At 70.9% G+C, this 56,504-nt stretch carries 53 protein-coding genes, 2 tRNA genes and 1 pseudogene (2 of these 56 cut by a window edge); 24 read left to right on the top strand and 32 right to left on the bottom strand.

The annotated features are described in order from the left end of the window. Positions 1–504, bottom strand: partial view of a hypothetical protein gene (locus FLX07_RS14255; RefSeq protein ID WP_142571251.1) — the 5' portion only. 15 nt of this gene lie to the left of the window's left edge; only the first 504 of its 519 coding nucleotides appear in the window; its start codon is at positions 502–504; the stop codon falls past the left edge of the window. 75 nt (positions 505–579) lie between these two features. Here FLX07_RS14255 and FLX07_RS14250 point away from each other — a divergent pair, with 75 nt between their 5' ends. Next, entirely contained in the window at positions 580–2,091 is a 1,512-nt protein-coding gene (locus FLX07_RS14250) for an MFS transporter (protein ID WP_142571250.1), read from the top strand. After that, on the top strand, positions 2,069–2,701 hold the full coding sequence (locus tag FLX07_RS14245) for an acyl-CoA-like ligand-binding transcription factor (RefSeq protein ID WP_142571249.1): 633 nt from the start codon (positions 2,069–2,071) through the stop codon (positions 2,699–2,701). The genes FLX07_RS14250 and FLX07_RS14245 overlap by 23 nt, the downstream gene beginning before the upstream one ends. On the opposite strand, the gene FLX07_RS14240 is transcribed toward FLX07_RS14245, so the two are convergent. Continuing rightward, positions 2,698–3,705 carry an NADP-dependent oxidoreductase gene (locus FLX07_RS14240; protein WP_223853172.1) on the bottom strand — a complete coding sequence of 336 codons (1,008 nt, stop codon included), beginning with the start codon at positions 3,703–3,705 and terminating at the stop codon, positions 2,698–2,700. The genes FLX07_RS14245 and FLX07_RS14240 overlap by 4 nt on opposite strands. Before the next feature lie 98 nt (positions 3,706–3,803). Between FLX07_RS14240 and FLX07_RS14235 the strand changes: the two genes are divergently transcribed. After that, positions 3,804–4,400, top strand: a complete 597-nt coding sequence (locus FLX07_RS14235) for a TetR/AcrR family transcriptional regulator (RefSeq protein WP_142571248.1) — start codon at positions 3,804–3,806, stop codon at positions 4,398–4,400. Here the strand turns inward: FLX07_RS14235 and FLX07_RS14230 are convergent. From FLX07_RS14230 to FLX07_RS14220, 3 genes are all read right to left on the bottom strand, one after another. Next, positions 4,369–5,625: a C40 family peptidase gene (locus FLX07_RS14230; RefSeq protein ID WP_229689754.1), complete on the bottom strand. Its 1,257-nt coding sequence runs from the start codon at positions 5,623–5,625 to the stop codon at positions 4,369–4,371. The genes FLX07_RS14235 and FLX07_RS14230 overlap by 32 nt on opposite strands. Before the next feature lie 170 nt (positions 5,626–5,795). Continuing rightward, entirely contained in the window at positions 5,796–6,296 is a 501-nt protein-coding gene (greA, locus tag FLX07_RS14225; protein WP_142571247.1) for a transcription elongation factor GreA, read from the bottom strand. A gap of 75 nt (positions 6,297–6,371) precedes the next feature. After that, complete coding sequence (locus FLX07_RS14220; protein ID WP_142571246.1) at positions 6,372–6,797, bottom strand: DUF4307 domain-containing protein; 426 nt, start codon at positions 6,795–6,797, stop codon at positions 6,372–6,374. 151 nt (positions 6,798–6,948) lie between these two features. Here FLX07_RS14220 and mca point away from each other — a divergent pair, with 151 nt between their 5' ends. Genes mca through FLX07_RS14205 form a run of 3 tightly spaced genes read left to right on the top strand, consistent with a single transcriptional unit; the run spans position 6,949 to position 8,321 of the window. Further along, positions 6,949–7,830, top strand: a complete 882-nt coding sequence (gene mca / locus FLX07_RS14215; protein WP_142571245.1) for a mycothiol conjugate amidase Mca — start codon at positions 6,949–6,951, stop codon at positions 7,828–7,830. A 9-nt stretch (positions 7,831–7,839) separates the two neighbouring features. Then, on the top strand, positions 7,840–8,007 hold the full coding sequence (locus FLX07_RS14210) for an MscL family protein (protein ID WP_142571244.1): 168 nt from the start codon (positions 7,840–7,842) through the stop codon (positions 8,005–8,007). After that, on the top strand, positions 8,004–8,321 hold the full coding sequence (locus FLX07_RS14205; protein WP_142571243.1) for a GNAT family N-acetyltransferase: 318 nt from the start codon (positions 8,004–8,006) through the stop codon (positions 8,319–8,321). The genes FLX07_RS14210 and FLX07_RS14205 overlap by 4 nt, the downstream gene beginning before the upstream one ends. A gap of 100 nt (positions 8,322–8,421) precedes the next feature. Here FLX07_RS14205 and FLX07_RS14200 read toward each other — a convergent pair whose 3' ends face one another. Further along, on the bottom strand, positions 8,422–9,585 hold the full coding sequence (locus FLX07_RS14200) for a hypothetical protein (protein ID WP_142571242.1): 1,164 nt from the start codon (positions 9,583–9,585) through the stop codon (positions 8,422–8,424). Between the two features lie 152 nt (positions 9,586–9,737). On the opposite strand from FLX07_RS14200, the pseudogene FLX07_RS38850 reads away from it, so the two are divergent. The 3 genes and pseudogenes from FLX07_RS38850 to FLX07_RS14185 form a co-directional block, all read left to right on the top strand. After that, positions 9,738–9,836, top strand: a pseudogene (locus tag FLX07_RS38850) (DUF255 domain-containing protein); the annotation flags it as partial. 121 nt (positions 9,837–9,957) lie between these two features. After that, on the top strand, positions 9,958–10,206 hold the full coding sequence (locus FLX07_RS14190; protein WP_208762216.1) for a hypothetical protein: 249 nt from the start codon (positions 9,958–9,960) through the stop codon (positions 10,204–10,206). Between the two features lie 108 nt (positions 10,207–10,314). Next, positions 10,315–12,411 carry a thioredoxin domain-containing protein gene (locus FLX07_RS14185; protein WP_142571240.1) on the top strand — a complete coding sequence of 699 codons (2,097 nt, stop codon included), beginning with the start codon at positions 10,315–10,317 and terminating at the stop codon, positions 12,409–12,411. Positions 12,412–12,503: 92 nt separating this feature from the next. On the opposite strand, the gene FLX07_RS14180 is transcribed toward FLX07_RS14185, so the two are convergent. Together FLX07_RS14180 and FLX07_RS14175 are read right to left on the bottom strand one after the other, a co-directional pair. After that, on the bottom strand, positions 12,504–15,029 hold the full coding sequence (locus FLX07_RS14180) for a transglycosylase domain-containing protein (protein ID WP_229689756.1): 2,526 nt from the start codon (positions 15,027–15,029) through the stop codon (positions 12,504–12,506). 176 nt (positions 15,030–15,205) lie between these two features. After that, entirely contained in the window at positions 15,206–15,673 is a 468-nt protein-coding gene (locus FLX07_RS14175; RefSeq protein WP_142571239.1) for an Lrp/AsnC family transcriptional regulator, read from the bottom strand. Positions 15,674–15,769: 96 nt separating this feature from the next. Here FLX07_RS14175 and hppD point away from each other — a divergent pair, with 96 nt between their 5' ends. From hppD to FLX07_RS14160, 3 genes are all read left to right on the top strand, one after another. Further along, positions 15,770–16,873, top strand: a complete 1,104-nt coding sequence (gene hppD, locus FLX07_RS14170; RefSeq protein WP_142571238.1) for a 4-hydroxyphenylpyruvate dioxygenase — start codon at positions 15,770–15,772, stop codon at positions 16,871–16,873. Between the two features lie 118 nt (positions 16,874–16,991). Then, entirely contained in the window at positions 16,992–17,498 is a 507-nt protein-coding gene (locus FLX07_RS14165; RefSeq protein ID WP_142571237.1) for an RDD family protein, read from the top strand. 127 nt (positions 17,499–17,625) lie between these two features. Further along, positions 17,626–19,182: a M1 family metallopeptidase gene (locus FLX07_RS14160; RefSeq protein WP_142571236.1), complete on the top strand. Its 1,557-nt coding sequence runs from the start codon at positions 17,626–17,628 to the stop codon at positions 19,180–19,182. Between the two features lie 15 nt (positions 19,183–19,197). On the opposite strand, the gene ilvA is transcribed toward FLX07_RS14160, so the two are convergent. The 3 genes from ilvA to FLX07_RS14145 are packed head-to-tail and all read right to left on the bottom strand — an operon-like array spanning position 19,198 to position 22,641. Further along, on the bottom strand, positions 19,198–20,412 hold the full coding sequence (ilvA, locus tag FLX07_RS14155) for a threonine ammonia-lyase (RefSeq protein ID WP_142571235.1): 1,215 nt from the start codon (positions 20,410–20,412) through the stop codon (positions 19,198–19,200). Positions 20,413–20,449: 37 nt separating this feature from the next. Then, the gene (locus FLX07_RS14150; protein ID WP_142571234.1) at positions 20,450–21,418 is read right to left on the bottom strand and encodes an ROK family protein; all 969 of its coding nucleotides are present in this window, start codon (positions 21,416–21,418) and stop codon (positions 20,450–20,452) included. Beyond that, entirely contained in the window at positions 21,415–22,641 is a 1,227-nt protein-coding gene (locus FLX07_RS14145; protein ID WP_142571233.1) for an FIST signal transduction protein, read from the bottom strand. Before FLX07_RS14145 ends, FLX07_RS14150 begins: the two co-directional genes overlap by 4 nt. A gap of 161 nt (positions 22,642–22,802) precedes the next feature. Between FLX07_RS14145 and FLX07_RS14140 the strand changes: the two genes are divergently transcribed. From FLX07_RS14140 to FLX07_RS14125, 4 genes are all read left to right on the top strand, one after another. Next, positions 22,803–24,212 carry a sigma 54-interacting transcriptional regulator gene (locus FLX07_RS14140; RefSeq protein ID WP_142571232.1) on the top strand — a complete coding sequence of 470 codons (1,410 nt, stop codon included), beginning with the start codon at positions 22,803–22,805 and terminating at the stop codon, positions 24,210–24,212. A 7-nt stretch (positions 24,213–24,219) separates the two neighbouring features. Next, the gene (locus FLX07_RS14135) at positions 24,220–26,163 is read left to right on the top strand and encodes a vWA domain-containing protein (protein WP_142571231.1); all 1,944 of its coding nucleotides are present in this window, start codon (positions 24,220–24,222) and stop codon (positions 26,161–26,163) included. Positions 26,164–26,704: 541 nt separating this feature from the next. Continuing rightward, entirely contained in the window at positions 26,705–27,136 is a 432-nt protein-coding gene (locus tag FLX07_RS14130; protein WP_142571230.1) for a hypothetical protein, read from the top strand. Between the two features lie 70 nt (positions 27,137–27,206). Continuing rightward, positions 27,207–28,424, top strand: coding sequence for an MFS transporter (locus FLX07_RS14125; protein WP_142571229.1), 1,218 nt, complete (start codon positions 27,207–27,209; stop codon positions 28,422–28,424). 52 nt (positions 28,425–28,476) lie between these two features. Here the strand turns inward: FLX07_RS14125 and FLX07_RS14120 are convergent, their stop codons facing one another. Both FLX07_RS14120 and FLX07_RS14115 read right to left on the bottom strand, forming a co-directional pair. Continuing rightward, positions 28,477–29,616, bottom strand: coding sequence for a cystathionine gamma-synthase (locus tag FLX07_RS14120; protein ID WP_142571228.1), 1,140 nt, complete (start codon positions 29,614–29,616; stop codon positions 28,477–28,479). Between the two features lie 281 nt (positions 29,617–29,897). Beyond that, positions 29,898–31,268 (bottom strand): cystathionine beta-synthase, encoded by a 1,371-nt coding sequence (locus tag FLX07_RS14115; RefSeq protein WP_142571227.1) that lies wholly within the window; start codon positions 31,266–31,268, stop codon positions 29,898–29,900. Positions 31,269–31,388: 120 nt separating this feature from the next. Between FLX07_RS14115 and FLX07_RS14110 the strand changes: the two genes are divergently transcribed. The 3 genes from FLX07_RS14110 (at position 31,389) to FLX07_RS14100 (ending at position 35,136) form a co-directional block, all read left to right on the top strand. After that, positions 31,389–32,363, top strand: coding sequence for an SGNH/GDSL hydrolase family protein (locus tag FLX07_RS14110; RefSeq protein WP_142571226.1), 975 nt, complete (start codon positions 31,389–31,391; stop codon positions 32,361–32,363). 47 nt (positions 32,364–32,410) lie between these two features. After that, positions 32,411–33,778 carry an outer membrane protein assembly factor BamB family protein gene (locus tag FLX07_RS14105; protein WP_142571225.1) on the top strand — a complete coding sequence of 456 codons (1,368 nt, stop codon included), beginning with the start codon at positions 32,411–32,413 and terminating at the stop codon, positions 33,776–33,778. 140 nt (positions 33,779–33,918) lie between these two features. After that, a complete protein-coding gene (locus tag FLX07_RS14100; protein WP_142571224.1) occupies positions 33,919–35,136 on the top strand; it encodes an acetyl-CoA C-acetyltransferase in 1,218 nt (405 codons plus the stop codon). A gap of 48 nt (positions 35,137–35,184) precedes the next feature. Here the strand turns inward: FLX07_RS14100 and FLX07_RS14095 are convergent, their stop codons facing one another. The 3 genes from FLX07_RS14095 to FLX07_RS14085 all read right to left on the bottom strand — a co-directional run bounded on the left by FLX07_RS14095 (position 35,185) and on the right by FLX07_RS14085 (position 36,918). Further along, positions 35,185–35,595, bottom strand: a complete 411-nt coding sequence (locus tag FLX07_RS14095) for a PPOX class F420-dependent oxidoreductase (RefSeq protein ID WP_142571223.1) — start codon at positions 35,593–35,595, stop codon at positions 35,185–35,187. Between the two features lie 131 nt (positions 35,596–35,726). Continuing rightward, positions 35,727–35,945 (bottom strand): DUF4287 domain-containing protein, encoded by a 219-nt coding sequence (locus FLX07_RS14090; protein ID WP_142571222.1) that lies wholly within the window; start codon positions 35,943–35,945, stop codon positions 35,727–35,729. Between the two features lie 187 nt (positions 35,946–36,132). Continuing rightward, complete coding sequence (locus FLX07_RS14085) at positions 36,133–36,918, bottom strand: Bax inhibitor-1/YccA family protein (RefSeq protein WP_142571221.1); 786 nt, start codon at positions 36,916–36,918, stop codon at positions 36,133–36,135. Positions 36,919–37,330: 412 nt separating this feature from the next. On the opposite strand from FLX07_RS14085, the gene FLX07_RS14080 reads away from it, so the two are divergent. Continuing rightward, entirely contained in the window at positions 37,331–38,836 is a 1,506-nt protein-coding gene (locus FLX07_RS14080) for a HAMP domain-containing sensor histidine kinase (protein ID WP_142571220.1), read from the top strand. 6 nt (positions 38,837–38,842) lie between these two features. Here the strand turns inward: FLX07_RS14080 and FLX07_RS14075 are convergent, their stop codons facing one another. From FLX07_RS14075 to FLX07_RS36450, 4 genes are all read right to left on the bottom strand, one after another. Then, a complete protein-coding gene (locus FLX07_RS14075) occupies positions 38,843–39,814 on the bottom strand; it encodes an asparaginase (RefSeq protein ID WP_142571219.1) in 972 nt (323 codons plus the stop codon). Continuing rightward, entirely contained in the window at positions 39,811–40,656 is an 846-nt protein-coding gene (locus FLX07_RS14070; protein WP_142571218.1) for a Clp protease N-terminal domain-containing protein, read from the bottom strand. The genes FLX07_RS14075 and FLX07_RS14070 overlap by 4 nt, the downstream gene beginning before the upstream one ends. Positions 40,657–40,712: 56 nt before the next feature. Next, positions 40,713–41,375 carry a trypsin-like serine protease gene (locus FLX07_RS14065; RefSeq protein ID WP_167748240.1) on the bottom strand — a complete coding sequence of 221 codons (663 nt, stop codon included), beginning with the start codon at positions 41,373–41,375 and terminating at the stop codon, positions 40,713–40,715. Positions 41,376–41,725: 350 nt separating this feature from the next. After that, positions 41,726–41,810 (bottom strand) — tRNA-Leu (locus tag FLX07_RS36450). 1,661 nt (positions 41,811–43,471) lie between these two features. On the opposite strand from FLX07_RS36450, the gene FLX07_RS14060 reads away from it, so the two are divergent. The 3 genes from FLX07_RS14060 (at position 43,472) to FLX07_RS37715 (ending at position 45,052) form a co-directional block, all read left to right on the top strand. Beyond that, a complete protein-coding gene (locus FLX07_RS14060) occupies positions 43,472–43,921 on the top strand; it encodes a YxiG-like protein (RefSeq protein WP_142571216.1) in 450 nt (149 codons plus the stop codon). Positions 43,922–44,104: 183 nt separating this feature from the next. Next, entirely contained in the window at positions 44,105–44,677 is a 573-nt protein-coding gene (locus FLX07_RS14055; RefSeq protein WP_142571215.1) for a hypothetical protein, read from the top strand. A 96-nt stretch (positions 44,678–44,773) separates the two neighbouring features. After that, the gene (locus tag FLX07_RS37715; protein WP_142571214.1) at positions 44,774–45,052 is read left to right on the top strand and encodes a hypothetical protein; all 279 of its coding nucleotides are present in this window, start codon (positions 44,774–44,776) and stop codon (positions 45,050–45,052) included. A 55-nt stretch (positions 45,053–45,107) separates the two neighbouring features. Here FLX07_RS37715 and FLX07_RS14045 read toward each other — a convergent pair. From FLX07_RS14045 to FLX07_RS14035, 3 genes are all read right to left on the bottom strand, one after another. Then, positions 45,108–45,183, bottom strand: a tRNA-Leu gene (locus FLX07_RS14045). A gap of 253 nt (positions 45,184–45,436) precedes the next feature. Continuing rightward, positions 45,437–46,771: an NAD(P)/FAD-dependent oxidoreductase gene (locus tag FLX07_RS14040; RefSeq protein WP_142571428.1), complete on the bottom strand. Its 1,335-nt coding sequence runs from the start codon at positions 46,769–46,771 to the stop codon at positions 45,437–45,439. Positions 46,772–46,945: 174 nt separating this feature from the next. Beyond that, positions 46,946–47,749, bottom strand: a complete 804-nt coding sequence (locus FLX07_RS14035) for a uracil-DNA glycosylase (protein WP_142571213.1) — start codon at positions 47,747–47,749, stop codon at positions 46,946–46,948. 137 nt (positions 47,750–47,886) lie between these two features. On the opposite strand from FLX07_RS14035, the gene FLX07_RS14030 reads away from it, so the two are divergent. Further along, a complete protein-coding gene (locus FLX07_RS14030; protein WP_142571212.1) occupies positions 47,887–49,092 on the top strand; it encodes a cytochrome P450 family protein in 1,206 nt (401 codons plus the stop codon). A gap of 76 nt (positions 49,093–49,168) precedes the next feature. Here FLX07_RS14030 and FLX07_RS36445 read toward each other — a convergent pair whose 3' ends face one another. The 9 genes from FLX07_RS36445 to mfd form a co-directional block, all read right to left on the bottom strand. After that, a complete protein-coding gene (locus FLX07_RS36445) occupies positions 49,169–50,239 on the bottom strand; it encodes a DUF1700 domain-containing protein (protein ID WP_167748239.1) in 1,071 nt (356 codons plus the stop codon). Next, positions 50,236–50,565 carry a PadR family transcriptional regulator gene (locus FLX07_RS14025; protein ID WP_142571211.1) on the bottom strand — a complete coding sequence of 110 codons (330 nt, stop codon included), beginning with the start codon at positions 50,563–50,565 and terminating at the stop codon, positions 50,236–50,238. The genes FLX07_RS36445 and FLX07_RS14025 overlap by 4 nt, the downstream gene beginning before the upstream one ends. Before the next feature lie 166 nt (positions 50,566–50,731). After that, a complete protein-coding gene (locus FLX07_RS14020) occupies positions 50,732–51,670 on the bottom strand; it encodes a Ppx/GppA phosphatase family protein (protein WP_189104989.1) in 939 nt (312 codons plus the stop codon). Positions 51,671–51,741: 71 nt separating this feature from the next. Continuing rightward, entirely contained in the window at positions 51,742–52,362 is a 621-nt protein-coding gene (locus FLX07_RS14015; protein ID WP_142571209.1) for a DUF501 domain-containing protein, read from the bottom strand. Next, positions 52,359–52,838 carry an FtsB family cell division protein gene (locus FLX07_RS14010; protein WP_229689757.1) on the bottom strand — a complete coding sequence of 160 codons (480 nt, stop codon included), beginning with the start codon at positions 52,836–52,838 and terminating at the stop codon, positions 52,359–52,361. Before FLX07_RS14010 ends, FLX07_RS14015 begins: the two co-directional genes overlap by 4 nt. A 194-nt stretch (positions 52,839–53,032) precedes the next feature. Then, complete coding sequence (gene eno, locus FLX07_RS14005; RefSeq protein WP_142571208.1) at positions 53,033–54,313, bottom strand: phosphopyruvate hydratase; 1,281 nt, start codon at positions 54,311–54,313, stop codon at positions 53,033–53,035. 82 nt (positions 54,314–54,395) lie between these two features. After that, positions 54,396–55,394 carry a nucleoside triphosphate pyrophosphohydrolase gene (locus FLX07_RS14000; RefSeq protein ID WP_142571207.1) on the bottom strand — a complete coding sequence of 333 codons (999 nt, stop codon included), beginning with the start codon at positions 55,392–55,394 and terminating at the stop codon, positions 54,396–54,398. 277 nt (positions 55,395–55,671) lie between these two features. Next, positions 55,672–56,355, bottom strand: a complete 684-nt coding sequence (locus FLX07_RS13995) for a SurA N-terminal domain-containing protein (RefSeq protein ID WP_142571206.1) — start codon at positions 56,353–56,355, stop codon at positions 55,672–55,674. Between the two features lie 52 nt (positions 56,356–56,407). Continuing rightward, positions 56,408–56,504 carry the final stretch of a transcription-repair coupling factor gene (mfd, locus tag FLX07_RS13990; RefSeq protein ID WP_142571205.1) on the bottom strand. It continues 3,401 nt past the right edge of the window, so 97 of the gene's 3,498 nt are visible here — the last part of the coding sequence; the start codon falls outside the window, past its right edge — the gene reads right to left on this strand; the stop codon is at positions 56,408–56,410.

The following is a 56,504-nucleotide window of genomic DNA, read 5'->3' as shown; positions in this document are numbered from 1 at the left end:
GGGACCCTCCGCCCTGATCCGGTCCACGTGCTGGAGGGCGTCGCGCAGGTCAGCGAGCCACGTGTCGGTGTGTTTGCCGACGAGCCTGACGCACCAGGCCAGCGCGTCGCTTCGGCTGCGTGCGACACCGGCGGCGACCAGGGTGTCGAGGACCTGCCGTTCCGGCTGACGCAGCCGGGTCATGACGGGGACGGAAAGAGTGGTGAACATCACTGTCTCGTCACCGACGACGACGCCCCAGGAGACCTTGCGGCGGAAGCGGTGCTCGGCCTCTCCGGCGATGTCGATCCTGCGCTCGCGCGTCTCCTCACGGAACCGCTCGACGTACCCGTCCATCGCCGCGGCGCGCTCCGCGTCGGGGAGCCCTTCGGCCACCGACAACGGCGGGAGCGTGCCCAGCACGGTGATCTCCTCGCGGTCCACCACGATCTTGGGGGACCCGGCGAACCAGTTCTCCGGCAGCCGGCCGGTGAACCAGGCGCTCAACTGTTCTTCTGCAGACATGTAATCAAGATTACATCGCTACGGCCAACGGTCCTAGATTGACAGGAGCTACTTTTTGATAGTTACTTTCAAAATATGGCTACTTTCACTTCTCGGTGGTGGGCGCTCGGCGCCCTCGTGCTGAGCGCCCTGGTCATCGGCATGGACGCGACGGCGCTCAACGTGGCGCTGCCGACGCTCGCGGCCGATCTCCACGCCACTACCGGCGACCTGCAGTGGATCGTCGACGCGTACATGGTTCCGTTCGCCGCGCTGATGCTCCCGGCAGGTGCGATCGGAGACCGCTTCGGCCGCAGGCGCCTACTGCTGGCCGGCCTGGTGGCCTTCGGGATCGCGTCGGTGTTCGCGACGTTCGCGACGAGCACGGGCACCCTGGTCGCGGCCCGCGCGCTCATGGGCGCGGGCGGCGCGGTGATCATGCCGCTGTCGACATCGATCCTGCCGGTGATCTTCGGCGCGCGGGAGCGGGGCCGCGCGATCGCCGTCTTCACCGCCGCCATGGCCCTCGGCCTGCCCCTCGGTCCCATCGTGGGCGGCTACCTGCTCGACCACTTCTGGTGGGGATCGATATTCCTCGTCAACATCCCCGTGATCGTCGTGGCGGCGGTGGCGGCGACCGTGTTCATTCCCGAGTCGCGTGACCCGGCCGCGCCCCGTACCGACGTCCCCGGCGCGCTGCTGTCGGTGACGGGCCTGGCGGCGCTGGTGTACGGCGTCATCGAGGCGCCGGCCCGCGGATGGGGCGACGTTCGCGTCCTCGCCGGCCTGGCGGCCGGGGTGGTGCTGCTGGCGGTGCTCGTCCGCGTCGAGGCCCGCACCCGGCGGCCGATGCTGGACCTCGGCCTGTTCCGAAGCCGGGTCTTCGTGTGGGGCGCCGTCGGCGCGGCGTTCGTGAGCCTCGGCATGTCGGGCGTGTTGTTCGTCGTCCCCCAGCACCTGCAGGCCGTGCTCGGCCACGACGCATTCGGCACCGGCCTACGGATGATCCCCATGGTGGCCGGGCTCATGCTCGGCGGTCTCGCCGGAGAGCGGCTCACCGCCCGCCTCGGACTGCGCCTGGTGATGCCGGCGGGCCTGGTCGTGCTCGCCGCCGGTTTCGGCCTGGGCGCGATGACCTCGATGTCCTCCGGCTACGGGTTCGTCGCGGCGTGGCTGGCCGTCCTCGGCGCGGGCGTGGGCCTGGCCATGGTCCCCGCCATGGACGGCGTGCTCGCCACGCTGCCGGAGGAGCGTTCAGGCGCCGGCTCGGCGACCCTGCAAACCGTACGTCAGGTCGGCGGCGCGCTGGGCGTGGCCGCCCTCGGCAGCGTTCTGTCCGCGGCGTACGCCTCCGGACTGCCGGAGGGGAGCCCGGAGGCGGCGGGCGACTCGATCGCGGCGGCGGCGGTCCTGGCCGCGCGTACGGGAGACGCCGCGCTCCTGTACGCCGCCAGGGAGGCGTTCCTGAGTGGCATGGACCTGGTCCTGCTGGTGTGCGGTGCCGCGTCGGCGCTGGCCGCCGTCCTGGTGGCGGCCTTCCTACCGGGGAGTACGGCCGAGGGCGGAAAGACGGCAGAATCGGGGCATGAGCTCACCACAGCGCGCTGACCGGACCCCGCACTCCTCCGATCGCGTTGTCACGAGCCTGCGCGAGCGCAAGAAGGCCAAGACCCGCAGGACCATCCAGGAGGAGGCCCTGCGGCTGTTCGCCGAGCAGGGGTACGAGGCCACGACGGTCGAGCAGATCGCGGAGGCGGCGGAGGTCTCCCCCAGCACGTTCTTCCGCTACTTCCCCACGAAGGAGGACGTGGTCACCCAGGACGACTACGACCCGATCCTCATGGAGGCGATCAAGGCCCAGCCGCCGGACCTGCCCCCGCTGGCCGCGCTGCGCGCCGCGTTCCGCACCGCCTTCGAGTCGATCGGGGCCGAGGAGCTCGATCAGGCCCTGGCCCGGACCAGGCTGTCCGCCTCCGTGCCCGCACTGCGGGCCCGGACCGTGGAGGGACTGTTCGCCACGATCGACACGCTCGCGGGCGCGGTGGCCGAGCGGGCGGGCCGCGACCCCCGCAGCCCCGCCGTACGGACGCTCGCCGGCGCGGTCATGGGGGTCCTGCTCCCGGCGTTGTTCACGTGGGTGGAGCAGGACGGCAGGACGCCGCTGCCCGTGCTGCTCGACGAGGCCCTCGGCTACCTGGAGGCCGGGCTGCCGATCTAGCCCGTCTGGTCCGCCTTGGCTGCCCGGTCTACCTGGTCTGGCACGACCCGTAGAACGATCTTGCCCTGGATGTGCCCGCGCTCGGCCCGTTCATGGGCTCCGGCGGCCTCGGCGAGCGGGAAGACGGAGTCCAGCCCGACGCGCAGCCGGCCCTCTTCGAGCAGGCGTCCCAGCTCGGCCATCTGCTTTCCGTCCGAGTGGACCTGGCCGGACCGGAAGGTGATGCCCAGCTCGGCCGCGCGCTCCCGGTGGTACTCGCCGTAGAAGACCGGACTGATCACGCCGCCGGGCCGCAGCACCCGCAGGTACCGATGGGCGTCCTCCCCGCCCACGGCGTCGATGAGCACGTCCACGTCCCGCACCTCGTCCTCCGCACGGGTGGTCGTGTAGTCGACGAACTCGTCCACCCCCAGCTCCCGCAGGAACGTCTCGTGCCGTCCTGAGGCGACCCCGATGACGTACGCGCCCCGCGCCTTGGCGAGCTGCACCGCGAAGTGGCCGACCCCGCCGGCGGCGCCGTTGACCAGCACCCTGCGTCCCTCGTCGAGCTTGATGTGGTCGAAGACGAACTGGTAGGCGGTGAGCCCCGCCATCGGCACGGCGGCCGCCTCGACGTGGCTGAGCGAGGCGGGCTTGCGGGCCAGGTGGGACGCGGGTGAGGTGGTGTACTCGGCGTACCCCCTTCCCCCGTGCTCCTCGGCGGGAAAACGCACGAGCCCGAAGACCTCGTCGCCCTCCTGCCACTCGCCGACGCCGCGGCCGACGGCCACGACCACGCCGGAGATGTCCGATCCCGGCGTGTACGGCAGCGGAAACGTGGGCCGCATCTTCTCCGGAAGGTTCGAAAAACCCCTGCGGACGTACCAGTCGGGCGGGTTCATCCCGGCCGCGTGGACCTGGACGAGCACGTCCCCGGGACCGGGCTCGGGGCGGGGAACCTCCTCCACCGCCAGAACCCCCGGCTCCCCGGTCCTGTGCATGCGGACGGCCTTCATCGTGGGCATCGGTCCTCCTTGACGACTACCGGACGACTACGATTCGGAGCGATGCTCCAGATAATAAGCGGAGCGGTGCTCCACATGTCAAGTGCAAGGATCTACCCATGACGGGCCGACAGCAGCGCGCGGACGCGCAGCGCAACTACGAGCGCATCCTGGAGGTCGCCAGGACAGTGGTGGAAGAGCAGGGGACACAGGCGTCCCTGCGCGACATCTCGCGCCGCGCCGAGGTGGGCATGGGCACGCTCTACCGGCACTTTCCCACCAGAGACGACCTGCTGGAGGCCTTGCTCCGGCAGCGGTTCGACCGGCTGACGGCCCGGGCCGAGGAGCTGGAGGGCACGGACGACTCCCACGAGGCGCTACGGCAGTGGCTGCGGGAGTTCCTCAGCGGCGCGAGCACCTACCGCGGCCTGACCACCTCGATGATGACGACGATCGGCGACGAGGACTCCCCCCTGCACGCCTCGTGCTCCGCCATGCGAGAGGCCGCCGGACGGCTGGTCGAACGGGCCCAGGACGACGCCCACATCCGGCCCGACGTCGACGGGATGGACGTGTTCGCGCTCGTCAGCGCCGTCGGCTGGGTCGCCGAGCAGGGCCCGCTCGTCGCCGAGCGCCGAGAGCACCTGTTCTCACTCGTCATGGACGGGCTGGTCGCCGGCGCGGTCAGCGGACGCGCGCGGAGATCTGCGGACTGACCCGGACGACCCCGGCGAGGTTCTTGGTGTAGACGTTCGCGATCTTCACGACGTCGCCGGTGTGCGGGGCGTGCAGCATCTTCCCGTTGCCCCAGTAGATGGCGACGTGTGAGATGTAGCCGGGGTTGGTCGGGTCGTTGCGCCAGAACAGCAGGTCGCCCGGCTGCGCCTGCGACAGCGGCACCTGCGGCCCGGTGGCCCACTGCTGCGAGGTCACACGCGGCATGCGCACGCCCGCCTGCGCGTAGGCCCACTGCACGAGCCCGGAGCAGTCGAAGGTGTCGGGCCCCTCGGCGCCCCACACGTACGGCCGGCCCAGCTTGCCGACGGCCGCCGTGAGCGCGACCTTGAGCTGATCCGCCGACATGAACGCGGTCTGCGGCCACACCGTGCGTCCCTTGGGCGTCACCACCACCGGGTTGATCGTGGCGACCTGGCTGCCCTTGGGCAGGATCTTCAGCAGCCTGAGGCGGAGCTTACGGGAGTCGACCTTCGGCGCGCTCACGACCAGCGCGTTGCCGTCCGGGATGCCGAGCGCCGTCGCCGTGCCCTTGGAGACGATCGCCGCGATCGAGCCCATGCCCACCGTGGCGTACGCGCCGATGCGCAGGCGCCTGGCGCCGCTGTGGACCTGCGAGCCCAGCTGCACGCCGCCGTCATTGCCGAGTTCGAAGGAGACCGCCATGTCGCCCGCGGCGATGTTGCGCCACAGCTCGTCGGAGGATGCGGTCACCTTCGGCGTGTACGACCGGAAGGTGGACGGGTCGACGCCCATCGTCGGCACCCGCTTGCCGTCCACGGCCACGTCGGCCGCTCCGGTCACCTCGGCGGCGGTCACGCCGGTCACCTTGCGCACCTTCTCCACCACCTCGGGGAGAAGGGGCCGGTCGGCCACCACGAACAGGTGCGGGCGGATCAACCGCTCCAGCGGAGCCACCGGCTGCTGCGTCACCGTCTGGGCGGCCGGGGCCTGGCGCCCCGGCGCCGGGGCGGACAGCTCGCGGGCCTGCCGGGTCGCCGCCACGTAGCCGTTGCCCGCGCGCCGCTGCGACAGGGCCGTGGCCACGCCCGAGTTCTTGGACTGCGGCCCGGACTCGCCGAGCACGAGCACGTCGACAGTCAGCACGGTGACGAGCGCCACGGCGATCAGGGGAACCGTCCTGCGCAGACGCCCCGGGCGGGGCAGACGGGGGCGGTAGGCGAGATCCTGCCGTGCCTCGGACACGGCTCTCGCGAACTTCCGGCCTAAACGGGCGGACGGACGCGCTCGGTGGTCGAGCACGCTCTCACCCCTCCCGCGGCGAATAGTCCGGTCCACGACGAGACTGCCGCACGGCCGGGAATACCGCAAACCATTCCGGAATTCCCGGCCGGGACGAAAAGGGCGAGACCGAGCTAGTTGCCGATGTACGGAACGGCCTCAAGGATCTCGACGGTGTTCTGCCTGCCGTTGGGCAGCGTGTACGTCGCCTTCTCCCCGATCTTCTTGCCGTTGATCGCGGAGCCGAGGGGGGAGTTCGGCGAGTAGACGTCGATGGGCGCGCCGCTCTCCTCGCGGGAGGCCAGCAGGAAGGTGACCTCCTCGTCGTCGCCGGCGAAGCGGACCGTCACCGTCATGCCGGGACCCACGATGCCCTCGGCGCGGGGGGCCTCACCGACCCTGGCGCTGTCCAGGATCTGCCGGAGGTGGAAGATGCGGGCCTCCATCTTGCCCTGCTCGTCCTTGGCGGCGTGGTAGCCGCCGTTCTCCCTGAGGTCACCCTCTTCCCGGGCGGCCTCGATCTTCTTGGCGATGTCCGTGCGACCCGGGCCCGAAAGGTACTCGTACTCCTCCTTGAGGCGGTCGTACGCCTCTTGCGTCAGCCAGGTGACGTTGTCGTTCTGGGAGACGGCCACGGGCTCTCCTTGTTTCCGTAAGTGACTCGAAAGGCTGTCAAGTTAACGCCTTCGAACGCTTCCCCAAAGATTCCACTATACGAGATCGCAGTAGTCGACATGTACTGCTGTGGCCTGGGAACTCGTCCTCAGCCGTTCGGTGAACTCGAGGTCCGACCGGCCCTTGGGAATGTCGACCTCACGGCTGCCGACCTCCAGGTGCTGGGTGTCGAGTGCCTGGATCCGGCACATCGCCGCCCGGTCGGCGGGCTTGTGGACCGTGAAGGTGATGGCGGCGGAGTCCGCCGCGCTCGCGTCGAAGGTGATCACGTCGGCGCTCACCGAGGGGTTCCCGTTCGCGCGGAGCATGACATAGCCCCAGCCGCCCGCTATCACCGCCACGATCAGCGCGATGACGATGTATCCCGCCAGCCTGGCGGGCCGCGCCGGGCGGGGCGCGAAGTCGTCCGGCGTGCCGAGCACCGGGCGTGTCCCCTGGCCGCCGGCGTCATCGGTGGGCATCGCGGAATCTCCCTGAGGATTGTCGGTGTTGTGCGAGACGATCGTCCGCACAAGTCGACCGTGTCGGCGACGCGGACCATACCGGGTCCGAAACGCACGGTCCCTTAGAAGCTAACCTCTTTCCGTAGCCATAGAACACCTGAGGAGAGACGTGAGTGCACCGTTGAGGCTGATGGCCGTGCACGCGCACCCAGACGACGAGTCGAGCAAGGGCGCCGCCACGATGGCCCGCTACGTCGCGGAGGGCGCGGAGGTGCTCGTCGTCACATGTACGGGTGGTGAACGCGGCTCGATCCTCAACCCAAAGATGGACCGGCCGGACATTCTGGAGAACATGGGCGAGGTGCGCCGCCTGGAGATGGAGAAGGCGCGCCAGATCCTCGGCGTCCAGCAGCGTTTCCTCGGCTTCGTCGACTCCGGCCTGCCGGAGGACGAGAACGAGCCGCTGCCCGAGGGGTGCTTCGCACTGCAGTCGCTCGATGCGGCGTCGGCGCCGCTCGTCGCCGCCGTCCGGGAGTTCCGCCCGCATGTGATCCTCACCTACGACGACAACGGCGGCTATCCGCATCCGGACCACATCATGACCAACCGGGTGTCGGTGGAGGCCTTCGAGGCGGCGGGCGACCCCGACCGCTACCCCGGCACGGGTGAGCCGTGGCAGCCGCTGAAGCTCTACTACCACATGGGCTTCACCCGGGAGCGCTTCGAGGCGCTGCACCACGTCATGACCGAGCGTGGCATGGGCTCGCCGTACGCCGACTGGATCGCGCGGTGGGAGGACCGGCCGCAGAAGTGGGAGGTCACCACGAGGGTCCCGTGCGCGGAGTACTTCGAGATCCGCGATCTCGCGCTACTCGCGCACGCCACCCAGGTCGACCCGGACGGGTTCTGGTTCGTCTGCCCGCGTCAGCTGCAGGAGGAGATCTGGCCGACCGAGGACTACCACCTCGCGCGGTCGCTCGTCGACGTCACGCTGCCGGAGGACGACCTGTTCGCGGGGATCGCCGCCGGGGTCACCCCTGCCTGCTCGTAAGCTGAAAGCGTGGATGCAACCAGCTACGGGCCGGGTCTTCTGAGCTTCATCATCGTCGCCGCGATCGGTCTGGCCCTGTTCTTCCTGCTGAAGAACATGAACAAGCAGATGAGAAAGATCCAGGTGCCGCACGACCATCACGAGGACGAGCGGCACGGGAACGGGCCCGAGGCGTGAGCGCGGACGCCCGGGTCGTCGACAACCCCGCCGCCTCGCGTTACGAGATCCTCGTCGACGGCGTGGTCGCCGGGTTCGCGCAGTACCGGTTGCGGGACGGCTCGATGATCCTCCCGCACACCGAGGTGCGCGACGAGTTCGAGGGCCGCGGCCTGGGCGGCAGGCTGGTGGGCGGGGCTCTCGACGGAGCGCGGGCGGCCGGCCTGCGGGTCGTGCCGTTGTGCTCGTTCGTGGCCTACTACATCCGGCGGCATCCGGAATACCGCGATCTGGTGGACGACGACTACCGCGACCTGGTCGACACGCCCGGCTGATCCTCAGCCGGGCGGTCTGGCCTTCCGGCGGGGAGCTCAGCCGGGAGCTCGATCGGGCGGTCGGAAGCTCAGTCGGGAGCGCAGGCGGGCAGCCGGGAGCTCAGTCGGGTAGCGCGGTGCCCGAGGACCAGGCGCGCTCCAGTGCCTTGGGCAGGCCCCACCAGCCCAGCGGGGTCAGCACCTCGGCCCGGTCGACGATGCCGAGGTGCGCCCACAGCGGCGTCACGGCCGTGAACAGCATCTCCGTCGCCTCCAGGTCCTCCGGCTCGTCGGGGTCGGTGTCGACGTCCTCGGAGTCGGCGATGAACCGGGCGATCCGCTCGGGCGACGCGAGCACGCCCGGGCCGTACCGGACCAGGGTGATCACCGACGCGAGCCAGTCGGCGTGGTGGATGGCGCACAACGAGGCCAGTATCGAGTCCTCGTGGCTGAGCTCGCCCTCCATGTCGAAGAACCGGGCGGCGTCCTCCTCGTCGGGAAGGTCGGAGATCGGCGCGGCGATCCCGGCGGCGACGGTGAGCCACAGGTCCTCGTCCCGTTCGGGCAGCCCGCCGTCCTCCAGCCCGGCGCAGGCGCGCAGCACGTTGCCCGGATAGCCGGGCCGGGTCAACGTCACGCGCAGCCGCCGGGCGGCCGCGCGGAGAGCGTCCGCCGGAAAGGGCGGCTCCGGCAGGTCGTCGAGCACCCGCCGCAACTCGCTCAGCGCGTACGCCTCCTCCTCGTCCCAGGCGGCGTACAGCTCCTGGTCCTGCTCGTCGTTGACCACGACGTTGGGCACCCTGCCGTCCGGCAGCGCGGTGCCGAGCCAGCGCTCCTGGAGCTCCTCGTAGGCGTGCCGGGCGTCGGAGTCCCCGGCGGCCAGCGCGTCCGCGTCGATCTCCCCGGCCGCCAGCCGCTCCTCCAGGAACTCGACCAGCCGCTCGTACATCTCGGTGGCCACCGGGCCGCGCTCGCTCTCCTCAGGCCACAGGAAGTAGCTGCGGGTGAGCATGATCGGCTCGGTCCCGCTGGACTCCAGCCAGCGCTGCACGTCGCCGACCGTCGCCACGCCGGATTCGATGTTCATCAGCACGGCTTTCGCCGACTCCCAGAACCTGGGCGACAGCGGGTTGCCCGCCGCGAGCAGTTGCCGCCGCAGGTCGGGTAGGGCGACCAGGGCCTGTCCGGACGGCACGGCCAGCAGCACCCGCGCGACGTCGCGCCGCGTCATGACGGCCGCGGGGCGTCCCGAGTGCCTGATAGCGAAGTCCAGATCCAAGCCCACGTCCTGTGAGCCTACGCCGGGACGGGCCGGAACACATCCCCGCGGTTCCCCACGAGTTTCCCCGGACTTGGCGGCTCGCCCCGGGCCGGGGCGGGTCCGCGGGCGGAAGGTGCGGCGGTAGTTGTCCGGAGACACGCCGACCGTGCGTCCCGGTGGACTGGTTCCTGTGGGGCGAGGAGGCGTGCGCGAAGGCGCGCGGGCGCGACGTCCCCCTGCTGATCAGCGTGGGCTGTTCGGCGTGCCACTGGTGCCAATGATTGACGCGAGTGACCTCGGAGCCCGTCCGCTGCGCCGTACCCTGGTCGGGAGCGACGAAAGGCGGTGTCGACGAGCGCTCAGCCCGTCCACAAGCATTCGGCCGAACGGCCGCGTGTGCCCCGGACCATCGGTGCGATTTCGAACGCGCTGCGGGGCGCCCGTCGGGCGCAGTTCTTCGCGGAGTTGTTGGAAGCTCAGCAGGGGCCGGAACTCGACGGCGTACTGACGGCCTGGTGGGGGCGGGCGATGCTTGACACCGATCCCCATCGTGACCGCGTCCATGCCGCCGCCGAGGCGGGCACGCTGCCCACCACCACGATGGACGCCATCGCCCGCCGCAGGCAGGAGCGCACCACCTCGTGAGTGGTGACAAGGGGTTCGGCATCGCCGAGTACCGCATCAGCCGGAAGGATCGCCACGTCATCCTTACCCGCATCGTTCTCTTCTGACGATCTGTGAAAGGCTCGTCATATGAACCGGCTGGGTGACGAGACCTCTCCCTACCTCCTGCAACACGCGGACAACCCGGTGGACTGGTTCCCCTGGGGCGAGGAGGCGTTCGCGGAGGCGCGCGGGCGCGACGTCCCCCTGCTGATCAGCGTGGGCTATTCGGCGTGTCACTGGTGTCACGTCATGGCGCACGAGTCGTTCGAGGACGAGGCCACCGCGCGGCTGATGAACGAGTTGTTCGTCAACGTCAAGGTGGACCGCGAGGAGCGGCCCGACGTGGACGCCGTCTACATGGGCGCGGTCCAGGCGATGACCGGGCAGGGCGGCTGGCCGATGACGGTCTTCGCCACCCCCGGCGGGCACCCGTTCTACGCCGGCACCTACTTCCCCCGGCCGCACTTCCAGCGAGTGCTGCACGCCGTCTCGCAGGCCTGGGGGCAGGACCGGGAAGGCGTCCTGGCCCAGGGGGAGAAGGTGGTGGAGGCGCTCGTCGAGCGCACCGGGGCGCCCTCGGGCCCGCTGCCCACCGCCGAGACCCTCGACCTCGCCGTACGGAACCTCGCGGAGAGCTTCGACGAGCAGCGGGGCGGATTCGGCGGTTCGCCCAAGTTCCCGCCGTCCATGGTCCTGGAGTTCCTGCTGCGGCACGGCACCCGCGACGCCATGACCATGGCGGAGACGACCATGGAGGCGATGGCCAGGGGCGGCATGTACGACCAGCTCGGCGGGGGCTTCGCCCGCTATTCGGTCGACGCCGGCTGGGTGGTGCCGCACTTCGAGAAGATGCTCTACGACAACGCCCTGCTGCTGCGGGTCTACGCCCACTGGTGGCGCGCGACCGGCTCGGTCCTGGCCAAGCGGGTGGTCCTGGAGACCGCCGAATGGCTGCTGCGGGAGATGCGCACGCCCGAGGGCGGGTTCGCCTCCGCCCTCGACGCCGACAGTGAGGGACCGGACGGCGCTCACTGCGAGGGCCTGTTCTACGTCTGGACGCCCGACCAGCTCCGCGAGGTCCTCGGGGAGGACGACGCCGCCTGGGCCGCATCGGTGTTCGAGGTGACCGGCACCTTCGAGCACGGCACGTCGGTGCTCCAGCTTCTCACCGACCCCGACGACCCGGCGCGGTTCGACCGGGTCCGTACGGCCCTGCGCGCCGCGCGGGAGCTGCGGCCACGGCCGGGCCGGGACGACAAGGTCGTGGCCTCCTGGAACGGGCTCGTCATCGCCGCCCTGGCCGAGGCGGGCGCGCTGTTCGAGCGGCCGGACCTGCTCGACGCCGCACGCGAGACGGCCGAGCTGCTCGACGACCTGCACACGGTGAGCCGCGGCCCGGCCCGGCTGCTGCGCACCTCCCGTGACGGCCGGGCGGGGGCCAACGCGGGCATGCTGGAGGACTACGCCAACACGGCCGAGGGCTTCCTCGCCCTCTATGGCGTCACCGGCGAGAGCCGGTGGTTCCATCGCGCCGCAGACCTGCTGGAAACCGTCCTGACGCGGTTCCCCGACGAGTCGGGGGGGTTCTACGACGCCCCCGACGACGGCGAGCGGCTGTTCCAGCGGCCTCAGGACCCGGCCGACAACGCGACGCCCTCGGGGCAGTTCGCGGCGGCGGGGGCGCTGCTGTCGTACGCCGCGCTCACCGGTTCGGCCCGGCACCGGGAGGCGGCCGAGGCGGCGCTGGGCACGGTCTCCGCGATGGCGGAGCGGTACGCCCGGTTCGCCGGGTGGGGTCTCGCGGTGGCGGAGGCGGCGCTGCGCGGCCCTGTCGAGGTGGCGATCGTCGGCCCGGCCGACGACGCCCGCACCCGCGCGCTGCACACGGCGGCCCTCATGTCCGGCACGCCGGGGCTGGTCGTCGCGCTGGGCACGGGACACGCCGGCACAGGACCCGCCGGCACGGGACACGCCGCCACCGGACAAGCAGGCACACGACCTGCCGGCGCAGGACCCGCCGGCAGCGTGCCGGGGGACCTGCCGGCGAACGTGCCGGTGGACGTGCCGCTGCTGGAGGGGCGGGGAATGGTCGACGGCTCGCCCGCGGCCTACGTGTGCCGGCGGTTCACCTGCCGGGCGCCGGTCACCACGCCCGCCGAGCTGCGCGCCGAACTGGCCCGATAGAAGCGACACGGCACAAGCGGCCCGCTAGAAGCGACGCCGCGGAAGCGACACGGCACAAGCGACACCGCGCAAGCGAGTGCCCGCCCGGGCCGTCAGCGGCCGGGATCCTGGGCGATCGGGAGCTGCGGTCCGGGGAGCTGCGCGATCGGACCGCTCTGACCGCCCTGACCACCCTGGCCCGTCTGGCTGTTCTGGCCCGTCTGACCGGCCCGCCTGGTGCCCGGGTCGGTCTGGCCGGCCCGCCTGACACCCGTGCCGGTGGCGTCCGCGTCGGATCCGGTGGTCCCCGTTCCCGTGCCGGCCCGGGTGGCGGGATCCGCGGCACGCGTATCGCGGGCACGGCCCGTGCCGGTCAGCTCATTCGGGCCGCTCGGGCCGCTCGGGCCGCTCGGGCCATTCGGGCCATTCGGGCCATTCGGGCCGGTCGCACCGCTGATGCCGTTCGCGCCGCCTCTCGGGCCGGCCTCGCCGTCCTGGCCGGTGGCGCCCTGCTGCTCCTCGTCCGTCTCTGGGGGCGAACCGGGCGCGCCGGGCCCGCCGGGGCCGGGCATCGTCGCCCCGTCACCCGGTTCGTACGGCATGGGCGACCCGTCGGGCCCCGACGGATACGCCGTGGGAGCCCCGCTCTGCTGGGGCATGGCCATGCCGTAGGTGTCCCAGTAGTAGGGGTTCCACGTGACCGGGTCGGGGAACTCCCGGACCGGCCTGCCCTCCATGGCGGTGCTCATGAAGGTCTTCCAGATCTCGGCGGGCAGCGCGCCGCCGTACAACTCGCCGTAACCGGGGACGGTCACCGGCTTGTTGTCGTCGCGGAACATGTTGACCGCGACGGCCAGCTGGGGGACGTAGCCGGAGAACCAGACGGCCGCCGACTCGTCGGTGGTGCCGGTCTTGCCCGCCACCGGGCGGTCCCACAGCCGTGCGGCCGTGCCGGTGCCGCTGCGCACCACCTGCTCCAGCGCGTACGTCGTGTCGGCGGCGGTGTTCTCGCTGAAGGCCCGAACGCCGGATGGGGCGAACTTCCGGGTGAGTCCGGTGCTGTCGGTGACCGCCCGGATCACATGGGGCTCATGGTGGATGCCGCCGGCGGCGAAGGTGGCGAACCCGGATGCCTGCTGCACGGCGCTCACCGACGCCACGCCGAGGGGCAACGTGGCGGCGCTCTGGTGAGGGGCGAGCTGCGCCGCGGGAATCCCGGCGGCCCGCGCCGCGGCGACGACCTTGTCGAGGCCGATGCGCTGCCCGAGGTTCACGAAGGCCGTGTTCACCGAGAACTGCGTCGCCTGGAGCAGGGTGATCGCCTGCCCGTACGACTTGCCGCCTGAGTTGGGGATGTCGGCGGAACCGATGCGGATGGGTGAGTTGCCGTAGACCAGCGTGTCGAGCCCGTATCCGGCTTCGAGCGCGGCGGCCAGCGTGTAGGGCTTGAAGGTCGAGCCGGCCTGGACCTTGGCGGAGAAGGCGTTGTCGTACTGGTTGGTCGCGTAACGACCGCCGTAGAAGGCGACGACCTCGCCGGTCGCGGGATCGACGGCCGCCAGGCCGGTGCGGACCTTCTTGGGGGTGTCGTCCGGCAGGACCGACTTGACCGCCTGCTGGGCCTGCGCCATCAGCTTCTTGTCGAACGTCGTGGTGACCTTCAGGCCGCCGTGGTTGATGTCCTCGTCGGTGTAGCCGAGCCGGTTCAGCTCGGCACGCACCTGCGCCAGCATGTAGCCGTTCTGGCCGCCGAGGGACAGCGGCGCCCGCTGCTTGGCGAGTGTGGGGAACACCTGGGCGCCGGCCTGTTCACGGGTGATCGCGCCGGTCTCGCGCATGCCCTGGATCACCGACGTCCACCTTGCCTTCGCCGCGTCGAGCGCGGCCCCCGCCGGGTTGGCGAAACGGGTGGGCTGCTGGATCACGGCGGCGAGGTAGGCGCCCTCGGCCGCCGTCAGGTTCTGCACGTCCTTGTCGAAGTAGGCCCGGGCGGCGGCCTGGATGCCGTAAGCCCCCCGGCCGAAGTAGATGGTGTTGAGGTAGCGCTCCAGCACCCAGTCTTTCGGCTTGGAACGATCCACCTTCAGCGCGATCATGATCTCCTTGAGCTTGCGCCCGATGGAGCGTTCCTGGCCGAGGCCGCTGTAGTAGTTGCGGACCATCTGCTGAGTGATCGTCGAGCCGCCCTGGAGCTGGCGACCGGTGACCGTCGACCACACGGCGCGGGCCGTACCGGACAGGGAGACGCCCTGGTCCTGATAGAACGTCCGGTTCTCCGCCGCGATGACCGCGCTTCTGACGACCTGGGGGACCTGGGTGAGCGGCACGGTCTTCCGGTTGACGCCCTCTGTGGCGAGGACCGTCCTGCCGTCGCGGTAGTAGATCACCGAGCCCTGGGCCGTCGCCAGTTCCTGGGTGCTGTCCGGGATGGGGGTCAGCGCCCACACCACGGCGAGGAACACGACAAGCCCGACGATCCCGGTGGCCAGGCTCGCGAGAAGGACACGCGGCAGCCGCCTTCGCCGGCGAGGCTTCGGCGCGCCGCCGTCCCCGCCGCCTCCTCCCCCGTCCGGGCCGCGGAGGGGCGGCCGCGGATCCGCGGCGCCCTCCCCGATCGGGCCCTCCTCGGCGCTGTCCACGTTGTGCCCCCCGATCCGTGACCCCCGATAGGTCCGATACCCCCCGCTACGCCCATTTGTGGCCCCTGAGCTGGGCGGATGGAACCACGGTAAACGATGGCCATCGATGGTCCGGCACTTCCCGCGACGTCTGTGGAAAAGCCTGCCCCAGGCAAAGGACACTGGGGAAAACCGCGTCAGCCCCCGGCCGCGCGAACGAGCGGAAGAGTCCGGTACCGCACCAGCGTGTCGAGCGCGATCACCGACTCGGTCCGCACGACACCCTGCACGTCCACGATCAGATCGATGACGCGCTGGAGGTCGGCGTTGCTGCGCGCGACCACACGGCAGAGCATGTCTCCCCCGCCGGTGATCGTGTGGACCTCCAGGACCTCGGGGATGAGCGCGAGTTGGTCGGCCACCGGCACGTGCCCCGCGACCTGCCTGATGTGCAACGTCACGAACGCCGTCACGTCGAAGCCGAGCGCGGCCGGATCGATGTCCGGGCCGTGGCCGGTGATGACTCCCTTCTCTGTCATGCGGTCGAGCCGGGCCTGCACCGTCCCCCGGGCGACGTTCAGCCTGCGGGAGCACTCGAGCACGCCGATCCTGGGCTCGGCGGCCAGCAGGGCGACGAGCTGTGCGTCGAGGTGGTCAATCGTCATAACGATTTCCCCTTGCATGAGGCGATAACTGTGCACATTGTTCACCAAAACAACTCGCTGTTGCGCAAATTGGCCACATCACCGGACAGTTGGCGTATGAACGATGTCTTCCCGGTTCACGGCATGGACGCGGTGGTCTTCGCGGTCGGCAACGCGAAGCAGGCCGCCCACTACTACTCGACCGCCTTCGGGATGCGCCTGGTGGCCTACCGGGGGCCGGAGACAGGCAGCCGCGACGAGGTGGCGTACGTCCTCGTGTCGGGCTCGGCCCGGTTCGAGCTGCGCGGAGCCGTACGCGCGGGAACGCCGCTCGCGCGCCACGTGGCCGAGCACGGTGACGGCGTCGTCGACCTCGCACTGGACGTGCCGGACGTGGAGGCGGCATACCGCCACGCACTGGACAGCGGGGCCCGGGGGCTGGAGGAGCCCCACGTGGTCGAGGACGACCACGGCAAGGTCGTGGTCGCGGCCATCGCGGCCTACGGCGAGACCCGGCACACGCTGATCGACCGCGCCAACTACGCCGGGCCCTACCTGCCGGGGTACGTCGCGGCCGAGCCCATCGTCGCGCCGCCCGCGGTGAAGAACGGCCGGCTCTTCCAGGCGATCGACCACTGCGTCGGCAACGTCGAGCGCATGGAGGAATGGGTCGAGTTCTACGAGAAGGTCATGGGCTTCACCAAGATGGCGGAGTTCATCGGCGACGACATCGCCACCGAATACTCGGCGCTGATGTCCAAGGTCGTCGCGGACGGCACCCGCAAGGTCAAGTTCCCGCTGAACGAGCCCGCCGAGGGCAAGAAGAAGTCCCAGATCGAGGAGTTCCTGGAGTTCTACGGCGGCCCCGGCGTGCAGCACATCGCGCTGGCCACCAACGACATCGTCACGACGGTCGACGCCATGCGCGAGGCGGGCGTCGAGTTCCTCGAGACGCCCGGCTCCTACTACGACGACCCGGAGCTGCGCTCCCGCATCGGCGAGGTCCGCGTGCCGGTCGAGGAGCTGAAGAAGCGCCGCATCCTCGTGGACCGCGACGAGGACGGCTACCTCCTGCAGATCTTCACCAAGCCGGTGGTGGACCGCCCGACGGTCTTCTTCGAGCTCATCGAGCGTCACGGCTCCCTCGGCTTCGGCAAGGGCAACTTCAAGGCGCTCTTCGAGGCCATCGAGCGCGAGCAGGAACGCCGCGGCACCCTCTGACACCTCTCGCACCTCTGGCACCCGTCTGGCACCCGTCTGGCACCCCTCTGGCACCCGCTGACGCACCCTTTGCGCGCGCCCGGCTTTGACCGAAGGGCGGCGGGGTGACCATTCAGCCATGGGAACACCGCCGCCTCCGGGAAGCCCGTACGAGGAACCGAGGATTCCCTGGACGCCCCCGCCCTTCGGGCAGACGGCGCCGCGGCTCGCCGGCCGCTGGCGCCGCCTGTTCGCCGGGATCGTGGACGCCGTGCTCGTCGCGCTCGTCACCTCGCCGCTCACCTGGGACAACTGGAGGGTCGTGTACGACAGCACGACCGGGGCGATGGCGCGGGTCCCCGTCGGCAACGGCCTTCTCCTCGGAGTGATCGCGTTCCTCTACTACTGGCTGCTCCAGTCGTTCTGGAACGGCCAGACGGTGGGCAAGAGGCTGTTCGGCATGCGCGTCGTGCGGGAGACCGGGGAGCCGGCCGGTCCCGGGCCGATCGCGGTGCGGCAGGCGGTGGAGATCGTGCTGGGCTGGCTGTGCTGCCTCGGGCTGGTGAACCTCGCGTGGATCCTGTTCGACCGCAGGAAGCAGGCCCTGCACGACAAGGCGGCCCGCACGCTCGTCGTCGACGCCTGAGACCTGGCCGTCCGGGGACGCCCCAGACCCCCGCGACCCCACAACCCCCACGACCCCCATGAGCAGGGCAAACACCCGAAGTCACTACCCGGACCACACCGCGGCCTCCCGTAGAGTTGCCAGACATATGTCCACGCATCGTCTTCCTCCGTTCCCAGGGCCGACCACCGCATCGACCACCGCGCCGACCACGACGCCGACCACGACGCCGACCACGACGCGGGCCGGCGTACGGGCCGGCAGATCGGTCTCCGCCCTGATCTGTGCCGTGGCCGTGGGGGCCGCGACGGCCTGCGCGCCGTCCGAGGGCGCGGTCGTCGCGCCGTCCCAGGCGGCGGCGGTCGCCCCGGTGACACCGGGCGCGTCGAAGAGCACCACGGGCGCCCCGGGGATCGGCGACCCGGACTTCCCCGACGACGGCAACGGCGGCTACGACGTCCAGCACTACGACCTGCGCCTGTCGTACGACCCGGCGTCCAGGAAGCTCGCGGGCAGCGCCACGATCGAGGCCAAGGCCGCACAGGACCTGACGTCGTTCGACCTCGACCTGCACGGGCTCACGGTGAGCCGGGTGACGGTGGACGGCGGGGCGGCCTCGTTCGACCGCAGCAAGGACGAGCTCGTGATCGAGCCGGGCAAGCGGATCTCGAACGGCCACCGGTTCGCGGTCACGGTCGACTACGCGGGCGTGCCCGAACCGATGCACGACTCCGCCAACCTCGGCGAATACGGCTTCATCTCCACCGCGGACGGCGCGTTCGTGACATGTGAGCCGAACGGCGCGAAGACCTGGTTCCCGTCGAACGACCACCCGTCGGACAAGGCGACCTACGACTTCCGGATCACCGTTCCCGAGGGGCTGACCGCGATCGCCAACGGCGAGATGACGGGGACGCCGCAGACCAAGGCGGGCAGGACGACCTTCGCCTGGCGGGAGAAGCACCCGATGGCGAGCTACCTCGCCACGATGACGACCGGCAAGTTCCAGGTCCGCACCGGCACGAGCGACAAGGGCCTGCCGATCTACGTCGCCGTCGCGGACTCCTTCCGCGGTTCGCTCGACCAACTCCTCACGCAGACGGGGAAGATCACCGACTACTGGTCGACCGTGTTCGGGCCGTACCCCTTCTCCTCCACGGGCGGCGTGATCGACGACTACGCGGCGGGATACGCGCTGGAGAACCAGACCAAGCCCATCTACGGCGGCTTCTCCCCCGAGCCCGCGATCATCGCGCACGAGCTCGCGCACCAGTGGTTCGGCGACAGCCTGACCATCACGCGCTGGCGCGACCTGTGGCTGAACGAGGGCTTCGCGACGTACGCCGAATGGCTGTGGGCGGAGCACACCGGCCAGGGCACCGCCGATTCGGCCTTCAAACGCCTGTACGCGAACGCGGCGGACCCGATGTGGGCCTACCCTCCGGGCGCCGCCCGCGCCGACGACCTGTTCGGCGCGGCCGTCTACAACCGCGGCGCGATGACGCTGCACGCCCTGCGCCGGGAGATCGGCGACGACAAGTTCTTCCCGCTGATCAGGGCGTGGACCGACGCCCACAGGTACGGCAACGTCACGACACAGGAGTTCATCGCGCTGGCCGAGCGGATCTCGGGCAAGAACCTCAAGGGGCTGTTCGACGCCTGGCTGTTCCAGCCGAGGCGTCCCGCCCCGCTCGCCGGACCCTGACCCGCGCCACGCGGGTCAGGAGAACAGCAACTTGTAGCCGTCCCCCCGCAGCGCGCTCAGCACCTCGTCGCAGTGCGCGGGGCCGCGGGTCTCCAGTTGCAGCAGGACCTCGGCCTCCTCCAGATGCAGCCGGGAGCCGAACCGCTCGTGCACCACGTCGAGCACGTTGGCGCCGAGGTCGGCCAGCCGGGCCAGCAGCGCGGCCAGCGCCCCGGGACGGTCGGTCAGCCGGATGCGGAAGGCGAGGTAGCGGCCCGCCGCCGCCAGGCCGTGCCGCAACACCCTGGCCAGCAGCAGCGGGTCGATGTTGCCGCCCGACAGCACGACGACCACCGGCGGCTCGAACGCGTGCGGCTGGTCGAGCAGCGCCGCGACCCCCGCCACCCCGGCCGGCTCCGCCAGCAGCTTCGAGCGTTCGAGGCACAGCAGCAGGGCCCGCGACAGCGACTCCTCCGAGACCGTCACGACACTGTCGACCAGATAGTGGATGAGCTCGAACGGCAGGTCGCCCGGCCGCCCGACCGCGATGCCGTCCGCCATCGTCGATGTGGGCTCGACCATGACGGGCCGGCCCGCGGCCAGCGAGTCGGGATAGGCCGCGGCCCGCTCGGCCTGCACGCCCACCACCTTGATCCCGGGACGCTGGGACTTCACGGCGAGCGCGACCCCCGCCGCCAGACCGCCGCCGCCGATGGGCAGCACGATCGTGGCCGTGCCGGGAAGCTGCTCAAGGATCTCCAGGCCGACCGTGCCCTGCCCGGCGATCACGTCGGGGTGGTCGAACGGATGGATGAACACCGCGCCGGTCCGGTCGGCGTGCTCCTTGGCCACCCGCAGGGCCTGGTCGACCGTGTGCCCCGCGAAGACCACGTCCGCGCCGTACGCCCGGGTGGCCTCCACCTTGGGCAGCGGCGCGCCCTCGGGCATGTAGACGGTCGACTTCGCCCCGACGAGCGACGAGCCCAGCGCCACGCCCTGCGCGTGGTTGCCCGCGCTGGCCGCCACCACACCCCTGGCCCGCTCCTCCTCGCTCAGCCGCGCGATCCGCACGTACGCCCCCCGGACCTTGAACGACCCGGCCCGTTGGAGGTTCTCGCATTTGAGGTGCACCGGGCCGCCGACGATCTCGGACAGCATCCGTGAGTGCAGGACCGGCGTCAGCGCCGCCACTTCCGACAGCAACTCGCGCGCGGCGACGACGTCCTCGTACGTCACCTGTGGGACAGCCATGGGCCAATCATCACAGGTCCCGGCAGGCGACACGCCTTCAGAGGCCGGGGCGCCAGTATCTGTCTCCCTCGATCACAAGGGCGGCGGCGCCGACGAGACCGGCGTCCTGACCGAGCGCGGCGGGCACGACCCGCACCCGCCCGGCGAATTCCATCCGGGTGTGCTCCCGCAAGGCCTCCTCCAGGGGCCCGAACAGCAGATCGCCCGCCTGGCTGAGCCCGCCGCCGACGGTCACGAGATCGAGGTCGCACAGGTTGACGGCCGAGGCGATCGCGACGCCGAGGGCACGCCCGGCCCTGGCCATCGCGGCCAGCGCGATCGCGTCGCCCGCCGCGGCGTCGGCGGCCAGCCTGCGCGCGGTGGCCGTCCCCTCCTCCCGGTAGAGGTCCCCTTCGGTGGCGGCGTCGCCCGGAGACCAGCCCTGGGCGAGCGCCCAGGCGGCGAGGCCGGGGCCACGGGCGATCGCCTCCAGGCAGCCGTTGCCGCCGCAGCCGCAGGGCGGGCCCTCGGGGTCGACCACGACATGGCCGATGTGACCCGCGTTGCCGGTCCCGCCGTCGATGAGCCTGCCGCCGAGGATCAGCCCGCCGCCGACGCCCGTCGACACGACCATCCCCAGCATGGCCGCGCTCCCCCGCCCGGCGCCGCACCAGTGCTCGGCGACGGCCAGGCAGACGGCGTCGTTGTGGATGCGGACCGGGACGCCGGGAAAGCGGGCGGCCAGCCTCCCGCGCAGCGGGAAACCGCGCCAGCCGCCCATGTTGAGCGGAGAGACCTCCCCCTCTGGCCAGGTCATCGGGCCGCCGCAGCCGACGCCCACGCCGGCGAGGGCGGCGGGCACGTCCAGCCGGTCGAGCAGGCTGGTCAGCGTCCGCCACAGCGTCTCGGCGTCGCCGCCCTGCGGGGTGGCGGCCCGCTCGGCGGTCACGACCTGCCCGTCCGGCTCCACCAGGCCCGCCGCGAACTTCGTGCCGCCGATGTCGACGGCCAACGTGAGGTCGCTCACGCACCCGCTCCCGTGCCGGTGGACAGGCCCGTGCCGCTGGAGAATCCGGTGCCGCTGGAGAAGACGAGCAGCGACGCGGTGAAGCCGTGGACGTGGTTGTGCCCGCTGACCGGCCCGACCTCGCCCGCGGCGAAGAACCCCGCCACCCCGATCGGCCCCAGCGTCTCGCGTACGGCGAGCGCGTCGTGGTCTGCCGAGTCGAACATGCCCGAGCCCCGGCCGTTGCAGGAGAACAGCAGGGCCCCCTCGACCCGGCCGGAGTGCTGCTGCAGATGGGCGTCGAGCAGTTCGTAGAGGTCCTCGTCGGCGGTCTCGGCATCCCTGACCTGGAACCGGACCGTCCTGCCGATCTCGATCACGTCGCCGACGGCCACCGCCTCGCGTTCGGGATCGATGCCGATGACCCCGCGGATCAGGAAGTCGCCGCGCTCGTGGCGCTCGGCGTACTCGTCCATGGCGATGCCGATCTGTAAACCGGTGGCCACCAGGTCGCGGTCCTCCTCGTCGAGAGCGCTGACGATGTCCTCCAGGCGGGCCAGGGCGGGCTGGCCGGCGAGCTCCAGCAGCACGTTGTCCTCGGCCCGGGTGACGACCATGGACGGTCCGATGGGCCGGCAGCCCTGGCTCACGACCGTGCCGATGTTCACCGCACCGCCGATGACCACTCCGATCGCGCCGGAGTCGTGGACCTCTCCGTTGGCGAACAGCCGCACGGAACCACGGCCCTTGAGCCCGTTGGCGAGGCCGCCGACGATCGGCAGGTTGCCCAGCACCTCGTGCGAGTGCTCGATGAACGCGTCGGTGGGGAAGGTGTAGGGGTCGGCGAGCAGGATCGCCGCCCGGTCGTCGGACACGCGTTCGGGCAGCCCCACGACCACGAACCGGTCCTCCGTCCTGAGCGTCTCCAGGGCGAAGGTGTCGATCCTGGCGCCGCCGAGGGAGGCCGCCCACGCGCTCACGGCAGGGGTCAGCTCCACGCCCTGGCCGTGGCCGATGACGCCGGTCGCGCTGCAGCCGATCACGTCGGCGCCGGACGCGACGGACATCGCCCGCCGGCCCGCCCGGTCCACGTCGTCGGGATCGTCCCCACAGATGAAGAAGCACACCAGGTCCGGCGGACCCGACAGGCCGGCCAACGCCTGGCGTACGGCCGTCTCGGCCGCTTCCACCAGGTTTGCGCCCACGGCGAGACCGTCGGCGAAGCGGCTCGTCAATACCGCCATGTCTCGCCCTCTCTTCCTCCGCGACTGTTTCCTTGGGCCGATTCTCCCCACTGACAGGAGGTCAACGCGCGGGCCGCCCGGCCAATTGGGCCGGGCCGCCGGCAGCCGCGTCTCTCAAACCGGGCTGCAGGATCGTCTGATGGGGACGTAGGCTCGACTCCGTGCACAAATCGCCCACGCCTGCCCCCAGCACTCTGCGTGAACTGCGCGAGAGTGGACACCGGCACCGCACGGTCAAGGCCGAGATCAGGGAGAACCTCCTGGCCCGGCTGCGGGCCGGTGAGAACCGGTTCCCCGGCATCGTCGGATTCGACGACACCGTCCTGCCCCACCTGGAGAGGGCGCTGATCGCCGGTCACGACCTCGTGCTCCTCGGCGAGCGCGGCCAGGGCAAGACCCGCCTGATCCGCACCGTCACCGGCCTGCTCGACGAGTGGTCGCCCGTGGTCGAGGGCTGTGAGATCAACGACCATCCGTACGCGCCGGTCTGCGCCCGGTGCCGGCGGCTGGCCGGCGACACCGGCGACGATCTGCCGGTTGCCTGGAAGCACCGCGAGGACCGGTACGGCGAGAAGCTGGCCACGCCGGACACCTCGGTCGGCGACCTGATCGGCGACGTCGACCCCATCAAGATCGCCGAGGGCCGCACGCTCGGCGACCCCGAGACGGTCCACTACGGCCTGGTCCCCCGCACCAACCGGGGCGTCTTCTCCGTCAACGAGCTGCCCGACCTGGCCGAGCGCATCCAGGTGGCGCTGCTCAACGTGCTGGAGGAGCGCGACATCCAGGTCCGCGGCTACAATCTGCGCCTCCCCCTCGACATCCTGCTGATCGCCAGCGCGAACCCCGAGGACTACACCAACCGCGGCCGGATCATCACTCCGCTCAAGGACCGCTTCGGCGCGGAGATCCGCACCCACTACCCCCGCACGGTCGAGGACGAGCTGGTCCTGATCCGCCAGGAGGCCGACCTCGACGCCCTCGGCGCGGACCTGCCCGACCACCTGGTGGAGGTGATCGCCAGGTTCACCCGTCTGGTCCGCGAGTCCACCGCCGTCGACTCCCGCTCGGGCGTGTCGGCCCGCTTCTCGATCGCCGCCGCCGAGACCGCCGCCGCCTCCGCCGTACGGCGGGCCGCGCTGACCGGGGAGGAGCGGCCCGTCACGCGGGTGTGCGACCTGCCCGGCGTGGTCCACACGCTGCGCGGCAAGGTCGAGTTCGAGGTCAGCGAGGAGGGGCGGGAGATCGACGTGCTCGCCCACCTGCTGCGCCGCGCGACGGCCGAGACCTTCCGCGCCTCGCTCGGCGGCGCCGACCTCGCGCCGCTGCTCGACAGGTTCGGCGAGGGCGCGCAGGTCGAGTCCGGCGAGCTGGTGGCGGCTCACGAGCTGCTGCGCAGGATCGGCCGCGTCGAGGGCCTGTCGAAGATCATGGCGCGGCTCGGCATGGGCGAGGGCGACGAGTCGCCCGGCCACGCCGCCGCGGCCCTGGAGTTCACGTTGGAGGGGCTCTACCTGATGCGCAGGCTGTCCAAGGACGAGACCGACGGCACCGCGGTGTACCGGACGTGACCCGGCCATGAGCTACTTCTACCGGGAGTACCACGACGGGCCGGATCCGCTGGCTCCCCCCTACGACGTGCGTTCGGCGCTGGACGGTATGGGCGACGCCGTCCTGTCCGGCTCGACACCGCTCGACGCGCTGCGCGACCTGCTCAGGCGAGGGCTCCCCGGCGCTCCCGACCGTCGCGGCCTCGACGACCTGCTCCGCCAGGTACGGCGGCGCCGCCGCGAGCTGCGGGACAACACCCGGCTCGACGGCACGCTGGAACGCGCGCGCGCCCTGCTCGACAAGGCGATCGGCCAGGAGCGGGCCGAACTGTTCCCCGATCCCTACGATGACGCCCGCTTCCGGGAGTCGGCGCTGGACGCGCTGCCCTCGGACGCGGCGCGGGCGGTCCAGGAGCTGGCCGGCTACGACTGGCGCTCGGCCGCCGCGCGGCAGACGTTCGAGGAGCTGCGCGACCTGCTGCGCCGGGAGGTCCTCGACAGCCGGTTCCGCGGCATGCGCGACGCGCTGGCCAACCCCGACCCGGCCGCCATGGAGCGGGTCAGGCAGATGATGTCGGACCTCAACGACATGCTGGACCGTGACGCCCGGGGCGAGCACACCCAGGAGGACTTCGACCAGTTCATACAGAAATACGGGGACATGTTCCCCGAGAACCCGCGGAACCTCGACGAGCTGGTCGACCAGCTCGCCCGCCGCGCCGCCGCCGCGCAGCGGCTGCTCGCCTCGCTCACCCCGGAGCAGCGCGAGGAGCTGGCCGGGCTGATCAACCACACGCTGGAGCAGGCGGGCCTGGCCGAGCAGATGCGCCGGCTCGGCGACGCCCTCTCCGCCCGCCGCCCCGACCTCGCCTGGGGCGCACCCGAACGGGTGTCCGGCGAGCAGCCGATGGGCATGGGCGACGCCGTGACGGCCCTGCAGGAGCTGGCCGACCTCGGCGACCTGGAGACCGCGCTGCGCCAGGACTACCCCGGCGCCCGGCTCGACGACATCGACGAGGCCGCCGTCAGGCGGGCGCTCGGCCGCTCGGCCGTGGACGACCTGGAGGCCCTGCGGCAGGTCGAGCGCGAGCTGGAGGCCCAGGGCTACCTGCGCCGCAACCGCGGCAAGCTGGAGCTCACGCCCAAGGCCGTACGCCGGCTCGGGGAGACCGCCCTGCGCCGGGTCTTCGCCTCGCTCGACTCGGGCCGCCGCGGCGACCACGACCAGCGCGACGCGGGCACGGCCGGGGAGCCGACCGGATCGACCCGTCTGTGGCGCTTCGGCGACGAGCAGCCCATCGACGTCGTACGCACGGTCGTGAACGGCGTACAGCGGGGCGGGGGCGCGCCGGTGCGCCTGTCGGTGGACGACTTCGAGGTCGTGGAGACCGAGCGGCGCTCGGCCGCGGCCGTGTGCCTGCTGGTCGACCTATCCTACTCGATGGCCTTGCGCGGCACCTGGGCGGCGGCCAAACAGACCGCGCTCGCCCTGCAGGCGCTGGTGGCCTCGAAGTTCCCGCAGGACGCGGTGCAGATCATCGGGTTCTCGAACTACGCCCGGGTGCTGCGGCCCGACGAGCTGGCCGGGCTCGAATGGGACATGGTCCAGGGCACCAACCTGCACCACGCGCTGCTGATCGCGGGCCGGCACCTCGACCGGCACCCGGACTTCGAGCCGGTGGTCCTGGTGGTGACCGACGGCGAGCCGACGGCGCACCTGATGCGTGACGGCGTGCCGCGCTTCGAGTGGCCGCCGTCGCAGGAGACGTTGACGCTGACGCTCGCCGAGGTCGACAAGATGACCCGGCGGCGCGCGACGATCAACGTCTTCATGCTGGCCGCCGACGACCGGCTGCGGGAGTTCGTGGACGAGGTCGCCCGGCGCAACGGCGGCCGCGTCTTCTCCGCCAGCGCCGACCGCCTCGGCGAGTACGTCGTCAGCGACTTCCTGCGCGCCCGCCGCACCCGCTGAGCGCCCGAGCCATGAGCCGGCTGGCCGGTAGCCGGTGCGATCACGGCCCGGTCGGCGCTCAGTCGCGGCCCCGGATCGCGACCCGTCGCCTTTACCGGACGTCGGGAAGTGGTTCATCGCCTGCCATGTCGGGCATTGCTAAACACATCGGCGTGATTCGGGGGCGCGTTCCCAGGCGACGGATGGTGACCGGACGAGCTGCGGAAGGCGGGCGCGAGCGGGGAGCCGGCGGCCGTGGCTCCCGGAGACCGGTACCGGGACATCGATAATCGATTGCCGACCGGGTTGCAATCGGCGGACGATAGACAGGCATCCTCTGTTCGCGCTGGTCGTTCCACATGCCCGTGGAAGGAGCGCTCCCATGTTCGCAGCGGTAGGTCTCGTCGTTCTCATGATCCTCACCGGAGTGCTGTACGAAATGGCGGTCCACAACCGCCCCCGTCGCCGGAAGTAGCTCCTGGACGCCCCGGCGTCCGGCGCGCCCGAGACGGGGGCGGCCGGGCGGCTGCGGGGCGATCAGCCCAGGCGATAGCCTCTGCCCATGTCGCCTCTCGACCATTTCCTGCTGTGGCTGCACATAGGATTCGCGATCTTCGCGCTCGGTCCGCTCACGGCGGTCACGAGCGTCACGCCGCGCTACATCCGGGCCCGGGAGGTCGCGGTGCTGCGGTATCTGCACCGCGCCACCCGGCTGTTCGGCCTGCTCACGATCGGGGTCTTCCTGTTCGGCCTGCTGCTGGGCCGCAGCGCTCTCGGCGCGCCCTACCTGTCGGTGTCGATGACGCTGTTCGTCGTGGCGGCCGTACTGCTGGTGATCGTCGAGCGTGACCAGCGCACGGCCATCGCGGCGCTGTCCAGCGAGTCGCCGGACGACGACGCCAAGGTGCAGACCGGTCGGATCGCCGCGCTGGGCGGCATCAGCGCCCTGATCTGGCTCGTCATCCTGTTCCTGATGGTCTTCTTCAACCCCTGAGAAAGATTCCCGCTTTCCCCTGAATGTCCGGTAGAACGTCTTTGGCCGGAAACGGGGGAAAGAGGAGCGGGTGCACCTTACGACGCAACGCCGGGCGGCGTGGGCGCTGGTCGCCCTCGCCGTCGGGGCGTTCACCTACGTCACCGCCGAGGTCCTCCCCATCGGGCTGCTCACGGTCATGGCGAACGATCTGAACCGATCACCGTCCGAGACGGGCCTGCTGGTCACGGGGTACGCCGCGGTCGTGGTGCTGGCGTCGCTGCCGCTCACCCGGCTGACCCAGCGGGTGCCGCGGCGCAGGTTGCTCACCGTCACGCTCGGCGTGTTCGTCGTGGGAATGCTGCTGACCGCCGTGGCGCCGAACTATCCGACGCTGCTGGCCGCCCGGCTGCTGGTCGGGGCCACCCAGGCGCTGTTCTGGTCGGTCGCGACCCCGGCCGCGGCGGCGATGTTCCCCCCGGAGATCCGGGGGCGCGCGATCGCCCGGATGTCGATCGGCAGTTCCCTCGGGCCCGTCCTCGGCGTCCCGGCGGGCACCTGGCTCGGCCAGCAGGTCGGCTGGCGGACCGCGTTCGCCCTGGCCGCCGCCGTCGGCCTGGTCACCTGCGTGACCGTGGCGACGCTCATGCCCGGCCGCCGCCAGACAGGCGCAGGCTCCACTGGTCACGAACCCGGACGCGGCGCGACCCCGGACGCCCGCCGCTACGCGCTGCTCATCGGCGCCACCGTCATCGGCGTGGGCGGCTACCTCACCGCGTACACCTACATCACGCCGTTCCTGCTGGACTTCGGCGGCTTCGCCCCGGCCGCGCTCAGCCCGCTGCTCCTCGCGTCCGGGATCTCCGGGGTCGCGGGGACCATCGTGGTCGGCCGGCTGCTCGACAGCCGGCCAAGGGCCGCCCTCGTCGGGCCGCTGGCCCTCATCACGTGCGCGCTGCTCGCCCTGTACGTCTTCGGCTCCCTGCACCCGGTGGCGGTGGTGGCCCTCTGCGTGACGGGCATGTCGTTCAGCGCGCTGGCGGCGGCCATCGCGAGCCGCGCGCTGCAGGTGGCCCCGGGCAGCACCGACATCGCCTCGGCCGGCAGCGGCTCGGCCTTCAACGTCGGCATCGCGGGCGGGTCGCTGCTCGGCGGCGCACTCATCGACCACTCGGGGGTTCGGAGCGTGACCGTCGCGGGCGCCGTCCTGACCGCCGCGGCGCTCGCCGCCCTGCTGTGCGAACGGTGGGTGGCTCCCGCCCGCGCCTCCGCGCCGGAGCCTGCGGCCCCGACGCGGAGCGGGCGCTAGACAGAGCGCGGAACGGGCGCGGAACAGGCGCCGAACAGGCGTCAGGCGGTCGTCAGCCGAGGGCCTCGGAAAGGTCGGCCAGCAGGTCGTCGACGGTCTCGATGCCGACCGACAGGCGGACCAGGTCGGCCGGGACCTCCAGCGGCGACCCGGCGGCCGACGCGTGGGTCATCCGGCCCGGGTGCTCGATCAGCGACTCGACGCCGCCGAGCGACTCCCCGAGCGTGAACAGCTTGGCGCGGTTGCAGATCTCGACGGCCGCCTCCTCGCCGCCCTCGACGCGGAACGACACCATCCCGCCGAAGCGGCGCATCTGCTTGGCCGCGATCTCGTGGCCGGGGTGCTCGGGCAGGCCCGGGTAGAGGACCTGGACGACCTTCGGGTGCGACAGCAGCAGGTCGACCACGCGCTCGGCGTTGTCGCAGTGCCGGTCCATCCGCACGCCCAGCGTCTTGAGGCCGCGCAGGGTGAGCCAGGCGTCGAACGGCCCGGCCACCGCGCCCATAGCGTTCTGGTGGTAGGCCAGCCGCTCGCCGAGGTCCGCCGACCGCGTCACCAGCGCGCCGCCGACCACGTCGGAGTGGCCGCCGACGTACTTGGTCGTCGAGTGGACCGCGACGTCCGCGCCCAGGCTGAGCGGCTGCTGCAGGTAGGGCGAGGCGAAGGTGTTGTCCACCACGAGCACCGCGCCGCCGTCGTGGGCGACGTCCGCCAGCGCGGCGATGTCGGCGACGTTCAACAGGGGGTTCGTGGGCGTCTCCACCCAGATCGCCTTGGTGTCCGGCCGTACGGCGGCGCGCACCGCGTCGAGGTCGCCGAGCGGCACCGGGTCGAAGGAGACCCCCCACTCCCGGAGCACCCGGGAGAACAGCCGGTAGGTGCCGCCGTACGCGTCGTCGGGGATCACCACGTGGTCGCCGGGCTTGCAGACGGTGCGCAGCAGCGTGTCCTCGGCGGCGAGTCCCGACGCGAAGGCCAGCCCGCGCGCACCGCCCTCCACGGCGGCCAGCGCCTCCTCAAGGGCGGTTCTGGTCGGGTTGGCTGACCGGCTGTACTCGTATCCCGCCCGCAGGCCGCCCACGCCGTCCTGCTTGTAGGTGGAAACGGCGTATATAGGAGGAACGACGGCACCCGTGTGCGGGTCCGCCTCCTGACCCGCGTGGATGGCCAGCGTCTCAAAACCTTGGTTCATAAAGCCGAGCCTACCCTCCCCCCGTGATCTTGCAGTTTGTTGCAAAGAGAGCCGTGAACTGCGCAAACGTCTTCCGTGATCTTGTACTTATTCTCAGCCTCACCGCATGACCTGCCCGGACACGCTCCGTGATCTTGCATTTGCAAGATCACGGACGCTCGCTGCGCAGGCCAGACGGGGTGCGCTCGATTTTCTGCCTGATCACGGAGGGCGTACGCCCTGGTCAAGCCATGCCTCTGCGACAAACTACAAGATCACGCGGAGGGGGTGGGAGGGGTGGGTTAGTGGTTGGCGAGGAAGGCCAGCAGGTCCTGGCGGGTGACCATGCCCACCGGCCTGCCGTCGTCGAGGACCACGGCGGCGTCGGCCTTCTCCAGCACCTCGACCGCCCGGGCCACCGGCTCACCTGACCCGATCATGGGCAGGGGGGCGGACATGTGGCCGCCGATCTCGTCGTCGGACCGCATCCGGCCGCGGTAGAGACCCTCCAGCAGATCGCGCTCCACGATCGAGCCGATGACCTCGGCCGCCATGACCGGCGGCTCCTCCTTCATGACCGGAAGCTGGGAGACGTTGTACTCCCGCATGATCGAGATCGCCGTGCCGACGGACTCGTGCGGATGGACGTGGACGAACTCGGGCAGGCCCGGCGTCTTGCGCCCCAGCACGTCGCCGACCAGGCCCTCCTCGCTCGTCGTGGTGAGGAAGCCGTAGTCGGCCATCCACTCGTCGTTGAAGATCTTCGACAGGTAGCCGCGGCCGCCGTCCGGCAGCAGCACGACCACGACGTCGTCCGGCCCGGCCGCCTGGGCCACCCGGACCGCCGCCACCACGGCCATGCCGCACGAGCCGCCGACGAGCAGCGCCTCCTCGCGGGCGAGCCTGCGCGTCATGCCGAACGAGTCCTTGTCGGAGACCGCGATGATCTCGTCGCAGATCGTGGTGTCGTACGTCGCGGGCCAGATGTCCTCGCCCACGCCCTCCACCAGGTAGGGACGGCCGGTGCCGCCGGAGTAGACGGAACCGACGGGGTCCGCGCCGATGATCTTCACCCGCCCGCCGGAGACCTCCTTGAGGTACTTGCCGGTGCCGCTGATCGTCCCGCCGGTGCCGATGCCGGCGACGAAGTGCGTGATCCTGCCCTCGGTCTGCTCCCAGATCTCCGGGCCGGTGGAGTGGTAGTGGCTCGCCGGGTTCTCGGGGTTGGAGTACTGGTCGGGCTTCCAGGCGTTCGGGGTGTCGCGGGCCAGCCGGTCGGACACCGAGTAGTACGAGTCGGGGTGGTCGGGCGAGACGGCTGTCGGGCAGACGACGACCTCCGCGCCGTACGCCCGCAGCACGTTGATCTTGTCCTGGGCGACCTTGTCCGGGCAGACGAACAGGCAGCGGTAGCCCTTCTCCTGAGCCACGATGGCCAGGCCCACGCCGGTGTTGCCGGAGGTCGGCTCGACGATCGTGCCGCCCGGCTTGAGCTCGCCGCTCCGCTCGGCCGCCTCGATCATCCGCACCGCGATGCGGTCCTTCACCGAGCCGCCGGGGTTGAAGTACTCCCCCTTGGCCAGGACCTGGGCGGACGCGCCCGCCGTGACCTTGCGCAGCCGGACGAGCGGAGTGTCGCCCATCAGCTCCACCAGCGAGTCGTGTACGCGCACCGCGATGACCACCTTGTTTGCCGAAGCTTGTCAGCCTGCCGTCAGCCGGGATTCCGATAGGGGTGGCCGGAACTCGGCTAGTTTCTTCTTCAAACCGTACCGTGAGCAGGAGGAGGGCGGGTGATCTGGACGTCCGGCGCGGTGCGCGCCGCGCGGCGCATCGCCACCGCCGCCGCCGTCGGCGGAGGCGGGCTGACGGCCCTGGGAGCGGTCACGTACGGCCTGCTGGTGGCCGAGGCCATGGTGGCCCGGCGCATCGTCGGGCAGCCGCACGGCCTCGACGGCCCGCAGGCCGACGGCGTGTACGGCGCCTTCCCCGGGGAGCCGATCCGCATGGTCGTCCTCGGCGACTCCCTGTCCGTCGGCCTCGGCTTGACCCGCCCCGAGGACACTCCGGCCGTCCGCATCGCGTACGGCCTCGCGGCGGTGGCCGAGCGCCCGGTGCGGCTCACCGTCGCCGGTCAGTCGGGCGCGGCGTCGGTGGACCTCGGCGCCCAGGTGGACCGCGCGCTGGAGGCCCGGCCGGAGATCGCGCTCGTGTTCGTGGGGGCCAACGACGTGACCACGGCCACCCTGCCGGCCCGCGCCGTGCGGCACCTGCAGAAGGCGGTGCGCCGGCTGCGCGAGGCCGGTGCGGAGGTGGTCGTGGGGACCTGCCCCGACCTGGGCACCGTACGCCCGATCGCGCAACCGCTGCGATGGGTCACACGGCGCTGGTCGCGGCAGCTCGCCGCGGCCCAGACGGTCGCCGTCGTCGAGGCGGGCGGCCGCACCGTGGCGTTCGCCGACCTGCTCGGACCCGAGTTCGACGCGAACCCTGCCGAGATGTTCGGACCTGATCGTTTTCATCCATCTGCCCGAGGTTACCTACAGGCCGCGTACGCAGTGCTACCTTCTGTATGCGCTGCGTTGGGGTTGTGGCCCGAGCCGGAACCCGTGCGCGTCGAAGGATCGCAATACCTCTTGGCCGCAATGGCCGTGGAGGAACCCGGCACCGAGGTCACCGCGACCCGTGTCGCCGGCCGGGCGGTCGGCCCCCATGGACGGTGGGCGGCGCTGCTCCGCCGGAGACCCGGGCCGCTTCCGAACGCCTAGGGCCGGTCACCTCCTGCGGCCGGGCCATCACCCCCTGTAGGAGCGAAATGATCCGGCCCCAGCTGAACCACGTGAAACCCGCTCTGGCACTCGCCGCGACCGCCCTGCTGACCGGGGGCGCCCTCACCGGCTGCTCCGGCGACGACGAGGCCGCCAAGGACAACCCGGCCTGGCAGAACACGCAGGTGAACGCGGTCAGCCGGGCCACTACGGGAGGCGGCGTCGCGACGACCACCTCCATGCGGCCCGACGGCTCCCTGGAGACCGTCGCCCTCGACCTCGCCACCGGCCGCCGGCTGTGGGCGCACCCCGCGACGATGGCGGGCCGGCTCCCCGGCATGGGGGTGCAGGCTCCGGCGACCGTGGAGACCGGCGGCGGACAGGCCGTGGTGATCGCGCTCGACCCCGCCGCGGCCGGCCACAAGGGCGCCGCCCTGGTCGCCAGGGACGCCCGCACCGGGCAGCAGAAGTGGACCAGGCCCGTTCGGTCCACCTTCGGCCCGCAGCGCTGCGGGCCGTATGTCTGCGTCTCCGAGGACACCGCGCTCTCGTCCGCCCGCGTCGTGGTCCTCGACCCCCGCAACGGCGCCATGAAGTGGCGCCTGGCCGGCATCGCGGAGGTCGAATGGTCCGACGCGTCCAAGGTCGTCCTGCTCAGGCTCGCCGCCCACCCGGTGCTGGAGGCCCGCGCGATCAAGGACGGCAAGACCATCTGGCAGCTGCCGATCGAGCAGGCCCTCGGCCCCGACGTCGACCTGAGCGGGGGCTGGTCCTTCGGCGCGACGGGCGACAAGATCATCGGTTACGTCGCTCCGTACACCAACCCGCAGACGAAGGAGACCTCGACGTTCGGCCTGTTCTCCGCGCGTCTCGCCGACGGCGCCGTCGACTGGATGCGGCCGTCCGTCGTCCGCGTCTACCCCAGCGGCAACCCCGCGTTCGCGCCGGTGGTCCGGCCGGTCGACGAGCAGGGCCAGTACGGCGGGTTCGCCCGGCTCGACGCCGAAACCGGACGGGTTCTGGGGCAGATCACGCCCACCCAGGTCCCGGGGTCCGGCTGGTGGCTGGCCTTCCCGCCCGAGATGAACAAACTCGGCTTCCTCAAGCGCGACGCGCCCGGCTCGGTCTTCGACCTCGGCACCGGCGAACCGACCCCGGTGAGCGGCGCGACCGGCTGGTCGTTCTGCGTGACCGACCCCAAGCCGCTGCCGCTGCGCGGCATGATCTCCGGGTTCTACTCGATCGCGGCGCTGTGCGAGTTCGACCTGGCCACGGGCAAGCGCAAGGACTCCTCCTCCGCGCCGCCCTCCTGGTTCACCGGCAGCCAGAACGGCTGGCGCCTGTGGCGCGACGAGAAGGGCGGCCTCCACGCCGTCAACGACCGCACCGCCACAACCCCCGGCATGTACGGCTGATTCACCGGCTTGTGCAGTAGTACAAAATTCTGTTGAGTGGGGCCCGGGACGTGGCGGGCGGCGTACCGAGGGGTAACCTCCGGGAAGGAGGCCCCCCGAAACCCTGAGTGGAGGGGCACGAGATCAGGCAGGAGAGTCACATGCCCGAGGCAGTCATCGTGGCGACCACGCGGTCGCCGATCGGCCGCGCCTTCAAGGGGTCGCTCAAGGACATCCGCCCGGACGACCTCACCGTGCAGATGGTCCGCGCCGCGCTGGCGAAGGTGCCGCAGCTCGATCCGAAAGACGTTGACGACCTCATGCTGGGCTGCGGGCTCCCCGGCGGCGAGCAGGGCCACAACCTGGGACGTGTGGTCGCGGTGATGCTCGGGCTCGACACGGTGCCGGGCACCACGGTGACCCGCTACTGCTCCTCTTCGCTCCAGACGACCCGGATGGCGTTCCACGCCATCAAGGCGGGCGAGGGCGACGTGTTCATCTCGGCGGGTGTCGAGACCGTCTCCCGCTTCGTGAACGGCAGCTCCGACATGCCCCAGGCGCAGAACCCGCTGTTCGACGAGGCGAAGGCGCGGACGGAGGAGACCGCGAAGGAGGGGGCGCCGGTGTGGCACGACCCGCGCGAGGACGGCGCGCTGCCGGACGTCTACGTCGCCATGGGCCAGACGGCCGAGAACGTCGCGGCCCTGAGGGGCGTCTCGCGGCGTGAACAGGACGAGTTCGGCGTGCGCTCGCAGAACCTCGCCGAGAAGGCCATCGCCAACGGCTTCTGGGAGAGCGACATCACCCCGGTGACGCTTCCCGACGGCACCGTGGTGAGCAAGGACGACGGCCCCAGGGCCGGCACGACGTACGAGGCGGTCTCGCAGCTCAAGCCGGTCTTCCGTCCGGACGGCACGGTGACGGCGGGCAACTGCTGCCCGCTGAACGACGGCGCCGCCGCGGTGGTCGTCATGAGCGACACCAAGGCCGCCGAGCTGGGCATCACGCCGCTCGCCCGGATCGTGTCGACCGGCGTCACCGGCCTGTCCCCCGAGATCATGGGACTGGGCCCGGTCGAGGCGTCGCGGCAGGCCCTCGCCCGCGCGGGCATGTCGATCGGCGACGTCGACCTGGTCGAGATCAACGAGGCGTTCGCGGCCCAGGTGATCCCCTCCTACCAGGAGCTGGGCATCGACATCGAGCGGCTCAACGTGAACGGAGGCGCGATCGCGGTGGGCCACCCCTTCGGCATGACCGGCGCCCGCATCACCTCCACGCTGGTCAACAGCCTCCGGTTCCACGACAAGCCGATCGGGCTGGAGACGATGTGCGTCGGCGGCGGCCAGGGCATGGCGATGGTCCTGGAGCGGCTGTCCTGAGCGACGGGCTTCGTGCCGGTCCCGGCCAGGGCCGGGACCGGCACGGACTCAGCCGTGGTGGTCGGGGCCCGCGCGCGTGGGCTCGACCCGGATGATCACTCGCTTGTCCCGGATCATCACGGCGCGGTAGTCGTCCCAGTCCGGGTGCTCGCCGCTGATGTCGCGGTAGTACTGCACCAGGTGCTCCATCGCGTCCGGCAGCGAGACGACGTGCGCGGTGCCCTCGATCTGCATCCATTCGCCGTAGAAGGCGTCGGTCATCACCGTGAGCACGACCTGGGGGTTGTGCCGCAGGTTGCGGGTCTTGACGGCCGTCTCGCGGCTGCTGATGACGATGTAGCCGTCCTTGTCGCAGCCGACGGTCACCGGGGAGGTCTGCGGCCGGCCGTCCGCATAGCGGGTCACCATGACCGCTCGGTGGTTGCTCCTGACGAACTCACGCGCCTTGTCGAGATCCATAGAACAATGATGCGCCCGCACCGGACCGGTGCGGGCGCCTCAGTGCCCCTGGGCGGGAAACCTCCGTACGGAACGTGGGACGGCTGTTGCCGGTGTGCGCGGGACGTCACTGCCCCTTCCCGCGCCTCGGTCTAGAAGCGACGGCGCCGTTCGTGTTCGAGGACGATGGCGGCGGCGTAGCCGTGGCTCAGCCCGTGCTCGTCAGCGAGCCAGTTGGCTCGCTCGTCGCAGCGTAGGAACGACGGGCCGTTGTCGATGGCTTCGAACCACTCTGGGAGGTCGCGTCCGGTTATGGACGGGACGCGGGCGATCAGCTTGGTCTGGGTCTCCGGTGAGTGGTTCAACGACATGGGCACCTCCACGGAAAAGGCTGCTTTGTGTCACAGTGCATCACCGGTCCGCGCTTGACAAGCCCTCTGTGGCATTGATTTGTTACAGGATGTTGATCAAAAGTTGCAGCGCCGATCACCAGATCCTGATATAGCACAACAAAGGGGCACCGTTCCCGGAGGAACGGCGCCCCTTCTGGTCGTACGGCTAGTCGTTGCTCGTGAAGTAGCTGATGAAGCGGAGGATCTCCAGGTAGAGCCAGACGAGGCTCAGGGTCAGACCGAACGCCATCAGCCACGAGTAGCGCTCCGGCACGCCGGCCCGCGCCCCCTGCTCGATCTCGCTGAAGTCGAGCAGCAGGAAGAAGCAGCCGAGCAGGATCATGCCGACGCTGAAGATCCAGCCGATGGGACTGTCGGTGCGCAGGCCCAGGCCGCCGGTGACGAAGATGCCCGCGATCCAGTTGATCAGCATCAGGCCGACCGCGCCGAACGCGGCGGCGATCACGAACTTGGCGAACTTCGGCGTCGGCCGGAAGATCTTCAGCGCGTACACGGCGAGCGTGCCGCCAAACGCGACCATCGTGCCGAGCACGGCCTGCAGGACGATGCCGTTGTAGACGTTTTCGTACATGTGGCTCAGCACGCCGATCGCGATGCCGTAGCACACGGAGTACCCGAGGATCAGCGCGGGGTTCGTGCTCTGCTTGAACGACACGATGAGCCCGAGGATCAGGCCCACGATCATCGCCGGCGCCGCCAGCCCCCAGCCGACGTTGAAGTACCAGGCCAGGGCCGCCGACACGACGAGCGTGCCGAGGGTCATGGCGCTCCGCACCACGACGTCGTCGATGGTCATGGTCCGCGCCCCGGGGGGAGCGTACGACGGCGTGGCATACATCTGGTTCAGCTGCTGCACGCTGGGCGTAGGACCGGCCCACGCCTGCCGACCAGCCGCCCCGCGCCGACTGAATATGGGGTTCTTGCTCTCCATTCGCTTCCTCCAGGACGCGACTCACTGATCAGCCGCTGCGCGGCCTAGTGGGGATGGTGCCCGAGGAGTGGTGCCCCCACAAGGGGAAGCGCCACTCCACCACAGTGGCAACGATCAGACTTTCCGGTGAGTTCCCGCCGGTCCGCACGGATGAGATCGACCGGCGACGGCCGTGCGATAAAACTTGAACAATTCCTTTACTTGAGGTCTTCAAGTTTAGTGTTAGCGTGGTGCGAAGCCGAGAAGCAGCGACCTGACCAGGCAGAACGCGTCGATCACTCCGCCTGCCGTTGCGAGCCTCATCCCAATCAGACAGGCGTGGCAAGCCGCCCGGAGGCCGTATGACGACCGAGGAGCGGGCCGCCGCCGCCAGTTCCGCTCGGCAGGGAACGCCATCGCGAGGAGGACGGCGATGAAGGTCAGCGGCCCATCGTTACTGCGAAGGTTCCGGCCTCCCTCCATCCGGGGACGCATCACCGTCCTCGTCACGGCGCTCGCCACCCTGCTGCTGATCCCCACCGGGATCCTGGGCAGCATTGTCGCCCGGCAGGCGTTCTCGACCGCGGTCTGGCTCGACGCACGGCAGGAGGCCGCGCTCACGGCCGCCGCGTGGCGTTCGGGCCATTTCCACCACTTGATCACCCCGCAGGTGACCGGAGTCGACCTGGTCCAGGTGGTGGCCCCGAACCGGCGGGTGCTCGCCGCCTCGCCCGCCGCCCAGGGATTGCCCCCGCTGAGCTCCTTCTGGCCGTCGGAGGAGGATCCGATGCAGGACGTGCAGGCCTGCGCGCACGACGGGATCGGCTGCCTGCATCTGTCGGCGCTCCGGGTGATGCCGGGGCCCGACTCCCCCGTCGTGTACGCGGGACGCCCCATCGACGGCTTCACCCCTGTCGCGATGTTCGATCTACTTTTCACCGTGGAGGTCTCCGTGCTTGTGTTGCTCACCGCCTGGGCAGCCTGGAAGATCGCCGGACGCACCCTGCGCCCGGTCGAGGCGATCCGAAGCGACCTGGCCGCCGTCAACGTGAACGACCTGGACACCCGGGTGCCCGTACCGGCCGGGGACGACGAGATCGCCCGGCTCGCCCGCACCGTGAACAGCACGCTTGCCCGCATCGAACAGGCGAAGCTCACCACCGAGCGGGCACTGCGGCGGCAGCGCGAGTTCGCCGCGGACGCGTCCCACGAACTGCGGACTCCGCTCGCCGGCCTGCGCACGCAACTGGAGGAGGCGCAGCTTCACCCCGACGAGACCGACCTGCGGTCGCTGCTCAAGGACGCGCTGCTCGACGTGGAGCGGCTGGAAACGATCATCGACGACCTGCTCCTGCTGGCCAAGGTGGGCGCGACGGCCCCGGACCGCAAGCCGGTGGACATGTCCGCGCTGGTCAGGGATGAGGTCGCCCGCCGGAGCGACCGGATTCCGGTGCGCCTTCAACTGGAGGACGGCGTCAGGATGCACGCCGCGCCGCTCCACCTCGCCCGGCTGCTCACCAACCTGCTCGACAACGCGCAGCGGCACGCCCGGAGCGTGGCCGAGGTCGGGCTTCGGCGCGCCGACGGCTTCGTCGAGTTGTGGGTCAGCGACGACGGTCCCGGCGTCCCGGTCGGCGAACGGGAGCGGGTCTTCGAACGGTTCACCAGGTCGGACACGGCGCGCAGCCGGGGCCGCGGGGGCGCCGGGCTCGGCCTGGCCATCGCCCGGGACATCGCCCGCGCCCACTGCGGCAGCCTGGTGGCCTCCGAGTCGCCGTACGGCGGCGCCATGTTCGTGCTGCGCCTGCCGGTCTCCGGTTGTCCCCCGACCGCCGACGCCGCGCCCACGCCGGCCGCGATCCCCGGCGCAGCCGACGCGTACGACGAGCCGTCGCAGGTGGAGAACACCCCGGTGCCGGCGAACGAGCGACGCGCCTGACTGCGGTCAGAGTCGGGCGAACCAGTCGCGGACAGCGCGCCGCCCGCCCCCGCCGAGCGCCGCCATCAGGGCGTACCGCGCCTTCACCGGAGCCAGCCCCCGGGCCCCGATGGCGCCGACCTTCGCGGCCAGCCCCAAGGCCGGTGGCAGGTCCTCCAGCGTGACCGGCCGGGTGCGGCACCGCGAGGCGACCACCACGGGGATGTCCCACTCCGCCAGCTCACTGAGCGTCGCGTACAGGGTGATCGGGATGTTTCCGGCGCCGGTGCCCTCCAGCACGACGCCCCTGGCTCCGGCGTCCACGACGGCCGTGACGAGCACGGGGTCCATCTCCGGATACGTCTTGATCAGCGCGACGTTCGTCTCCGGCTCTCCCCGCGCCGCCGGGGGCCTCGGCGGCGGCGTCCCCGTCATCTCGGCCCTGCCGTCCGCGACCCGGCCGAGGATCGGCGCGGGGGCGGAGGAGAGCGCCGCCACGCCCGTCGCGTCGGCCATCGTGACCCATCGGGCCGCGTGCAGTTCGTCGTTCACACAGACCACCGCGCCGGCGCCGCGAAGAGCGGGGTCGGCGGCGGCGACCAGGGACGACGCGAGGTTGCGCGGGCCGTCGCTCGACAGCTCGTCCAGCCCGCGTACGGCGCCGGTCAGCACGATGCCGCCGCGGAGAGCGGCGGGCCCGGCCAACAGGTCCGTGAGGAAGGCCGTCTCCTCGATCGTGTCCAGGCCGTGGGTGACGACCACCCCGTCGAACCCCTCGTCGAGCAGGGCCGTCCGGACGCGCCTGGCCAGCCGCAGCATCGTGGAGGGCGAGGTGTCCCAGCTCGGCTCGGCCTGCACGTCCTCGGTCACGACCTTCACACCGAGATCGCCGGGTACGGCCGCCAGCAGGTCGGCGGCCGTCGCGAGCCCCGGGCGGCCGGTGTGACGGGCGTACGCCATGATGTCGCCCGTCGCCACGAGCAGCACGCGTCCGGTCACGAGGCGTCGTCCCCGGCGGGCGCGTCCACTCCGGCGTGCCGCTCCAGCCGCTCGATGCGCCGCAGGAGCGGAGCGATCTCCTGACGGACGACCGCCGCCACGACTTGTGCGGCGGTCTGCGCGGCGGTTTGGGAGGTGGCCGGGGAGGCCGCCTGAGGGCCGGTCCCGGATCCGGAGGCGTCCTGCGCCTGAGCCCGGAGGTGGACGTAGCCGGCGAGCGCCGCGGCGACCGCACGCCGCGTGAGGCGCGGCTCGGCGCCCCGATCCCGCAGCACCTGCCCGCCGATCCCGTCCGGCTCGGCGACCAGGCCGAGCAGCAGGTGCTCGCACCCGATGTAGTTGTGCCCCAGCGCATGGGCCTCGGTGACCGCGAGCTCGAGGGCGTTGGCCGCGTGCGCGTCGAACCGGCGGGGACCGTCGTCCCGCGTTCCCTCGTCCGCCGGCTGCTCCCGGTCTGCCGCTGCGGCGCGTGCGGACGGGCGGCGGCTCGCGAGGTCGCGCTCGACCAGAGTGGGCTTGACCTCCATGGCACGCAGGACGTGCAGGGCGAGGTTCTGCCCTTCGTCCAGCATCGCGGCGAGCAGGTGCTCGGTGCCGATGCCGGCGGCGTTCTCGGCCCGGGCCCGGTCCAGTGCCAGCCGGAAGACGGCGCGGGTCCTGGGCGTGAAGTGCGACAGGCGGGGGTCGTCGATCTCGAAATCGCCGAGGATGCTCTCGCGGATGGCGCTCACCCGGCGGACCGCCTGCTCAAGCGCCCGCTGGCAGATCGCGGACACCGGAAGCGCCGCTTCCCTGACCGCCTCCGCGAGATCATCCGGCAGGTACACGTTGATCTTAGGCATGCATCATTCATACCCCCAATGGGGTTATGCGTCTACCCCCATGTCCGATCGCGACCTCAGGGGAGCGTGACGTACTTGCCGACGAACTCCCGGACCTCCGGGATGTCCAGGCGGTAGTCGACGTTGGTCGTCTCGCAGGCGTCGTCCACTCCGCTGATCGTCGTGGCCACGAGCAGGTTCGAGTCGGGACCTCCGAGGAAGTTGGGGCCGCCCGAGTCGCCGTAGCAGGTCCCGCCCTCCCTTCGCGAGGGGTCCGGCGCCAGGTCGAGCCACCTGCTGCCGAGACGCTTGAAGGAGATGGCGGTCTGGCTGCGCGTGTCGGTGTAGTGGTAGCGCCATCCGTGCCGCTTCTTCGTGGGCTCCACCGAGCCGTAGCCGACCGGGGTGAAACGCGCGGTCGTCAGACTGCCGTCGGCCTTGAGCCGGTCGAGCAGGCCCGCGGAAGGCAGCCTGGCCGGCCTGATTCCGGTGACAGGCTCGGAGAAGACCACGACCGCCAAGTCATAGGCGTCGCCCTTGTATCGCAGGTCGGGCACGTAGTGACCGGTGTAGAGCTTCGCCCCGGACTCGTAGTGGCTGGCGAAGGAGACCCGGGCGGTCTTCTGGCCCTTGCTCCCGCAGTGGGCGGCCGTGAGGAAGACGGTCGGCGAGATGAGGGTGCCGGTGCAGTACGCCCACGTGCCGTCGCTTTCCGGCTTGTCGCCGACGAGGGCTCCCACTTCCGGGTGTTCGGTCGTATCGACCGAACCATGGGTGATGGCCCACGCAGGCGAGGCGAGACCTGCCACCAAACCCGAGAGAATCATGACAAAAGGGACAAAACGCATGCACGAATGTATCCGAGCATGGGCTACGCCTGGCAAACGTGACGGAAAGATCTACCGGCGGCCGCGGCGGCGCGGTCGGCCCGCGACGGCACCGTACGCCGCCCGCGTGGGCGGCGTGATCGCGCAAGGGAACTCGTAACCCCGCCTGAACGTCGCCCGGTGACGCCGATCCTCTCGGAGCGGCCCGACCCGCCGGTGGCCTGGATCACGCAGGTCACCGGCTCTTTCGTACTGAGAGGCTCTGGTGCCCCCGGTGGGACTCGAACCCACACCACAGCCCTTTTAAGGGGTCTCGCTACCTCGTCTCGGCGCACTCTCTGAGCTGGCACAACCGCCATCCGGTGCGCCTCTTGCTGTCACTCCGGGCACGCATGGGGCACAGCCACGCACTGCCGACCTCTCCGGCCGGGCTCACTCGTCCGTGACGGCGGCTTCCGTGTCGGCTGTGCCCGGTAGGACCGATATCGCTGGGGTCTCGCGCCAAGGGTGCTGACCTCCAGGCGAGACCCACCACCCAGCGGCAGCGGGCCGGGGACGGAGTGCCAGGGCCGGCCTCGCGTGTACATCGCCTGGTCACCGTTCCTCGGTCATTTGAGTACCGACGAGCGACGTGACAAGCCTGCTCTGGCACCTTCAGCCCTCGACCACTCCCACCTCGCTACACACACCCCTCCCGGGAGCGGAACACAACCGAGCTCGGGTTGTCTCCGCTCCCCCAGCAGCAAAAGGCCCGTCAGGTGAATCACCTGACGGGCTTCGTCGTGGTGAGGCTATGGGGATTTGACCCCCAGACCCCTTCGATGCGAACGCGGGTTGCGCTTCCGCCTGCGATTCTGCGGCTGCCGTTCCGTGTCGTTCATTTCGCGGGCGGTCTCTACTGGTGCGCCGTGAGACGGTCCGTGATCAGGCTGTTCGCTGATTTTTCGCTGACTCCTGCGCCACCGGCCCGGTCTTCCCTCCGCACGCGGCGACCGCTCGACTCGCCGCAACACCGAGGGCGCCGACACCAGACCAACAATCTGAAGGATCTCGGTAGTCGGCACTTTGAGGCCGATGAGCGCGACGGCCAACAGGGCAGTGACGACCGTGTCCCACGGAGAACCGCCCCCAAGGGGTACTCTCATAGGGAATCACTCCTCTCATGCGTGATTCGACGCCGCTCCCGGGGCTCCGGCCCGCGAAGATCGCGAGCCCGGGAGACGGCATTGCATGAGGGAGATTAGCCGGAGCGCTGGACGAGCGCTACCGGGCAAAAACAACCTATGTTACATCCATCTAGCGCGACTGTCCAGGTACTTAACAGCCGGTACGGGCACTTAGTCGCCCAGGTCATTCCCCTGTTGATCTACAATTCCCCTGGTCACAGCAGGTGAAGAACCTCATCCAAAAGCGTGCGTGTAGCCATAACCAAACGGTATGGCAGCCCCTCGCAGCAGTGGTGCCGCCGCCCTGATCACCTCGTACGCCGTCGACCCACCGCGGAGCGGCAGCGGGCCGGGGACGGAGGGGCAAGGCCGGCCTCGCGTGTACGTCAACATGGTCGCGGTTCCTCAGTCATCGGACGCCATCGGTCACGGCCGGCCTTGAGCCGGAGGAGCCGGTCTGCTGGGCTTGCCTGGGTCGATGGCGGGCGAGGTAATCAGGCTCCCCAGCCACCCACCAACTCCGGCTTCCGCGCGCCGATCACCTCGGGGCCGGAGATCCCCCGCCGGAGGCAAAGAAGGACCTCACCCCGCTACGGCGCGTCCGTCTGGTAGTGGCGGTTGGTGTCGTGCTCGTCCTGGTGGTCACGCTCCCCGCGGGCGTCATGCGTCTGCCTGGGATCGGGCGCGGCTGGCGTCGGCGCGGACGGGACCGGCCCGAAGAGGCCGCACGCCCGGCCGCGTCCGGACGCGCCGCGCCACCGCCGCCCGGCACGGGCGGCGGCTTGAACCCGTAGGGCAACTTGTAACCACGCCCGGCCGTCATCGGGCGGTACAACTGCGTTCATGGATCCGCTGAAGCTGCAAGAGGCGCTGGATGAGGTCTTTGACCAAGCTCTGCTCGAACACGGCTTCGTCAACTACACACGCGACTACCAGCTCGTGATCCGCCCAATGGTCGATCCCAGAAACGGAACCGGGATCGAGCCAACAACGCTGCGCTACCTGTTCCGCTACTGCCTGCAGGCCAACTGCGTCACAACCGTGCCAGCCCACGTCTGGCGCAAGTCCCTCGATGACCGGCTTACCACCTACGAAACCGGGGTCAACCTCGACGGATACGTCTGGGGAGTCAACTGGCAAGACGCTCTACCCCGGGGGCATGCTCGTCGCCGACTCACCAGCCGCCCGGGATTGGGCCACGGGTTGCCCCGGGTTGTGCTGCGGCCACTCTGCCACCGCCGGGCGAGGGTCCGCAGGCGTGCGGGGTTCGTGTCGCCATCCCCCACAGCGTGAAAGCGGGTTGACGATTGATCGGCCACCGATCACTTTTGGGGGAAGGGGTGTCCTCCCGCATCGGCCCGCCGGTAATGAAGCGATGCTCCTGCACACCATCGGTCCACTGCGCGCAGGTCCTGACGTTCGTCGTGTCGCCGACGCGATACGTGGACTCCGTGTTCGGTCCGCAAGGAGGACGCCATGTCGCGACGAAGCACCTTGTTCCTCGGCCCGTTATCCACCATCCTCGCGCTGCTGCTGATGATCGCGCTGCCGCAACCCGCCCAGGCGTACACGCAAAGGGTTCGGGTCACGGTGGCGCGGTCCACCCTCGCCGTCGCCGGGTCCTACTGCGTCCAGGCCACGGCAGGTATCGACCACCTTACGCCGGGCGTCTGGTCCGCGAACCAGGCGTGGGGGACCGCCTACGCACTTGAGGCGGACTGCGTCACCCCGAAGGTCATGAGAGCCAGGATCGGCCTGGAGGTCCAGAGGTGGAATGGGAGCGAGTGGCATTACTGCATTGGACTCCTTGGGGACAATGGCTGGCATGAGGGAACAACGGGCACGGACGCCTGGGGCCCCACCGGGCCCAGCTCACAGTTCACCTACTACATCGGCGCAACGTATCCAGATGGCTCGACTGCATATTGTGGTGGGCCTGGCTTTTACCGGGCAGAGGTGCACGCACAGGTCTCCGTCTGGGACCCCTTCGCCGCCCGCTACATCTGGACCGGCGGCACACTCTTTTCGGGCGACGAGTGGGTGGGGTGAGCCCTCGGCCCGGCGCGTGTGGCCTCGCGGATCATGAAAGGGCTTCGTCCTTGCACCCACTTTTGCCGTGGAAGTCTGCCAAGTCGGTCCCGCCAGGTGGACAAGCGCGTCGTCGTCAATCCGGCCCAGGCCCGGAACCTCCTGGAGGCGGTTCGCGCCCAGAAACCGAGCGGGCCGCGGCTGGTCGCGTTCTTCGCCGTCATGTACTATGCCGGGCTTCGGCCCGAGGAGGCGGTCAACCTCTTCAAGCGCAACCTCCTGATCCCCGACGAAGGATGGGGGGAGCTGATCGTGGAGGAGGCCAGTCCCGCGCCTGGAGCCGCCTGGTCGAACAGCGGGCAGCGACGCGTAGTCGTAGACAGCCGGACTGAGTAGATCAGCCGGTGGCCTGGATGACGCAGGTCACCGGCTCTTTCGTGCTGAGAGGCTCTGGTGCCCCCGGTGGGACTCGAACCCACACCACAGCCCTTTTAAGGGGCTTGCCTCTGCCATTGGGCTACGGGGGCGCCGCGATCATATGTCACGGATCACTCCTCTGTAAGCAAGTTACGTCTTACGCGGCTTGTCCCCCTTTCCACAGCGCGTGAACGGTACCCCCGGGAGCCACTCGGTCAAGGTCCTGGAGACCGTCGCACCTTCCCCACCGTCCACCACACCAGCATGTCAGAGCGCAGGAACACGCACACGGCCCGGCGGTGTGCGCCGCCGGGCCGTGTGCGCGTCCTGAGGTCGCCCCGCGCTTCCTGCGCGCCGGGCGGGTCAGCGCTTGACGCCGCTCTTCGCGGCCGCCCTGAACTCGTCGCGCGGGTGCTCGATCTCGCCCAGGGAAATCGTCTCCCGCTTGAAGAACAGCGACAGCGTCCAGTCCATCACCACGCGGACCTTCCGGTTGACCGTGGGAACCCGCGACAGGTGATAGGTGCGGTGCATGAACCAGGCCGGGAAGCCACGCAGCTTCACGCCGTACACGTTCGCGACGCCCCGGTAGAGGCCCAGCCCGGCGACCGACCCGGCGTACTTGTGCCGGTAGTCCTGCAGCTGCTCCCCGCGCAGGTACGCGGTGATGTTGTCGCCGAGGACCTTCGCCTGCCGTACGGCGTGCTGGGCGTTGGGCGCGCAGTACTGACCGGGGTTGGTCACGTCGGGGACACCGGCGATGTCACCGGCGGCGAAGGCGCCCTTGACACCCGCGACGGTCAGGCGCGTCGTGGTCTTGATCCGGCCGCGCTCGTCGAGCGGCAGGTCGGTGGAGTTGACGATCGGGCTCGCCTTGACTCCGGCGGTCCAGACGATCGTGGCCGACTCGAACTCGTCGCCGTCCGAGGTCTTGACCAGGCCGCCCTCGCACGACTGGAGGAACGTCTCCATCTTGAGCTCGATGCCGCGCTCGCGCAGCTGCTCGGCGGTCCACTCGCCCATCTCGGGGCCGACCTCGGGCAGGATGCGGTTGGACGCCTCGATCAGGACCCAGCGCAGGTCCTTCTTGTCGATGCCCGGGTAGTACGTGACGGCGTCCTCGGTCATGTCCTCAAGCTCGGCGAGGGCCTCGATGCCGGCGAAGCCGCCACCGACCACGACGAAGGTCAGCGCGCGGCGGCGCACGTCCTCGTCCTCGCTCGACTCGGCCCGGTCGAGGAGGGCCAGGACCCGGTTGCGCAGCGCGATGGCCTCGCCGACGGTCTTGAAGCCGATGGCCGCGTCCTCCAGGCCGGGGATCGGCAGCGTACGCGAGATCGAGCCGGCCGCCATGACGACGACGTCGTACTCGATCTCGCGGGACTGGCCGGCGGCGGGCTCGAAGGTCAGCGTGCGGGCCTCGTGGTGCACCTTGGAGACCTTGCCGTTGAGGATGCGCACCTTGGGCAGCACCCGGCGCAGCGGGGCCACGACGTGGCGCGGCGAGATGTTGCCGGCGGCCGCCTCGGGGAGGAACGGCTGGTAGGTCATGTACGACTGCGGGTCGATGAGCGTGATCCGCACGCTGCCGTCGCGCAGCTCACGGCGGAGCGTGCGCTGGAGACGAAGAGCCGAGTAAAGGCCCACGTATCCACCGCCGACGATGACGACGTGCTTCCAGTTGCGGTCTGCCACGATGCCCTCCTCGCTTGTGAAAGCATTCACAAGCCTACGTCACGAGTCGGCAACCGCACCAATCCCCTAGCACCAAAGGTGTAGTGATTTTCCCCACTCCGGCATGTCCTGGAGACATTTCTCCGGAAAATTCGTCCAATCTTCCCTGAGTGATCGGCTTCAGTCTTGTGAAACGATTCACAAGGTCGCGGTCCCCAGTGCGGCGGCGCGGGCGAAGACCGCGTCGAGCATGTCCGCGGTGACCCGGCCGGTGAAGGTGTTCTGCTGACTCGGGTGGTAACAGCCGATGAGCGTGACCGGAGCCGCGCCGTAGGAGAGGGGCACCTCCACCGCGTGGCCGAACGGCGGCCTGCGGGACGGCAGCGTGAACCCGGCCTTGCGCAGCGCGGGCCACGCCGCCTGCCAGGCGAAGCCGCCGAGCGCCACGATCACCCGGGTCGTGCCGGCCACGAGCGCGAGCTCCCTCGCGAGCCAGGGAAAACAGGTGTCGCGCTCCTCCGGGGTCGGCTTGTTGGCGGGCGGGGCGCACCGCACCGCCGCCATCATCCGGGCCCCGACCAGCCGCTGACCGTCGCCCGCGTGGACGCTGGTCTCCTGCGCGGCGAGGCCGGTGCGGTACAGCGACGCGAACAGCCAGTCGCCGCTGCGATCGCCGGTGAAGATCCGGCCGGTCCGGTTGCCGCCGTGCGCGGCGGGCGCCAGCCCCACGATGAGCGTGTGCGGCGCCTCGTCGCCCCATCCCGCGATCGGCCGGCCCCAGTAGGTCTCGTCCGCGAACGCCCTCCGTTTGACGTCGGCGACCTCCTCCCTCCACTCGACGAGACGCGGGCAGGCGCGGCACACCGACTGTCTGGCGGTCAGTTCGGGCAGTGTGCGGCCCTCGGCGGCCAGTTCGGCCACCTCGTGGGCGTCGTGGGCGACGGGGGTGTCCGGGCGCGCGGGGTCGTCCGGCCAGCCGGAACCGGGAGGAACGGAGCTCATGACACCGATCGTGCCAGGTCGGAAAATGTGTGTTCGCCAGAAGCCGGCTCTGGCGACGCCTGCCGGTGTCACAAAGAGGTCATGCCGAGAAAGATGCCGATCTTTTCCGTCGCGCCGCGGATGGGTACGTACGGCCCGTGTCCACCGACTCATTCCCCCCGCTGTACGGCCCGGCCTTCGACGCCGACCCCTACCCCGCCTACGACTGGCTGCGCCGGAACGCCCCGGTGACCCGCGTGCCGCTGCCCGGCTGCGAGGCGTGGCTGGTCACGCGGTACGAGGACGCCGTGACCGCGCTGACCCATCCCGCCCTCGCCAAGGACCCGGCGGCCGGCTCGCCCGAGTGGCGGGCCGCCTCTCTCGGCCTGCCCCTGGATCATCGGCCCGGGCTCGCCCGCCACATGATCAACGCTGACGGAGCCGACCACGCGCGGCTGCGGCGGCTCGTGAGCGCGGCCTTCACGCCTCGGCGGATGGCGGGGCTGCGGACGCGGGCGCTGGAGGTGACCGACGCGCTGCTCGACCGCCTCGACGGCCCCGAGGCGGATCTGGTCGCCGACCTCGCCTATCCGCTGCCGATCACGATCATCTGCGACCTGCTCGGCGTGCCCGAGGAGGACCGGGCCACCTTCCACCACCACGCCTCCGTCATCGACTCGGCGGCGGCGTCCGAGGTGGAGGAGATCGCCCGCGCCACGGACGCCCTGGAGATCTTCCTGGCCGACCTGGTCGAGCTCAAGCGTTCCCGGCCCGGCAACGACCTGCTCACCGACCTCGTCCGGCGGTCCAACCAGGGCGAGATCGACAAGGACGAGCTGACCTCGACCGCGTTCCTGCTGCTGATCGCCGGCCACGAGACGACCGTGGCGCTGATCGGCAACGGCCTGCTCGCGCTGCTGCGGCATCCCGGCCAGGCGGCGGCCCTGCGCGCCGACCTCTCCCTGCTGCCGGACTTCATCGACGAGATGCTGCGTTACGACGGTCCCGTACGGAACGCCACCTGGCGCTTTCCCACCGAGCCCGTGGTCGTCGGCGGCCAGGAGATGCTGCCCGGGGAGCCCATCCTCGTCTCACTGCTGGCGGCCAACCGGGACCCGGCGGCGTTCACCGACCCGGACGCGTTCTCCCCCGGCCGGGTCGGCGAGCCGCACCTCGCCTTCGGCCGGGGGCCTCATTACTGCGTCGGCGCGGCCCTGGCCAGGGTGGAGGGAGAGGCCGCGATCGGCCGGGTGCTCGAACGGTTCCCCGATCTGGCCCTCGCCGCCGACCCCACCGAGCTGAGCTGGTGGCCCAGCGCCATCATGCGCGGCCTGTTCTCCCTGCCCGTCCGCCTGCGCGGCTGACACCCGGCCCGCCTCCGCCCCTATACAAAGAGGTGGACCGGGCCGTCCTCCACCCGGCCCGGCTCCGCGGTTCCCCCTACCGCTCTCGACGGGCCGGCGTGGCGGAGGGCGACGGTGAGGCGGAAGGCGTGGTGGCGGCGGAGGGCGTCGTGGAGGCCGTCGCATCCGTCGCGTCCGTCGGTGTCGGCGTGGCGTCCGTGGGCACCGGCATGGCGGGTGCAGGCGTGGCGGGTGCGGGCATGCCGGGCACACAGGTCGCCTCCGCTCTGCGGGCGGCGGGGCCGGCGCGGTCCTCCACGGGCCGCAGCGGCAGCGGGTAGGCGTTGCGCATCGGCGGCTCCCCGTCGCAGGGAATGGCGAGCTCCTGGCCGAATCCCTGCTCCAGCGTGATCGGGTTGCCGTCCTGATCGTAGAGCCGGACGTTGCGCAGCGGTGTCCCGTCCTCCGCGTACGGGAAGATGTTGGAGACGTCCCCGCCCAGCGAGGACACCCTCTCCACCCGCATGCCCGGTGCGTACGCGCCTGGCCGGGGGCCGTAGTCGAAGGCCACCTCGCGCGACGACGTGCTCGGGACGTCGGCCATCGCCGTGATCACGAGGACCGCGGCCACCAGATTAGCTCCGAGCAGCAGCGCCCGGCCCCAGCGTGACCCCCCTGTCCGGCCTCGCCGGCCCAACCACACCGACCCCCAGACGACCGCGAGGGTGAACACCCAGGCGGCGATGTCGCCGGGGATCAGCCCGGGGGCGCTGATCGGCGCGAGCACGGCCAGCGCGATCGCGTAGCCCCGCAGCACCCACCACGCGGGGCGCAGCTCGGGGGCGAAGACGGCGGCCTGACGGTAGGGCGGGAGCACGAGCAGCCGCGTGTGAACGCGCCGGACGGCTCCGCTCATGCGCTCGCGCAGCCGCCCGCCCAGGGAGGAGCCGCCGCCCGGCGGCCGCCCGCCGTAGGCGGCCCGCAACTCGGCCGCGTACGCCTCGGGGCTGCCGAGGCGTTCCTCCAGCGACATGCCCGGCTCGGCGGCGACCTCGGCGAGATGCTCATCCAGGTCCTCCAGCAGCGCGTCTCTGTCGTGGGCAGGCAGATCGGCGAGCGCCTCCCGTACGGCGGCGGCGTAGTTCTGGGGCGTCATGGGGGGATTCATCCCGGATCGACCTCCTTGAGCAGGTCGTTCATGGTGGCGGCGAAGGAGGTCCAGGTCTTCGCCGAGGTCTGGAGGAGCGAACGGCCCACGTCGTTCAGGCCGTAGTACTTGCGGTGCGGTCCCTCGTCGGAGGCGACCACGTAGGACGTGAGCGCTCCGGCCTTGAACAGCCGCCGCAGCGTTCCGTACACCGAGGCGTCGCCGACGTCCTCGAGCCCCGCCTCACGCAGTCGGCGTACGACGTCGTATCCGTAACTGTCGCGCTCGGCGAGCACCGCGAGGACCGCCAGGTCGAGGACTCCCTTGAGGAGCTGGCTACTGTCCACGCGTCGCACAGTACTACGCATTGCGCAGTAGAGCCAAGATTTTGAGGTGCTCCACGCGGCCTTCATGCGATCCGGACGACGTACGTTCCGCGGCCGTCGGCGCTCGAGACGAGCGCCGAGCCCGTCGCACCCTGAGGTCCGGGTTCTCGTGAGGCCCCGGCTCGCGTCAGGCGAGGGACCAGGCGATGCCGTCGAGGATGTCGTGCTCGCTGACCACGACCTCGGAGAAGCCGTAGCGGCGGACGATGCGGTCCAGGATGAGCGCGCCCGCGCCGATGACGTCCACCCGGCCCGGATGCATGACCGGGATGGCCGCCCGCTCGTCGTGCGTCATGCGCAGCAGCCGCGCGGACACCTCGTGGACCCGCTCGGCGGGGATACGCGAGTGATGGATGCGCGCGGGGTCGTAGGCGGGCAGATCGAGCGCGATCCCGGCGACCGTGGTGACCGAGCCCGCCAGGCCGACCAGCGTCCGCGCCGTGCGCACGGGAACGCTCTCCTCGACCCGGTCCATGGCCGCCTCGATGTCGGCGACGGCCGCCTCCACCGTCGTCGCGCTCGGCGGGTCGTCGCGCAGGTGACGCTCGGTCAGCCGTACGCAGCCGATGTCCACCGACAGCGCGCCCTCGACCGACCGGGAACCGACGACGAACTCGGTCGAACCGCCCCCGATGTCCACCACCAGACAGGGGGTCTCGGCCTCGGCGCCCGCGCGGGCCAGGCCCCGGGTCGCGCCGGTGAAGGACAGCCGCGCCTCCTCGTCACCGGTCACCACCTCGGGCTCCACGCCGAAGACGTCCCGTACGCCGGAGACGAAGTCGGCCCGGTTGGCGGCGTCGCGGGTCGCCGACGTGGCGACCACGCGGACCGGAACGGGACCGTCCGGGGCATGCTCCCTGATCAGCTTGGCGTAGCCGCGCATGGCCGTGAACGTCCGCTCCAGGGCCTCCGGTGCGAGCCGGCCCGTACGGTCGACGTCCTGGCCGAGCCTGACGATCTCCATCCGCCGTTCGACGTCGGTGAGTTCGTCGCCAGAGATGTCCGCGATGAGAAGGCGGACCGAGTTGGTCCCGCAATCGATGGCCGCGACCCGCTTCGTCTTCACGCTCATCCCCTCCGGCCTCCGGTCGGCTCCCCGCGCCACGACGGCGCTTTCGTTTCGGTTCCGCGCCCGGCCTATGGCTGCTGTTCGGAATTGTCCACGACCACGCAGGGGCCGCCGGCCCACCAGTCGGGCAGCGCGTCGAGGGCCTCCCGGCCGAACGGGTTGACCCCGGGCGCGGCCAACTCGTGGGCGACCAGCGCGTGCAGGCACTTGACCCGGCCCGGCATGCCGCCGGCGGTCTGCATGTCGCGCGGCAGCGGCTCCAGGTCCTCCTCGCCGGCCGCGCGGTCGCGGCGGGCGACGTAGTCCTCGTGGGCCGCCTGGTAGGCCGCGGCCAGCTCGGGGTCCTCGGCGAGCCGGGCCTGCATGCTCTTCATCAGGCCGGACGACTCCAGCGTGCCGATCGCCGAGGCGGCTTTCGGGCAGGTCAGGTAGAACAGCGTGGGGAACGGCGCGCCGTCGGGCAGCCGGGGCGCGGTCTCCAGCACGTCGGGAAGGCCGCAGGGGCACCGGTGGGCGACGGCCCGCACCCCGCGCGGCTGCCGCCCGAGCTGCGCCCGCGCCGCCGCCAGGTCAGCGGGGTCCACACGGCCCGCGTGACCCACGTGGTCCGCCTGGTCGTCCGCCACGTCGATCTCCTCGCCCTTCACGCTCTCCGCCACGTTGTTTCCGACGAGGTCCGCGGTCCTCATCCCGCCGGCGCCGATGCGGGCGCCGGTGCCGGCGCCGATGCGGACGCCGACGCCGTCGGTGTGGGGCTCTGCCCTGCCGCGGGTGCGGCGGGCCGCCCCTTGTCGGCCGCCTCGAACGACCGCCAGACGGTGACGTACCAGGCGGGCCGCTCCGGCGGCTTCGTCCCCGCCTTGGCGGCGGCGGTCCCGGATGTCTCCTCGTCGATCACCTGGTAGCAGTCCGCGCCCGGCTCGCAGTAGAACAGCCGCTCCTTGGCCAGGCGCTTGATGTAGTCCGGATCCTCCAGCCGCCGGCGCCGCTGCTCCAGGTTCTGGAGCTTGCGCAGCGCGTTCGCCTGCTGCGCCTCCAGCTGGGCGATCTGCCGGCGCTGGGCGACGTACTCCCGCACGGGGTAGGCCAGGCTCATGGCGATGGCGCACACGACGACCGCGAGGATCGCCGCGCGCCCGGTGAGCTGCGGCCGCTTCGCCGCCACGAAACCACCCCTCCCGGTCGGTCAGCGCAAGGCCCGATCAACGGCCACACTAACCGCCCGTCCCGGCCGTACACGCCCGGATGGGCACGGCGTCGCCGCGCCCATCCCTCCACCCAGCGCCACAGCAGGCGCCACAGCAGACGTCCGGAACGTGTCCAGCCGGGCTGCTCCGCATGCCGCCGGCCGACCCGAGGCTAGCCCTGGAAGCGCGGGAAAGCCGCGCGACCGGCGTACCGCGCCGCGTCGTCGAGCAGCTCCTCGATGCGCAGGAGCTGGTTGTACTTGGCGACCCGGTCCGAACGGGCCGGGGCGCCGGTCTTGATCTGGCCGCAGTTGGTGGCCACGGCGAGGTCGGCGATCGTGGTGTCCTCGGTCTCGCCGGAGCGGTGGCTCATCATGCAGCGGTAGCCGCTGCGGTGGGCCAGGTCGACCGCGTCGAGGGTCTCCGACAGCGTGCCGATCTGGTTCACCTTCACCAGCAGCGCGTTGGCGGTGCCCTCGGCGATGCCGCGGCCGAGCCGCTCGGGGTTGGTGACGAACAGGTCGTCACCCACGAGCTGGACCTTGGCGCCGAGCGACGTGGTGATGGCCTTCCAGCCCTCCCAGTCCTCCTCGTTCAGCGGGTCCTCGATGGAGACCAGCGGGTAGGAGCGGACCAGGTCCTCGTAGAAGGAGATCAGCTCGGTGGCCGACACTCCCTTGCCGTCGATCGTGTAGACGCCGTCGTTGTGGAACTCGCTGGCCGCGACGTCGAGCGCGAGCGCGATGTCCTGGCCCGGCGTGTAACCGGCCTTCTCGATCGCGACCAGGATCAGGTCGAGCGCGTCGCGGTTCGACGGCAGGTTCGGCGCGAAGCCGCCCTCGTCGCCCAGGCCGGTCGCGTAGCCCTTCTCCTTCAGCACGCCCTTGAGCGTGTGGTAGGTCTCCGCACCCATGCGCAGCGCCTCGGAGAACGTCTCGGCGCCGATCGGCGCGATCATGAACTCCTGGATGTCCACGTTGGTGTCGGCGTGCGCACCGCCGTTCAGGATGTTCATCATCGGCACGGGCAGGATGTGCGCGTTCGGCCCGCCGACGTAGCGGAACAGGGGCAGGTCGGCGCTGTCGGCGGCGGCCTTGGCGACGGCCAGCGAGATGCCGAGGAGCGCGTTGGCACCGAGACGGGCCTTGTTGGGCGTGCCGTCCAGGTCGATCATCGTCTGGTCGATGAGACGCTGATCTTCGGCGTCGAACCCGATGAGCTCGTCGGCGATCTCGTCGGTCACGCCGAGGACGGCCTTCTCGACACCCTTGCCGAGATAGCGCTTCTTGTCCCCGTCGCGCAGCTCGACGGCCTCGAACTGACCGGTGGAGGCACCACTCGGAACGGCGGCACGGCCGGTGCTGTAGTCGTCCAGCAGTACCTCGACTTCGACCGTGGGGTTCCCACGGGAGTCGAGGATCTCGCGGGCGGTGATGGCCTCGATGGCAGCCACGAACGCTCCTAGCAAAATGGCGGGCGGTTTGCCACCCGAGCCTATCGGTCCCTACTACCCGGTACGGCGCAGGGGCACCCGTTCACGGCGTGTCCGCGGCGTCCTCCCACTGCTGCACGCGCCGCCGGTATTCCCTGGCCGCCGCCCTCAGCTCGGCCTCGGGGTCGAGCCCCGCGTCCTGGGTCTCCCGTACGAGCGCGAACAGGCGGGCGCCGGCGGTCGGGGCGAGGTCGCCCGCGAGAGCGGCGGGCGCGCCGGCCCGGCCGGCCCGGCGCAGGAGCTGGGCGGCCAGGGAGATCGCCGGCTGGCCCATCGGCACGCCGCCGAGCACCGAGGCGGTCTCCCCCTTGGCGGCCCGCTCGGCCGCCTTGATCGTCTCCCAGTTGTCGCCGACCTCATCGGCGCCGGAGACCTCGACCTCCGCGAAGACGTGCGGATGCCGGCGGACCAGCTTCTCCACGATCCCGGCGGCGACGTCGTCGATGTCGAAGCCGTCCCCGGCCGTCCCCTCCGGGCCCGTCCCCTCCGGGCCCGTCCGTTCCTGGGCGAGCCGGGCGTGGAACATCACCTGGAGCAGCAGGTCGCCGAGCTCCTCGCGCAGCGGCGGGCCGTAGGCGCCCTCGTGGATGGTCTCCAGCACCTCGTAGGCCTCTTCGACCAGGTAGGGCACGAGCGACTCGTGGGTCTGCTTGCGGTCCCACGGGCACTCGCGGCGCAGCCGGTCCATGACCTGGACGAGGTCGAGCAGCCGGGCGCCGGGCAGGTCGTAGGAGCCGGGGACGACCTCGATCTCCGGCGGCTCGTCCAGGGAGATCGCGGCGTGGCCGACCGCGCGCATGAAGTCCTCGTCGCCGTCCTGCGCGGCCAGCCACACCACCGTCCCCGTACGGCTCTCGCGGGCGAGCGCGCCGGGGTCGGGGGTCACGACCTCGACCCGTACGCCGGCCTCGTCGAGATAGGGCAGGTAGGGGTGGTCCGGGGTGCCGGTGAGCACCCGCCCTCGGGAGAGGGCCTGCCACGCCGCGGGCGCGAGCAGGCCCGGAGCGACCCGGGGCGAGGTGGTCACCACGATCAACGCCATGGCCTCAGCCTAACGAGCCGCCCGCGCGTGATCTTGCAAAAGGTCGCAGCCTACCCTGCCGACCTGCGCCACCTTGCTTTGTGATCTTGCATAGAATTCGGCCGCACCCTCGCCGCCAGGCACGACCCAATCCGTGACCTTGCAATTGCAAGATCACGGATCGGATCAGGCCAGGTCGGCGGCCGCACTGCACGGAAAGTGCATGATCACGAAAGGTGAAGGCCCAGGTCACGCCGGAACGTGCGACAAACTGCAAGATCACGGCCGTTGTTGGGGGTTAGCCCGCTTGGGGGGTGTCGGGCGCACCCCCGGCGGCCGGGGCGCCCTCGCCCGCCGGGGCCTCGGCCGCCGGGGCCCCGGCGGCCGGGGCCTCGCCCGCCGAGCCGAAGCGGTCGTCGGCGACGAAGCCCTGCTGGGGGTCGAACTTGCCGTAGCGCGGGCTGTATCTCACCGGCACGGTCGAGTCGGCCTCCTGGATGACCTTCTGGATGGCGGCCTGCTGGCTCTCCTGGTCCTGACCGGCGCCGGACTGCTGCGCCAGCTTGTTGCGGACGACGACGGCCCGGACGAAGCCACGGCCCTCGTCCAGCGGGATCCCGTTGGACAGCAGCACCTTGTTGAACTGGTCCCAGCCGCCCTGAGCCACGGCGATGTCGTCGACCTCCCGGTCGGTGGCCGTGACGCCCTTGCTCCGGCCGAGCTCCTGGAACTGCCTGCTCGTGGTCATGTTGAGCAGGACCGTCTGCGGCAGCGAGAAGGACAGCTGGAGCTGCCCCTCGGGGATCTTGTTGGCGGCAAGGTCGGCGCGCAGCGCGCGGACCTCGTCGTTCAGCTCACTGGAGGTGATGCGCTCCTTGCCGACAATGGCCGCGGAACCCGCCTGCACGGGGCCGCCGCACGCGGTCACGGCGATCCCCGTCGCCGCCAGCGCCACGGCGACGCGCACTCGATACGACTTCACGGACGATCCTCCCGAACGACACCGGCCACGCATATGTTGACAATTTCGCGGGTCACTGTACCCGCATCGGCTCCAGGAACAGGGCCTCGACCAGGTCCCCACACCATTTCAGCAGGTCGAGGTCGCGTAGCGGCTGACCGCCGATCGGT

Source organism: Microbispora bryophytorum (assembly GCF_006874465.1).
In the GTDB taxonomy this organism is placed as follows: Bacteria; Actinomycetota; Actinomycetes; order Streptosporangiales; family Streptosporangiaceae; genus Microbispora; species Microbispora bryophytorum.
Note: the sequence above shows the minus strand (reverse complement) of the source record. Positions and strands in the feature narration are given on the sequence as shown.

Coding starts and splice junctions, on each gene's coding strand:
- FLX07_RS14250 (WP_142571250.1), top strand. CDS start 580: ATGGCTACTTTCACTTCTCGGTGGTGGGCGCTCGGCGCCCTCGTGCTG.
- FLX07_RS14245 (WP_142571249.1), top strand. CDS start 2,069: ATGAGCTCACCACAGCGCGCTGACCGGACCCCGCACTCCTCCGATCGC.
- FLX07_RS14240 (WP_223853172.1), bottom strand. CDS start 3,705: ATGCCCACGATGAAGGCCGTCCGCATGCACAGGACCGGGGAGCCGGGG.
- FLX07_RS14235 (WP_142571248.1), top strand. CDS start 3,804: ATGACGGGCCGACAGCAGCGCGCGGACGCGCAGCGCAACTACGAGCGC.
- FLX07_RS14220 (WP_142571246.1), bottom strand. CDS start 6,797: ATGCCCACCGATGACGCCGGCGGCCAGGGGACACGCCCGGTGCTCGGC.
- FLX07_RS14185 (WP_142571240.1), top strand. CDS start 10,315: ATGAACCGGCTGGGTGACGAGACCTCTCCCTACCTCCTGCAACACGCG.
- FLX07_RS14175 (WP_142571239.1), bottom strand. CDS start 15,673: ATGACGATTGACCACCTCGACGCACAGCTCGTCGCCCTGCTGGCCGCC.
- hppD (WP_142571238.1), top strand. CDS start 15,770: ATGAACGATGTCTTCCCGGTTCACGGCATGGACGCGGTGGTCTTCGCG.
- FLX07_RS14165 (WP_142571237.1), top strand. CDS start 16,992: ATGGGAACACCGCCGCCTCCGGGAAGCCCGTACGAGGAACCGAGGATT.
- FLX07_RS14160 (WP_142571236.1), top strand. CDS start 17,626: ATGTCCACGCATCGTCTTCCTCCGTTCCCAGGGCCGACCACCGCATCG.
- ilvA (WP_142571235.1), bottom strand. CDS start 20,412: ATGGCTGTCCCACAGGTGACGTACGAGGACGTCGTCGCCGCGCGCGAG.
- FLX07_RS14145 (WP_142571233.1), bottom strand. CDS start 22,641: ATGGCGGTATTGACGAGCCGCTTCGCCGACGGTCTCGCCGTGGGCGCA.
- FLX07_RS14135 (WP_142571231.1), top strand. CDS start 24,220: ATGAGCTACTTCTACCGGGAGTACCACGACGGGCCGGATCCGCTGGCT.
- FLX07_RS14130 (WP_142571230.1), top strand. CDS start 26,705: ATGTCGCCTCTCGACCATTTCCTGCTGTGGCTGCACATAGGATTCGCG.
- FLX07_RS14120 (WP_142571228.1), bottom strand. CDS start 29,616: ATGAACCAAGGTTTTGAGACGCTGGCCATCCACGCGGGTCAGGAGGCG.
- FLX07_RS14105 (WP_142571225.1), top strand. CDS start 32,411: ATGATCCGGCCCCAGCTGAACCACGTGAAACCCGCTCTGGCACTCGCC.
- FLX07_RS14100 (WP_142571224.1), top strand. CDS start 33,919: ATGCCCGAGGCAGTCATCGTGGCGACCACGCGGTCGCCGATCGGCCGC.
- FLX07_RS14095 (WP_142571223.1), bottom strand. CDS start 35,595: ATGGATCTCGACAAGGCGCGTGAGTTCGTCAGGAGCAACCACCGAGCG.
- FLX07_RS14090 (WP_142571222.1), bottom strand. CDS start 35,945: ATGTCGTTGAACCACTCACCGGAGACCCAGACCAAGCTGATCGCCCGC.
- FLX07_RS14085 (WP_142571221.1), bottom strand. CDS start 36,918: ATGGAGAGCAAGAACCCCATATTCAGTCGGCGCGGGGCGGCTGGTCGG.
- FLX07_RS14080 (WP_142571220.1), top strand. CDS start 37,331: ATGAAGGTCAGCGGCCCATCGTTACTGCGAAGGTTCCGGCCTCCCTCC.
- FLX07_RS14070 (WP_142571218.1), bottom strand. CDS start 40,656: ATGCCTAAGATCAACGTGTACCTGCCGGATGATCTCGCGGAGGCGGTC.
- FLX07_RS14060 (WP_142571216.1), top strand. CDS start 43,472: ATGGATCCGCTGAAGCTGCAAGAGGCGCTGGATGAGGTCTTTGACCAA.
- FLX07_RS14055 (WP_142571215.1), top strand. CDS start 44,105: ATGTCGCGACGAAGCACCTTGTTCCTCGGCCCGTTATCCACCATCCTC.
- FLX07_RS14035 (WP_142571213.1), bottom strand. CDS start 47,749: ATGAGCTCCGTTCCTCCCGGTTCCGGCTGGCCGGACGACCCCGCGCGC.
- FLX07_RS36445 (WP_167748239.1), bottom strand. CDS start 50,239: ATGAATCCCCCCATGACGCCCCAGAACTACGCCGCCGCCGTACGGGAG.
- FLX07_RS14015 (WP_142571209.1), bottom strand. CDS start 52,362: ATGAGGACCGCGGACCTCGTCGGAAACAACGTGGCGGAGAGCGTGAAG.
- FLX07_RS14000 (WP_142571207.1), bottom strand. CDS start 55,394: ATGGCGTTGATCGTGGTGACCACCTCGCCCCGGGTCGCTCCGGGCCTG.